Genomic DNA, 55,333 nt, shown 5'->3' on the forward strand with positions numbered 1-55,333 from the left:
GTGCGCAGACGGCGCTCACCACGAAGGCCGGCATCGCCAAAGGCGCGCTGGCCCGCCGAGCCGAGGCCGCCAAGACCTACGCCACGGCCTACGCCGGAAACCTCGGGACAGCGACCGGCGCGCGGCCCGCATGGCACGCCGCCACGACGGTGCTCGCCGCACTCGGCAACCGTGCAGGCGGGCAGAAACGGGCAGCGTCGACCTACCTCAGCGCGGAGATCGCCGGAGCGACGCCGCCGGCCACCGGGCGGAAACCGGCGTTCACCGGTACCGACCTCGGCGCCGCAGCCGGCGGGCGCGGCTTCATCACGAAGCCACTGGCTGAGACCGCTCTGCCGCCCGCGATGCTGCCGCCGTCCGTTCCGTGGGCGCAGCGGCTGCGCCAGCGGCTCGGCGACGCCGCCGGCCGGCGATGAACCCGCTGCTCGCCCTCCGGGGCGCCGAAACCGCACGAGACCAGCTTCGCGAGCACCCGGCCCGCTGGGGCTGTCTGGCCGCGCTGCTGCTGTTCGGCCCGCCTGCCGTCTGCGTGCTGATCGTCGTCGTCCTGCTCGCGACGCTCGCCGGGGCGGGCGACTCGAGCTCGGCAGCGGCATCGAACGGTGGCGCGGTGGGCGACATCCCGGCCGACTACCTCGCCCTCTACCGCGAAGCCGCACAAACCTGCCCCGGCCTCGACTGGACCATCCTCGCCGCCATCGGCAAGATCGAAACCGACCACGGACGTTCGCAACTGCCCGGCGTCCACAGCGGGGAGAACAGCGCCAAGGCGGGCGGCCCGATGCAGTTCCTGCAGCCGACGTTCGACAGCGTCGTCGCCCGGCACCCGCTGCCGCCCGGCGGTGCGCACCCGCCGTCCCGGTACAACCCGCACGACGCGATCTACGCCGCCGCGGCCTACCTCTGCGACTCCGGAGCCCGCGACGGCCGCGACCTGCACGCCGCGATCTTCGCCTACAACCACGCCGAGTGGTACGTGAAGAAGGTCCTCGCCCAAGCGGAGAAGTACAGTTGCGGCGCAGTGCAGGCACCGAACGACGCTGCCCAGGCCGCGATCAAGTTCGCCTGCGACCAACTTGGCCTTCCGTACGTCTGGGGCGGAGACGGCCCAGCTCACGACGATCGAGGGTTCGACTGTTCGGGCCTCACGAAAGCGGCCTACGCCGTGGCCGGGATTGGCCTGCCGCGCACGGCGCAAACCCAATACCTCGCGGGTCCCGTTGTGGCTCCCGATCGGAGCCAGCCAGGGGACCTGGTGTTCTTCGGAACAAGCATGGGCCACATCACCCACGTCGGGCTGGTCATCTCGGACCATTCGATGATCAACGCGCCGGACTTCGGCAAGCCGGTCCGGATCGATCGCGTGGGAAAACCTCTCGGCGCCACACGGCCAAGCGGCTTCCGATGATCCGTTGTGGCCAAGTGATGTGGCTTGCCAACGGGTGACGTGCGCGATCCGGCGACAGCTGACATGGCGGAAACTCTCGATGGTCAACAGTTCTGACTGCGCAGTCGCGTCGCTTATCGCGGCTGGCGCGGCGGCTGCGCGGGCAGGCTGTAGCGGCGGACTGGGTTACGGCGACTGAGTTGGCATGGAAATCGAGTTGGCACATGCAGTTGCCGCGTTGCGAGACGAGTTGATCGAGGCTGCCGCATGGGGCGCCGGGCAGGACGTGGAGCTGGCTGTGGGGCCGATCGAGCTGGAGTTCTCGGTTGAGCTGCGCAAGGACGCGAAGGTCAAGGCCGGTTTCAAGGCATGGGTGTTCACCGCCGACGGCGAAGCCGCGCTCGCGCGAGGCCGCACACAGCGGGTTCGCCTGACGCTGACCCCAAGGCGTGCCGACGGCGGCGATCTGCTGGTGTCCGGCGACCCGGATCGCCCTGCGGGGCCGGGTGATCTGTCCGGCGTCGGACGCTGACGTCGATGCTGCTCAACCGTGTGGTCGCGGTGACCGGCTCGGGTGGGCCGGGCTCCGGCTACCTGATCGGGGCTAGCCTGGTGCTGACGTCGGCGCACGTGGCCGGGGCGCTGGCTGCCCCCGTATCGCTCTTTCGGCCCGGTCGTCCGGAAACCGGCACCGGCCGGGTGGTGTGGTGCGGCACTGAGAAGGATTGCGACGCGGCGCTGGTCTTGGTCGACGATCCCGGCTGGCCGGCGGACCAGCCTTCCGACGGCCTGGTCCGCTGGGGCCGTCCGGTCACCCACCGCCCCGGCATCCGGTGCCACTGCTGGGGAGTGCCGGACATCATCCAGCGCAAGGGCCGGCCGATCGACCTGGCGCAGCCCGAGGGGTCACTGAATCCCGGCGACCGCATGGTCGGGGGTCGCTACCTGATCCGGCTCGACGGTCCGCCGCCGGAGCCGGCCGCACGCGGCCGCTCACCCTGGGGCGGGATGTCCGGCGCCGCGGTGTTCGCGGCGGACCGGCTGGTCGGCGTGGTCGCGAGCGATCCGGACGGCTGGCGGCACGGCGTCCTCGAAGCGGTGCCGGCGCACCGGCTCTACCGCGACCCAGCGTTCCGCATGACTTTGGAAGAGCACGGACCGGCTCCGGTCGCGTTCGACGGGATCGAGCTGGCCGGGCTAGCTGATGACGACGTAGCTGGCGGCCGGGCCGGCGTGATCACGCCGGCCGGCCTGTTGCACGCGCATCACGCGGTCGTGCCGTTCCACCGCCGGGATGACCTCCTCGCCGGGCTCGCTACCTGGGCAGACGAGGCCGGGACCGGCGTCTGGCTTGTGCACGGCCAGGGCGGCCAGGGCAAGACACGGCTGGCGCACGAGTTCGCTGTCCGGCTGCGGGACCGCGACCGGGTGGTGCTCTGGCTCGGTGAGCGCGCCCCTGGCGCGGCGCTCGAGGTGATCGCGGACGTCGTCGAGCCCGTGCTCGTCGTCGTCGACCAGGCGGAGACGCGGGTGCAGCAGGTGGCCGACCTGCTGCGCGCGCTGAGCCGGCGAGATGCTGCCCCCTCGGTCCGGATCTTGCTGCTGGCACGTACCGCCGGTTCCTGGTGGGAGCAGCTCGGTGACGCGGGCGAGTCCGCCCGTGCACTGATCGCGCGCGCGTTCATTACCGAACTGCCGCCTCTGGACACCACGCTCGCCGGCCGACGTGAGACCTATCGGTCCGCGGTGGTGTCGTTCGCGGCGGCGCTGGCCGGGATGAACACCGGCCGGGCGATCGACTGGGCTGGCGTCGGCGCGGAACTCGCGCGGGCGGGCCACTACGACAGCGAGGCGATGGATTCGGTGCTCGCCCTGCACATGACCGCGCTGACCGACCTGCTGGACGCCCCGCGTTCCTTGGAGGACACCGGTGAACTGGGGCAGCTGCCCGAGGACCGGCTCCTGGGGCACGAGAGTTCCTATTGGCGTAGGACCGCGGTCGCTCGTGGCTTGCTCCCAGCGATGAGCCAGACCACGTTGGACACCGTGATCGCGGCCGCGGTGCTTCTGGGGCCGCCGTCCGCGCCGGACGTCGATGCGCTGCTGGACCGGGTGCCTGGCTTGGCCGATCAGACCCAGGATCGGCGGCAACAGGTGGTCGAGTGGCTCGCCGGGCTGTACCCGTCGTCGGACGGCAGGCGGGCGTTCGACAGCGTGCGTCCGGACAGGTTGGCCGAATGGCTGGTGGGACGGATCCTGAGTGACCCGAGCCGCAGCGCGGTCGTGGCGTCCCTCGCCGGTGAGGCGTCGGATGAGGAGGGCGCCCGTTTGGTGGCCGTATGCGCGCGTGCGGCCGCGCATCCGGCGCATGGTGCCGGGCCGGGCGAGTTCCTGACGCGGCTGTGCGTGGAGCACGCCGGCACACTCGCCGTGCCCGCATTGCGGGCCGCGACGCAGGTCGCAGCGGCGCAACCACTGCTGACGGCTCTGGACGACATCATCACGGACCCCGCGACGAGCATCGGCGTGCTGGAACAGCTCGTCCGCGAATTGCCGGAGCAGAGCCGGATCCTGGCCGGCTACGCCGCCCTGCTGATGGAACGGCTGCTGGAACGCTACGACGAGGTGCCGGTGGACGACCCGCTGGCACGCGACGCGAACCTGGCCGACTTGCTGAACAACCTGTCGATCCGGCTTGGCCCGCTCGGCAGGGAAACCGACGCCTTCATCACGATCACGGCCGCGACCAGCGCGTACATCGAATTAGCCAAGGTGCGCCCGGAAGCGTACCTGCCCGGCCTGGCCGCATGCCTGAACAACTTCGCGAACCGGCTGTCCGAATTGGACCGGCAGGAAGAGGCACTGGAGGCGATCGGCAACGCGGTCCACCTGTACCACGGACTGGTCCAGGGACGGCCGGACACGCACCTGCCGCACCTGGCCACCAGCCTGGGCAACCTGGCGACCATTCTCGGTGAATTGCATCGTCAAGAGGCCGCCTTGGGCAGCGCGAACAAAGCGATCAGCATCCGGCGAGGCCTGGTCGACCGGCTGTCCGGCGCTTACCTGCCGGAACTCGCCCGTGGACTGCACAACCTCGCCGTCCTGCTGCGTGACGCCGACCGTCACCCCGAGGCCCTCGACGCGATCGACGAGGCGGTCGCCATCCTGCGCGAGCTGGCCGGCGCGCGTCCGGACGCCCATCTTTCCGACCTGGTACGGAGCCTGGCCGTCCGAACCCACACATTGACTGCGCTCGGGCGAGGCGCCGAAGCGGTGGCATGCGCGGAAGAAGTCGTCGTGATCTGTGAACGACTCGCCCGGTTGCGGCCGGACGAGCACAAGCCGCTCCTGGCGAACCAGTTGCTGATCGCCGCCGGCTTGTACGCGGAATCCGAACAGCGGGACAACGCGCTGGCTGCAGCGACCCGTGCAGTGCAGGTCCGGCGTGAAATCCCCGGCGGTGAAAAGGACCTCGCCGACGCACTGCACAGCCTGGCGGTCCTGCAAGCCGACCTGGGCAGCTGGGCGGCGGCGATCGAATCGGCCACCGAAGCTGTGGCGATCCACCGAGCGGTGGCTGAACCGCGGACGATCGCGTTGGCGAACGCCCTGAACAACCTCTCGTTGTGGCTCGGCGTCGAAGAACGATGGCAGGAAGCGATCGCGGCGGCACAGGAAGCCGTCGACCTGCATCGGGCCGACGACACGGCCACGAGCTCCGCTGCCCTGGCGACAAGCCTCACCAACCTCGCGGTTGCCTATGGTATCCAGCGAGAGTGGGCGCCGGCCATTTCGACGATCGACGAGGCGATCAGGGTGCGCCGCACCCTCACCGAGGACGACCCAGAACGCCATCGGTCCTCTCTGGACCAGTCCCTGACGGTCCTTTCCTGGATCACTGACAGCGCCGACTACGACCAGCCCATTCCACTGCCCCGTGAAGCGAGACCCAACGGTTAGGCAAGTGCTTCGTATCGGAGCATGGCGCGTATCGAGGCAACTGGCTGAAGGACGTGTCTCGCCTCATCAGGGCAAGTGAGGAGGCGGGGTTGCATGGTCTCAGTCAGCACGGCTGGATCGATCGTTGGCAACGACGTTGGCGGCGCGTTCGCTCTACTCGATCAAGGGGGGACTTTCCCAGCTCAGCGACGGGTTCTCGGCTCTGCCCCGAATGCCGACATGTTCCCCGGCACGCATGGCCGTCAGGTCATGCTGGGGAGCAGCGCGCCGAAGGCGCTCCGTTTGGGTGACCTGGTCGCGAGCGGCGCGTTCTGGTGGGTGACCACCGCCGCGGTCGCGATCCTGATCGCGGTCTTCGTCCTCCACCGACACCTTCGTTCCCACCACCTCCGCTCCCGTGTCCGGTTCGAGCTGCTGCCGACGGCCACGTTCGATCCGTCGCCACAAGCCGTGCGGGCGTTTGCCCACCAGCTCGGGCGGGTGCGGCCGGTGCACGGGTGGGTGCCGAAGTCGGTGGTGGGGGTGCGGGTCCGGTTCAGCACGGATCCCGAGTTCGGGAAGATGGTGATGAGCGTGGAGGGGCGCGAGTCCGTGAGTGGCGTGCTCAACAAGCTCGTTTACCCCGACGTCGAGATCCGGCGGGCGACGACATCCGAGGGCGAAGTGTCCTCCGTCGGCGGCGAGGGTGATGTCTCCTCGCCGCCGACGGGACGACAGCGGTGATCTCTCCCCAGTGATCTGCTGGTCAGGCGGCGGTCTTCTTGCGTGAAGCGCGCTTCCGCGGCGCCGGTGCTTCCGCCTCGGCGACCTGGGCCTCCTCGAAGGCGGAGACCACTTCGGAGGAGAGACGTCCGCGCTCGGAGACCTCGTAGCCGTTCGTGTTGGCCCAGGCGCGGATCTGCTGGTTGCGCTCGCGGTCGGACGCGGTGGTCGCGGTCGACTGGCCCGTGGCGACGCGGACCTTGCGACCACCGATGCGCCGGCTGGCGCCGATGTAGCGGGCGAGCTCGTCGCGCAGGGCGGCGGCGTTCTCGTCCGAGAGGTCGATTTCGTAGGTCACGCCGTCGAGGCCGAACTGCACGGTCTGGGCGGCGGGGGTGCCGTCGATGTCGTCGAGGATCTCGACGAGGACTTTCTGGGCCATTGAATGCTCCTCGGGATGGATGCGCGTCCAGGAACACCTGCAAGTTGCAGATTCTGCGATGTTCTGTCAGCGAGTGTATCCACAACACCGCCGGAAAGGAAAAGTCAGCCCCGCGCTCGACTGCATCAAATCCGCCGATGTCTCCCGTGACTGATGGTGCAAACCGTTCGTGGGAGGAGAACCCGCCGTGCATCGTCAGTCGTCCTCGCCGGACGCTCACGTGGCGCGAGCCGAGCTTGTACTGGCACGGCCTGCGCATCTTCCGCTGTCTGCCTTGCCGATTCGGCCGGACGATCCACTTCAGACGCTGGCGAACGCACTTGGTGACATTCGCGTCGACCTCGGTGAATCGGTGCAGGTCTGCCTTGATCTCATCCCGCTGACGCCGGCGCGTATCCGGCACCTCGCTCGTCGAGCCATGCCGCATTCCGGGGGAAACGGTATGAGGCCGTTCGGCGTAGTCGCCGACCTTGCCGCTGAACTGCTTGGCGAGTTCTTGCCCACTGCCCGCCCTCAGGCAGCCGGGCGTTCGCGAAATGCGATGTCTTCGCCTCAGCGAGTGAAGAACAAGTTCGTGACCGATGAGCCGGTTTTCGCTGTCCAGGTCCTGATCCGCTGCGTTTCGGAAATCCCGGGTAGGGCGCAGGCGCACCTGCGCAGCGTCATCGGAGCATTCGACATCTTCCGCGGCGAGAACTACTGGCGGGTGCGCGGCCCGCGGGTCCTCGGCTGGCACTTCGGCGCGGACACCGCGGGAGTGCGCTGGCTGTTCGACCGGCGATTCCGGACTGGGCTGGCGAAGCCGCGGCCGGGCTCGCTCGTGACGACCAGCGAGATCGCGGGCCTGCTGAAGCCGCCGTCTGGCCGGTGCCAGTCGCCGGCGATCGCCCGCAGCCGCGGCTGGGTGCTCCCCGCGCCGCGCGAGATTCCGACCTACCGGCCGGGGACCGGGCTGGTGCGGCTCGGGTACGTCACCGACGTCAACGGCGACGAACGCCTGGTCGGCGTCCCCCTGCGCGAGCTGCTGTTCTCCGCCCGCTTCGGCAAGGCAGGCTTCGGTAAGACCGAAGAAGCCCTGGCCCAGGCCATCGAGATCGCCCGGCTCGGCGGCGGCGTCTGGTTCCTCGACCCTCACGCCGACGGCTGGAAACGCGCCAAGCCTTACCTCTCCGACCCGGCGTTGCGGACACGGCTGTGGGAGGTCAACCTCGACGTCCGCGGCCGGAGCAAGCGCCTGCCCGGCTGGAACCCGCTGAGCATGCAGGGCTTCACCGAGTCCGACATCGAGGACCGCGTCGACGCTGTCGTAACGTCGTTCGCCGCGGCGCTCGGCTGGGGTGACGCGGCGCCGCGGGCGAAGTCGATCCTCACCAAGGCCTGCGAGGCGCTCTGCTACGTCGCGATGCGGCTCCCGGCGGACTGCGCGCCGACGATCTTCCAGATCCCGACGCTGCTGGACGACGAGACCTGGCGCGAATCGATACTGCCGACGCTCAAGCCCAGCGTGCGCCGGTACTGGACGGACTCGTTCCCGAAGCTGGCCCCGGACGCGACCACGGTCGTCACCAACATCGTCAACCGCCTGCGGACCAGCCCGACGCTCTCGGCGTTCCTCGGCTCCTCGGCCACGACCTACGACGTGCGGCGGGCGATGGATACCGGGCGGATCGTGTTCGTCTGCACCACCGGCACCGGCGAGACGAACAAGCTGATCACGTCGTTCATGATCTACGACCTGTTCCGCGCCGGCCGCTCCCGCGCTGACACCCCGGTCGAGCAGCGGCGCAGGTGCGACGCCTTCGTCGACGAGCTCGCCGCGGTCGACGGCGCCTCCCGCGGCTACCTCGCCGCGATCCTCGAGCAGCTGCGCAAGTACCGCGTCGCGCTGCACGCGATGAACCAGATGCCCGACCGGCTCGCCGCCGAGACCCGCAGGGCGCTGCTGCAGAATCAGTCGCTGCTGATGACGTCGGCCGCCGCGATCGACGGCGCCCGCACCGTGGCCCGCGAATTCGGCGGACTGGTCCAGCCAGCGACCGTGACCGAGCTGGAGCAGTTCCACCACGTCGTCACCGTCACCCTCGGCGGCCAGCGCACGACGCCGTTCAAGATCCGCGGCCTGCACGTCGACGACGAGTTCGCCGAGCACTTCCACCCCGAGTGGAACGACGACGTCGACCAGGCCCTCGACGCCAACCTCGCCCGTCGTCCGATCGGCGAGGTCCTCGACGAGCTCGAGGACCTTGACGACCGGATCCTCGCCGCCCTGCAGGCCGAGCGGCCGGCCCCGCCGCCACGCCGCGGACGTCCGCCGACTCGGGGCAGCGGCGCCGGCATCGACCTGACCTCGAGCGTGGAGTGATCATCGTGGACGTCTTCCAACGCGAGGCCCTGACCGTCTTGTACTGGCACCGGCTGATGTCCACGGAGCAAGTCCGGCGGCTGGTGGCTCCGACGCTGTCCCCGGTCACCGTGCGCGCGAAGCTCGCCGGCCTGCGCCGCGCCGGGCTGGCCGACAGGATCACGCGGGAGCACCGGCCCCGCACCTGGCACGTCACCCCGGCTGGAGCGGAGGCCATCGAGGCGGCCGGGACGGTCGACGCACGCGCGTATCGGCTGCCGGGCACCGCGGTCGCGCACCTGCTGCAGGAGCACACCCTCGATGTCGTCGAGACCGGTCTCGCGTTCGTCGAGACGGCTCGGAAGCGCGGCGACGAGTGCGGTCCGTTGTCCTGGACGCCGGAGGCCGCCCACCAATTCCGCGATCGCGCGGGCGACCGGCGCGGGGTCGTGATCGCCGACGCCGTCCTGCACTACGTGCTCGAGGAGGCTGGCAGGCGGTCGCAGCGGACGTTGTTCGTCGAGCTGGACCGTGCGACGATGCCGGTCGCTCGGCTGGCCCGCAAGCTCGTCGGCTACATCCGCTACCACGACCACGCCCCAGCCGGATCGGGTCGTAAGCCGACGTGGCGGGAGCGGTATCCCCGGTTCCCGCGGGTCCTGATCGTCCTGTCCGGTGCCGAGCAGCCCGTGCTCGAGCGCCGGCTCGCCGACCTGCGTGCCCATGCCCAGGCCATGCCCCTGGTGAGCACGGCCGCGGGGCGGGTCGACCTGGTGGCGACGACCTTGCCCCAGCTGGTGGCGCGAGGCCCGCTGGAGCCGGTGGCGATGCCGTTGCTGGGCGACCCGCGGTGGGTGAGCGTGTTCGGCAGGCTGTCATGACGGAGGTCGTGCAGCAGTTCGGGTTATCACCGCGGTTGCGGCAACGCCGGTTCGCGCTGCTGCCGCTGCGTGGCGAGGGCACGCCGTTCACCGAGTTGCAGGGGCGGCTCCCTGGCGACGCCACCACGCCGGCGGACCTCGCGGACCTGATCTCCTCTATCGCCAGCGTCGGAGTCCTGCAGCCGGTGCTGGTCGAGGAGATCGATCCCGGTGACGGGACGCATCCGGCGATGAAGCTGGCTGCGGGGGAGCGGCGGCTGCGCGCGTGCCGGTGGGGCGCGGTCAACCGGCCGGACAACCCGCACTTCGCCGCGCTGCCCGCCGTGGTCTGCCCAGGCCCGCTGTCGGACGAGGAACGACGGATCTGGCAGCTCGTGGAGAACCTGGCCCGGGAGAGCCTGCGGCCGGGCGAGCTCGCCGCCGCCTTGGTGCTCGACCGCTGCGCCGTCCTGCTCGGCAAGCTTCTGGCCGGCGGCCACGCCGTCCCGGCCGAGGTCTACGCGATCGACGACCCGATCGCCCGCTTCGCCGCGATGGAACGCATCCGCGGCAGCGACAAGGGCTGCGCCGCGCCGTGGGCCGAGGTACTGACCCGGCTCGGCCTGCAGCTGAGCCCGCGCAAGGCCCGCGAGCTGGTCCGCGCGTTCGCCGAGATGCCTCGCGAGGTCGCCGAGGAGATGGACGAGGCGAAGGTATCGCTGCACACCCGTATCCGGTTTGTCGAGCTGCGTCGCGGCCGGGAGCAAGCCGCGGCCGACATCTGGGCCGCGGTGAAGGCCACCGGCCGGACCCGGCTGCTGCCCTCCGCCCTCGCTGCCGCCGGCGCTGATGAAGGGCTGAGCGCAGAGCAAGCCCTGGATGAAGCCGAGCGCGTTCAGGAGCAAGCCGACGCTGCTCGCGCCGAAAAGCTCCGCGCCAAGCCTGAGGCGCCGGTCGCCGCGGTCGACACCCGGCTCGTCGAACGTGCTCTCGCCGTCCTCCGCCAGCTGCTTCTCGCGCTGGTCCAAGGCGCCGAGCTGGGGGAGCACGACCGGGGGTCGGTCGCGCTGCTGCTCGATCAGCTCGGCGACGTCATCCACAAGGGAGGGACCGCGTGAGCACCTTCCTCGGCATGCCCAATGCGCCGGCCGCGCGCTGCGACTGCCGGCGTTGCCCCTGGTACGTCGACGCCGAGCCTGCAGTCGCCATCGCGCCGCTGTGCTCCGGCTGCAACTCCGACTGCTCCTACTGCGGCTGCGCCCGCACCGACTGCCGGTCCTGCCCGATCCGCTGCGGCTCCCGCACCGACATCGACGCCTGGATGCGCGACGTCGGCGGCACACTGGAATTCGACGACCTCACCGTCACCACCCCGCTGCCGACGCCGCTGCCGGCCTTCATCCCGCAGGTCGACGGCTCCAGCGTCGCCGAGCTCGACGAGGTCATGCGGTGGCCGGCGTACGCGGTCGGACTGCGGCGGGTGTTTTCTCCCCGCACCCACGAGCTTTACCCGCGCTGGTGCGACGGCCGGTCCGCGGCAGAGGTCCTCGAGGTGCCGGACACCACGCTGACCGTCCTCAGCGGATACGGCGAGGACCCGCTCGTCGAGGCTTTCTGGACCGCCCGGCACCGCGACGACCTCATCGCCCGCATCGCGGCCCTGCGGTTCGGGCTGATGCTGGCGCCGAACTACTCGATCTACGGCAACTGGCCCCGCGCCGAACACCTGATCAACATGCGCCGCTCGCTGATCATCGCCGCCGAGTTCGCCGAGGCCGGCATCCCGACCGTCCCGAACCTCTACTGGTACCGCCTCGAAGACCTGCGTCGGCAGGCCGACTGGGTCTCCGAGACCGAGCCGGCCGCCATCGCGGTCAACGTCCAAACCGTGCGGGAGAACAACAACTGGCAGACCTGGGCGCTGCCCGGCTTGTCCTGGCTGGCCGGGAACCTCCCACCGGACGTCGTGGTGATCCTGACCGGCCTGTCGCGGCGGGATCGCATCGAGACCGCGCTCGACCTGCTCGGTGACCGGCTCGTCGTGATCAGCCAGAACCCGGCGCAGTACGCCCTGCACGGCGCCGTGATGACCGCCGACGGCCGCCAGGACGTCCACGCCCGCATTCCCGACGCGTTCGCCCCGCTCCGTTCGGTTCATGGCCTCGCTGCTTCCTCACGGCACCGTCACGACCCGGGGAGGTGCCTGATGTCCCGGCACGTCTGGGTTCTGCTGGCCTGGTCGCCTGAACACGGTGCCGCGGTCACGGTTGTCGGCGTCGTTGGCCTCGAGACGGAGAAGCCGGAGAGCTTCGCCGAATGGATCCCGCGGGAACCCGTGGCCGGACGGATCTGGCGTGAACGCCTTGCCGGCGCGGATCCGGCGACGTTCGCCGACCGGATGGCGTTCTGGGCCGAGACGCCGGTCGCTCCGGCTGTGCGGGTGGAGCCGGCCGAAGGAGCACTCGGGGACGTGGTGAGGGCGCAGGTCGACGACGTCCTCGGGTCGGCGAACTGAGCCGGGACCGCCGATGGGGACCAACGCCAAAGCCGGTCACGCCGCCTACACCGTCGCGCCCGCCGGTGCCTTTGCCGAGCACCTCGCCGCCGTCTGCGCCAACACCGCGGAGCCCGCGGACGCGGCGGAGGCCGATCTGCAGTTCATCGCCGGGATCGTGGCGGGCGGCGTTGACCCCGAAGACCCCTTTGGACCGCCGGCGATCGACCTGCCCGGCGATCCGGTCGAGGGCTATGGCGTGTTCTCCGCCGCGGTCGGCACGGCCCTCGCGGCCGGGAGCCAGCTCTCCGACACCGCCGCCGGGCCCTACCAGGAGCAGCTCCAGGCACTCAGCGCCCAGTACCTGGCAAACCTCGAGCCCGGGCAACTCGCCGAGATCGCCGCCGCATCGGGATTCGAGCATCCGGAGCTGGTCGGGATCGGCGGGCAGGACACCCATCCCCTGTCCGTGTGGCTGAATCCCTCCGTCCCCGCCGACGCCGAAGCCAAGAAGAAGATCCAGGCCCTCGCACAGGCCCGCCACGACGCCCTCTGCGCCGGCCAGACGATCAACGGCAAAACGCTCGCCGAGTGGGATCTCTCGGCGACCGCCTCGGCGTTGCCCGAGGGGTTCAAGGGGTGGGCGGCGACCGAAGCCGACCTCGCCGAGGTGCAGGGCGACTTCGACGCTGCCGCAGCCGCGGTCGCCAAGCAAGGCGCCGCCGCCGAGCCTGAGCTGGTCGCTGCGCTGGTGCACTGGGAAAACCGGATCGCCACCGCGCAGAGCGTCGACCCGGCTCAGGACTTCGGCGTCGCGACCGCGGCGGCCCGTCACCACGTCGACGAGCTCCTGGGAGCCGTCACCCCGCTGCAGCTGAGTGCCGCGGTGGCGACCGGGAAACACGGCGGGCACATCGCCGATCCGCAGCTGCAGACTCTCGACGCCCACCAAGTCCTGCAGGTGCTGCGCGCCTCCACGCCGGCGGCCGAGCGGCAGGAGATCGCCGGCGTCGTCGCCGAGCGGTCGGCGATGCTGGCGCACTCCGCCACCTGCGCCGCCGAGGCCACCGCCACCCTCGACGCCGGCCCGGTCGACCAGGTGAACGCCGGTGCGCTGGTGCCGCAGCTGCGGGCGATTGCCGAAGTGCACGCCGCCGCCACGGCATGGGACACCTTCGAACCGGCTCCGCTGAACCAGGCGGTTCTGCACGCCGGCCAGGCGAAGGTGCTCGCCTGGGCCGACGGCCAGAAGGTCGGCGACCTGCGGAAGTTCGTCGCCGGTGCCGGCATCGTGACGTCGGCCGAGGCTGCAGCGGCGACCAAGTCGACGCTCGGGAAGCTGCTGCAGGGCCACCTGAAGGCCTCAACCGCGACGGTCAGCGCTGTCAAGGGCACGCTCAAAACTCCCGCGAAGCCGGCTCCGGTGCCGAAAGCGTCCCCGGACCCTCCGAAGCGTCTGAGCCGGTTCGGGATGCAGCACGCTCAGCTCGTCGCCGCTCTGCAGCAGGCTTCGGCCGCCCACGCCGTCATCCCCAAGGCCTTGGATCCGGCCGTCGTTGCGGCCTGGGGCTTCGGGGCGGGCACACCGGCGAATCTCGGCGGCACCCATCCGAAGACCCTCCACACCGGACCGGACGGCACGACGTGGCTGGCCAAGCAGGAAGGAACCCCGCACGCGGGCGCCATCACCCAGACCGAAGCCGCGGCTTCCCGGCTCGCCGCCCGCGCCGGCCTTCCCGTCGTCCCGGTCTACGCGACCAAAGTCGATGGCAAGCCCGTCAGCGTGCAGCCCCTGCTCACCGGGGCCAAACCGATCGCGGGTACCGCGTCGAGCTGGTCGCAAGCCGACGTCGACGAGATCGTCCGGCTGCACGTCACCAGCTGGGCGCTGGGCAACCACGATCCCCACCAGGGCAACGTCCTGCGCACGAATGCCGGCGGGCTCGTGCCCATCGACCAGGGCCAGTCGTTCAAGAACTTCGGCCGCGACAAGCTCAAGCTCGGCTACCGCCCCAGCACCACGGCCGTCTATCACCAGGTCTACGACGCTCACCTGGCCGGCAAACTCGGGCCGGGCGTGCAGGTCAATCCGGCCGCGGCGCACTCGGTCATCCGCCGGCTCGAGTCCGTGCCCGACGCCGAATGGCGCGCCATGCTCCACACCGTCGCCCACGCCGGTGCCGCACAGAAGCTGACCTGGGTCGCGCCGATGCGTGCTCGTGCCGCGAAGGCGAAAGGCATCCCGGAGGCAGCCGTCACCACCGGCCAGATCGCCGAGTCCTTTCTGGACTACGCCGTCGAGCGCAAGAAGACCCTGCGGCGCGACTTCGTGAAGTTCTTCACGGAGGACCTGAAGATTTCTACCGCCACCGCCCTGGCGCACCTCGGCAAGACGTGATGGGCACCAACGCCAAAACCACCCACACCACGTACGCGATCACCCCGGCCGGCGGGGAGCGACCCCGTCGAAGTCGACGAACAGCCGCTGGCAGTCATCGACGAGCCGATCGCCACCGAACCGGGGCAACAACCGGTCACCCCGATCCCGCTGACTCCGGATGTCGGACACGCCTACGGCGAGCCCGTGCTCGTCGGGGGCGCCGATCTGGACGCCTCGACGGCCACGCTGGTCAGCTACCACAGCGCGAACGGTCCCCGTACCGTGCTGCACGCCCGCGTCGACGAAGACGCCGAAGCAAAGCTGCTCGACGCACTCGACATCGACCCGAACCTGGTGCCGACGCAGGTCGAGCAGCAGGTCACCGGCCGGCTGCCCATCGACGAACAGCACAAGCTGGCCGAGAAGATCATCACCGCGGCCAAGAGCGTCAACCACCACATCGCCAACGGCACCCTCACCGCCGAGCAGGGGGCGCCAGCGACGACCGCGAAGAAGATTGACGCTGCGGAAACCGCCGTTCAAGGTCTCGGCGACGCGGCCTCGCCGGTCGAGAAAGCCATGCTCGATCACTACGCCGCCCAGCTCCAGGCCGTGCAGCACGCCGTCGCGACCGGAACGCCGGTCGCCCAGGTCAAACCGTTCCTGCACGAAGGCACTGAGCTGGTCACCGTCATGGTCCCGGCGTCGCCACCCGACGGGGCCGCTGGCGCGGTCGCCGTGCTCCGCGGCGCGACCCGGATCAAGCCGAAACTGGACACCACCACCGGGCAAGCTAGCTGGGACGGGGCCCGCACGACCAACGTCCTCGGCAAGGAGTACGCCATCGACCTTGGGGATGGCTACCAGGCGGTCTACCGGCCTTACGGCGTCAACGACCCGGCGACGACCGAGTACTCGCTGCGCGGACGTCTCGAAGTCATCGCACCTGCGGGCGAGGGCCACGGCCCTGAACTCGTCGCGCGGCTCGGACAGCTCAACCTGGCCAACCGGCCGATGACCCGCGACGAGGGCGAGTACACCTACCTCACCGCCAACATCACCGCGCAAAGCCTGGAGAAGCGTGCCGAAGTCGCTGCCGCGCACGCCACCGGCCAGCACATCGAGGAGATGGTCCGGCAGGAGATCTTTCACGAACGCTCCCACGAAGCGGTCGGCATGACCGGCCCGCAGCTGGCCGACTTCGCCAAGAACATCCAGCTCGAAGCCCACACGCGAGCGCTGCCGGCGAAGGTGCAGGTTCTCCGCGAAGCCGTCGCCAAGGCCACGGGTTTCGCCGACGGTGACGCGCTCGCCGCCAGCACTGGCTACGACCCGGCGCCGCGGCGTTCGGCGGGTTGGCTGACCTGGACCCGGTTCGACGTCGGCAACTCCGCGGGCAAGCTCAGCAGCGCGGTCGCCGGCCGATCTCTGGTCCACTCGACCTCGTACACCGGCCTGAAGGCCATGCTGGCTACCGGTGTCCTGGCGTCCACCGAGCGTCGGACGACGATGGGCACCCACGTGGGTGTGGGCAAGAGCGAGGAAGCTGACAAGCTCACCGGCGGCGCGAGCTCGGTGTTCCTGCGCGTTTTGCCGACATCGTCACTGGATTCCGGACCGAAGCTGATCTGGGATCAACCGGGACGGCTGCTCGCCCGCGCCGACTACTACGGTGCCAACGCCGACACCTACGGAGTGGTCAACCCGGCCAAAGCCGGTCAGTACGCGAAGTCGACCCGCGACCCGTTCAAGATCGCCAAGTTCGCCAACTCGAGCAACGAGGTGATGTTCGCCGACGGCATCGACCTCCTCGGCCCGGAAGGCCCGAGCCGCATCCTGTGCAGCAACACCTCCCAGCGCGATGAAATCCGGACGATGTTGCAGGCCAAGGGCCTCACCGCCATCGCAGGGAAGCCGGTCGAGGAGGTCGTCACCGTATGAGCAAGCCGACTGCCGACCAGCTTTGGACCGCGCTGAACGAGTTGCTCGCCGGCCGCGGTGAAGACGCCACCGACGACCTGCCCGGTGCTGAACTCATCGTCACCGAGGACGACCAGGAGGTGTTCCGTGCCGCACTCGCTCGGCACGCTCGCCGGAACCCCGCCGATCCCGCCGTGATCTGGATTCGACCGCTCGTGGCTTCCGCCAGCGTCCAGGATGGCCTCCCGGTGTTCGACCTCTCGATCGCCCGCCGGCGTGCCCTGCACGTCACAGCAGTTCAAGCCATCGATGGCGGCCTCGACCTCGAACTGGTCACCGGGCAGCATGCGCGGGTCCAGTCCGCTCGCGGCACCGAACTCGCGATGCTGCAGGACTTCGACACCTGGATGACCACGCTGTCGCTCGAACAGCGGACCGAGGTCGAAGCGCTCGACAGCGACTGAATCTGCCCCGTCACGGCCGGTGCGTGTCTCTGGCGATAACCCGGGCGATGCGGTGGTGATGGACGATGCGACACGAAGACGAGGCGCCGGAAATCGCGGCCGTGGAGTGGGTCGCCGACCACCTGGAAGCCCACGGCCACCTCCTCGTGCACGGCTCGACGATCGCCGAAGTCATCGGCCGCGTTCAAGCCGCAGCCGATGTCCGCCCGGTCGCGGCACCGCAGGACGTACGGCTGCGGATTCTGCCAGCGGCTGGTGGCAGACGGAGACGTGCCACTGCCGGCGCTCACTGGCGTGTTCGAACCACCCGAGGTGGCACTACCGCCCGGCCGCGGCCACCGATCGGAACGCCTGGCGAGGCGCCGAAGTGCGGCTCGTGCTCGCGGTGAATCAACCCGGCGCGGCGGGGACGTGACTCCTGCGTCCGAACTCGGCTCTGCCACGGAGGAAACCGTGTACGAATACTCCGACGACGAACTCGACCAGGCCGCGACTTCCGCCGCGCAGCGGTTCGACCTGGACACCCCGCACGCCCGCGAACTGGTCGACATCGTCGCGACCGCGCTCACCGAGGGCGGCGACGCGATCGACGACGCGGCCTGGGACGTCCAGGACAACGACCCGGGCGTCGCGGGGGAGGACTTCGTCGACGACGTCGCGAACAACCTCGGCTACGACCTCCCCTGACCGTGGATCCGGTACTCGACGGCGGCGCCGACCGCTACGTCGTCCTGCAACGCAAGGGCCAGCTGTTCCCCGCGATCTACGCCGCGGCTCACCGGCTTTGCCGGCTGCCAGTCTGGCGGGGACGTGACGCCGTCGATCCCTCACCGGTGCTCGACGCCCTTGAGGACTCGGCGATGCAGGCTGCGTTCTTCTGCGGCGAGGAGATCAATGCGTCGCTGGAGCGGCTGCTGACCGCGGCTCGAGCTGTCGTCGACACCGTCCGGACTATCCAGGCGTCCAGCCGGCCGGGCTTCGGCGGCAACGTCGACGAGCGGCTTCGGCCTGACGACGATTTCGGCCGCCGTCGGCTGGACCACGCGATCACCGCGTTCGTCGAAGCCGCCCGCTCGGACCTGCGCATCGATGGCGGCTGGCTGCCCGTGCATCCGGCGAGCTGACGGCTATTCGCTGGTGCGGGTCGGTGGCGTGTCGACCAAGTTCACCTTCTTGGTGATGCGGACCGGCGCGTCGACCGGCCCGCGCCAGTGTCCGGCTATCGGCGTCAACCGGCGCAGCGTCCTGCCCGGGCCATAAGCCTGGCGACGGATGAACGGCGCGACCGGGAACCGGACACTCACCGTCCGTCCCGATGGCTCGCCGCGATGAGCCGATCGCGAAGAGGCCTTGCGACTCACCGAGACCACCCTGACCGGCGTGGCGCTGTAACCCGCCCGTTCGGCGCGGACGCGCTGAGTCCGGGGGAGGTGCTCTTCTGTGGTTTTCGTCAACGTGTTCGGCGTGCAGAAGATCCAGCCGGCGTGAACGGTCTGCAGCCACCCGATCGTCGTCTCGGCGGCGGCGATCTGGTCGGGCTGAATCACTCGGCCATCCGGGGCAGGCTCCAACGAGGCCGAGGTCGCGCCCCACGGCATGTAGATCTCGTTGTCCCAGGTCAGCTCGGCGTTTTGCTGGTGGGCTGTCAGCTCGGCCTCAGCAGTGCTCGCTCCCATCCACCGAGCCAGCCGCTTGATCGCCGCGAAGTCGGTGACACTCCAGAAAGAGACCCAGAGCCCCCCGGTGTCCGAGGAGAGCAGCTCGGTCCCGCCCCAGGACACGGCGACGATGTCGATGCGCTTGCCGTCCTCGCGGACGTACTCGGCCAGCGGCTCGGCGAACAGCATGAACCCCGTCGACGCCGGGATGTCCTGCGGCTGGATGTCCCAGTGGTCTCGCAGGCTCGGCGCCGCTTGACGAACGAGACGCGTGATGTCGGGGGTCACGTAGAAGAGCTGTGCCTGGCTGAGCCGCTGGTGCTCGTCGTCGAGCAGGAGCCGCGCGCCGAGGTCCGGCTTCACGACGGGACGTAGCGTCCCGCGCTGGCGGCGCAGAGCCTCTGCCGTGTGCAGGTGGGCGGCCGGGGTCAGGAGATAGTCGGCCAGGTGCTCGCGAAGGGCGGGCAGTTGCCGCGGTGGTGGGGGCGACCAGCTGGGTGATTCCGGGACGTTCATCGGGGCTACAGCTCCTCCTGCAAACCTTGTGTACGAAGTGCTCGCGGTTTACGGTAGACAAACCTTGAGTACTAAGTCAACAAGGATTGAGGAGTCTGAAGATGAAGATCCGCAAGCACCGTTCGGGCAAGGCGTCAGCGAGCAACCCGATCAACGCCGAGGCCCACGCCCTGACCCTCGCCGTCGAGGTTGCCTCCGCCTGGCATCGGGGTGGCGGCGCCGATCGGCCCGAGGTGCCGCTGGGAATCGTGGCGACCATCGCGGCCGGCGGACTGCTCGTCGACCGGGCCGACCACGTGGCCGAGGGGATGCTCTCGACATCGCCCGCACCGTCTGGGCCGTGACCTTCAGTCGCCGCCCGGACCTCGCGGAGTCGGTGTACCTGTTGCTGGGGTGGCTCTTCGCCGACAACGATCAGGCGCTGCGGCAGCGGATCAAGGCGACCGCCGATGCCGCGCTGCGCGCCGGGCAACTCGACCTGACCGCCACCGAGCGCCGCTTCGACTGCGACGTGCTCGGCCCGCTTCTCGGTGCGCTGCGATCCCGGACAGCCGCGAAGGTCAACGCGCAGATGTACACCCCCGGCGACATCGCGTGCGCGCTGACCGCCGTCGCGCTCGACGATCTCGAGCCCGGGCGGTCGTTCTGCGACGACGCCGTCGGCACCGGCGGGCTCTTGCGCGCCGCCGCTGCTGTCGTCCGCAGCCGAGGCCTCGACCCGGCCGACATGGTGTGGTTCGGTGCCGACGTCGACGACCTCGCGATCGCGGCGGCCGCCGTCAACAGCATGATCTGGGGCCTCGGTCCGCGGGTCTTCCTCTACGTCGGAGACGTCCTCGCGCACCCGCATTGGGCGGATGAGGCGCGTCTTCGCCGAGCCCGGTTTCTCGAAGAGCTGGACAGCCTGAACAACGGGGTGAAGCTGCTCGACTTCATCAAGAAGCTCTGACCTGGTCGTGGCCGACGCGCCGCGACGCCGAATACCGCGGTGACCTGCTCATCCCTGCTAACTTCCCGACGTGGAGCACGTCGAGCGGCAGATCACGGACGGCCCGGCCGCACCGGCTGGCGCGACCTTCCGCTACGCCGACATGGTGGAGATCGGCACCTGGTTCAACGTCAGCCACCGCGCTGTGGCGAACTGGCGCTCCCGCTACGCCGACTCGCACCCGTTCCCGGAGCCGGACGTGATCATCGGCCGGACGCCCGGCTGGTCACCTGATCGCCGAAGCGAGATCGAGCAGTGGGAGGCAGGGCGGCCAGGCCAAGGCGCCGGTGGCGGCCGTCCACGCAAGGCGGATTGACCAACTACCAATTTCCAGGATGGCCGCGCGAGCCGGCCCGGTCATGGGCGGGTATAGGTTTTGCGGCGGCAGCCGTGCCGGTCCCGGTGGAGCCTTCCTGTAGGACGGCTCGTACCAACGTCCTGGGGTAGTGCAGGCGTCGGGAGAGTTCCGTCTCGCCGAGCGTTGAAGCGGCAATGGCGATGCTGGTGTCGTCGAACTCCGCCACTTCGTCAAGGTAGGCGCGGACGCGGGCGATCGCCGGCGCCGGTGGCGGAGCGATGCCAAGCTGCCAATGCTCAGGACGGATGGAGACGGCCTTGGTCGGATCCGTGATTTCTTCGGTGGACTGCCAGCGCAGCCAAGGCTCACGGAATCTCGCGTATGCGGCTACGTGCTCGGCCGGACTGCCTGCAGGAAGGACCGTATCCTCCTTGCGGTCCGAGGGCAGCAGGCAGCGGCGGTAGGAGGAGGTCAGCATGGGCGGCCATAGCACGGACACGTTGGATGGCCGGTCGATCTGCAGAGCCAGCGCTGCGACGAGTGCCAGGACATCCGGGTGCTCGCCGAGTTCCTTGTAGAGGGTATCGATCTCGGAAGCCAGCTCGGCGAGGTCTGCGCCGCGGGCGACCAAAGCGTGCATCGCGAGCAGCCGAACCATGGGATTTCTGGCGTAACGGCCGTAGCGGTCCTCGGCCATAGCGAGGGTGGCGGTCGCGAACCCGGTCCGAAGATCAGCCAAGGCGAGCTCGGCTGCAGCGTTTCCCGGGGCATTGGGTTCCCAGCCCGTCTCGTCAAGTTTCGCCATGTGGATCGACATGGCGTCGACGTCGGGTCGATCGTCGATGCAAGGGATGAACAACAGAGTCTGCCAACCGGGGCAGAGCCACACCGTCTGGTCGCAGGGCGGCGTCTCGCCCCTTGGTTGACTGCGCAGGATGTACCCGCCGGTGGGCAACCGGAGTCGAGCCACAGCGATCGAAGGCCTGGCGACCCATGTAAAGGCGGCGGTCAGGTCTTCATGCAGGCGGGACAGCAGAGACAGGCCCATCTCCTCAAGGAGCGTCAGGTCGTCGAATCCTCTCAGGATGATCATGAGGGCGGACTCGGGGCCGTCGCTGTATGAGAGCCTGACGGACTGCTCGTTCACGAACTCGCCGTGCATGTCGGGGTCCGGCGTTCCGGAAACCGGGCTGGGAGGCAGAAAGCCCACCTCGAGCAGCTCAGGTTTCCGGTTGTCGCCCGGCTCGACGAACACCAGGCGCGATGTCGTGTTGATCCCGATGCGCGCCGAGATGCGGTAGACCCCGACGGGTACTCGGATGTCCAAGGTGCTGATGCCGGTCACGACCTGCCGGAACTGAGCGTCGACGACGTTCAGCAGGGCTCCTTCCGGTCGACTTTCGATGTGAAGGTCGCCCTCGTGGGGTTCAGAGCTGGACATCAAGACCATCACCGTCCCGGGCCGATTCGCTGAGCACTGAGAACTTGCCGTCGTTGCGGAAGGGGGTTCCTTGATAAGTGTTAGAGACGAAGACGGCGTAATACCCGGGCGGTAGGTGAAGCACGGCGGGTTCGTCGTTGACCACATCCCATGTCTGAACCGCTCCGCTTGGCTGGAACAGGTCAACCTTGCCGCGGTAGCCGTCCGGGAATCTGAGCCGGACCGAGTGCAGAGGTGGCCTCGATGGCGGCGAGGCGAGCAGGATTGGGCTCGCGGCATCCGTGATGACCTGAACCGTCTGCGGGCTGTGGCGAGTCGCGGTGGCTTTGCGGACCGCCTCCTTGAGGTAGGGGGCGATGGTGACGGACGTGATTCCGCCGGCTTCCTCGTTGACCGGTGCCTCCTTCAGCGCGGCGATGAGAGATCTGGTGAAGTAACCACGACGCTGGGCCGGCGGGATGTTCTCGTCGGTTTCCTCGTAGGCCACGTGATCCGGCGCCGACGCGTAGCACGCCATCTGCTTGACGGTGGCCAGCGGACGGCCGCACCGGCTGAACGGCGGGGGCATGCCCTCTGCCGAGCCCTTCCACGAGCGGCAGCAGTCCGCGAAGGCCACCACCTCGCTGACCGGGGCACAGCGTGCGTACCAGGCGAGGTACTGGCCGAGGTCGATGTTGTGCAGAAAGTCGCGCTGCTGGTCGAAGTTGGCCATCAGGAGCGCGGTGCTCTCCGACCGGTCGGGCATGATCCCGTGGCCGGCGACGTAGAGATAGAGCCGTGAGGCAGCCCAGCGATCGGGATCGCGGTCGATCGCGCCGATGGCTTTGGCGTGGAGGCTGCCCAGCGCGCGGTCGATCTGGTCCTTGACCGGTGTCGCGGTGTCGGACGACGTCATGGCTGTCGCGTCCTCCGGCGTGATCACGACTTCGACGTTCTCTTCGGGAAGGTTGCCGCCCTCGCCATCCGTCAGCCACGCGTGGAAGGCGCGGGCGTCGTTGACCGGGGCGAGGAGATCGCTGAGGCCGGGGTAGCGTCCGATGCCGACAACCAGGGCGTAGTGGTGGGCGTTCATGGCCATGCCAGGAACGTCGCGAGGCTGGCGAGGAGCAGGGGATCGTCGTCGAACTCGCTGTGGCGGTCGGCAGCACTCCGAGCTCCGGCCGGTGCGTCGGCTGGACTGGGGGAGTAAACGACGTGGCCAGGCTGCGACAGGAAGTCGGCCACCTCTCCAGGGATGACCGGAGCTGGCTGGAGGTAGCGGGCCAGCCCGACGAGCGGCTCGACGGAAGAGTCACCGTTGGCGTCGCGCTCAAGCAGACCCGAAACCAGGTAGAGCAGCGACCGCGGGTACAACGGGCCAAGCAAGTGATCGGCTTGTTCGTGCCGGTCGTCCATGGTGAACATGAGGAAGTCCGAGATCTGCGATTCCGCGGCCTTCAGCGTGCCTGCGAAATGTGTGTATGTGGCAGCGGGGGCTTCGAGGACGATCCGGAACTTTGCGGTATCCCGCCAGCCGGGGTCGGGCAGGCTGGCGACGTTTCGCAGGAACTCGCCGATGAAGACAGCTCCGGTGCTGTGGCCGACCAGCGTGATCCGCGGGCCCGGCCCGTTGCCGATGCGCTTCGCGAGTTGGTCCAGGAAGTACCGGCCTCCGCGGATGGTGCCACCCTCTTGCCGGCCGAACGTGTCCTGGGTCTCCTTCTTCATGGCGTTCCAGACGGCCCCGCCGGCATTCGCGAGGTAGAACGCACGAAGGGTTTCCTCGACGATCGTCGGGTACACGCCATGGTCGTTGTGGTGGACGAAGCGTTTGATCACCTGGGCGATGATCTGGACGCACTTCTTCGCGACGTAAATCATCGTTGCCGCTGATCGAGCGCCCTGTTCACCCGCGAGTTCGTTCAGGACCAACGGATCGATGAGCGACGTCGTGGAGCCGCGGACCCGGCCAGCCGACCGCGACCCGATCTCGACCTGCTCCGGAAGATGACCGGCGAGGACCTGGTCGGTGGCGTGGGCGAGATCGGCATCGAGGCTCAGTTCTGCCTCGATCGCCCGCACTCTCGGCGTCGCTCAGTTCCGTCGTCGCCGATCGGTAGTCGTCGAGTTCTGGTGCAGCCGGTAGGTCGATCGCGGGTTTCAGGACGGGACGAAGTCGTGAGTAGACGACGCTCTCGCGTTCCGGTGTCAACCCACCGGCGGTCCGTGCGCCGTCGTCCTGGCCGAACTTGGCCAGTACGAACTTCGTGACCTTGACCAACGCCGTACGCATGAGGTCTTCGGTCAGGATCTCCGAGACGTTGTGCTCCAGGGTCTCGAGCAGGCCGCTCTGCCAGACGAAGAAGACTGGGTCGGCTCCGGCTGCGTCGTATACGGGCAGGAGGTTCGCAGCGACCTTCAGGCCGTTTTCGCGGGACACCAGGCCGCCGTGAAAATGCAGTACGACGTGGGATCCGCCAGCGACGCGGTCGACGATGGCCTTGATGGTCTCCTCGGTCGTGTCGCCGGAGAGGTCACCATTTCGCCCCGTTTCGATAATGTGATCTGCCAATGTCATGGCGCACCTCCGATCGAGCCAGGTAAACGCCAGTCGCCTGCCGATCGGTCGCCGTTACCGTGGCGGAGAGATGTCGGGAATCCGTGACCTTGCCGATGCCAGCCCGTTGCCTGGCAGCTTGCTCGTACGGGTGCCTGTGTCTGATCGTAGAGCACCTATCTGTAACAGCATTTACGGTGTGGGCGACTGCGCAGTCGCCGGCACAGTTTGTCGCTGTGTGGCGGGCCCTTTGCAAGTGAACCTAATCGAGGCTGAAGGCGATGAACGCGTGGTGGAGAACGAGGCGGGTCGCTGCCCTGACCGTCACTTTCGCGGTGCTTGCAGTCGCGGGCGGGGCGTACTGGTGGTGGGCCGGTCGCTCCGAGCCCGTTGGAGCGCATGACTCAAGCTCGGCGTCACCGAGCGATGAACAAGTTGTGCCAGTGCCGCCCGATAAGGACACGGAAGTCGTCCTCAACGATCATTGGACTGTCCGTATCCCGGCTGGGGGCGCCGGTCCTCAGACTGCTCAGTTGACCGTCGCCAAGCTGCCGGTACCCATCGACGTCGGCGAAGGTGTCGGACTCGGTGCAGCGCAGCTGGTGTTGTCCAGTGGGCAGCCTGCCAAGCCGTGGACGTTCACCTGGCGGTTCGATGAACCCCTGGAGCCAGGACGACGGTTGTATCTGGTGGACGACTCCGGGAATGGCTCGGCGTACGGCATCTCCGCCACGCCGCGAGAGGGGATTGATGCGGCAGTCACGTCCGCGCGAGTGCACGTCGCCCGGCTGAGCCCGGACCGTCGCTCCGGCAGCGTGGACGTGGCACACCTGAGCTTCAAGGAGTGGGTTGCCGACGCGGCGGGTGATCTGACGCACAAGATCGGGGAGTTCTTCGATCAACGAGGGCCAGAGCCGGAATGCAAGGACCGGAACGGTAAGGTGACTGCGCGTCCACAGTGGCTGTCCGACGCGGTCTTCGTTGACGACGTGAACGCTCCCATGCGTGTCTGTGTCGGATCGGACCCGGCGAAGAGCGATCTCGTCGAAGTGGATGTCGTGAACAACCGTGGGGGAGCGTTGCTCGTGAAGGTTCCCGTCGACCCGACGTGGGCCTGGACCAGTGGTCTTGGGGTGGCAGTCGAGGACTGGGTTCCCGGAGTCATGACCCAGCTGGTCGAGTACCTGGGCGTTCCCAGGGGGATGCGTCGCAGACCTGGGTGGTACTGCCTGGGCAGCAGGTGCATTTCGGATTCTCCCAGGAGAAGTTGCGTCAAGTCGGCAGCTCCGCTCAGATCACCAGTTCCTTCACGAACTCCGCAATCGTTTTCGGGCTGCTCTACCGGATCATCTCGGATGTGATCGGCAAGGACTCCGGTTCATGGGCGTTCGGCGCAGTACTGGCCTGCGGTCAGAAGGCGCTTGTCAAGGGCAAGGAGGACAACGTCTGGCAGGGGCTTGCCGCCGTGGCCCGTTGCGTGATCGAAGACCCGGACGGGATCGTCAAGGCGATGAAGAAGGTTCTATCTCCGAATGCCTGGAAGCGGATTCAGGGCGCGGTGGGTGGTTGGTCAAAGGCGGTCAAAGGTACTCTCACGCGATACCTGATCATCTTCCAAGGCGAATTCGTCATACTCGACAACCTGCTGACATTGAACCTGCCGGCGTCGGCCTTCACGGTCACCTTGTTCCTCAAGCCGGTCGTCGTGCCCACGAGAGTCGTGACCGTGGTACCCGTTGACCGTGGCATCAACGCGAAACGCGGGTACACCGTCACTCCCGGATACGACGGCGTCGACAGCTGTAGTTCGTCGTTCGCTTCGGTTGGGTCCGACATCGTCGTGTGCTCGCCGAGCGCGGCCGGCGCCGACGTCTGCTGGGTCAAAGCCGACCGGCGAACGTTGCTTTGCGGCGGTTGGCCGTGGGAAAAGGCCTTGCTCGGGGTGACGGCCAGCGGCCCGGTTCCCCACGTCGGGAAGGACCCCGACCCCGTTCCCTGGGCTCTCGAACTGGCCGATGGTGCGCGATGCCGGCTCCGCAACGGTGGATCGTGGGGAGGCCGATCCGACGGCCTCGTCGGTGCCTACTGGTGTGACAAGTCGGATGAGTTCGTGCTGACACCGCAGGACTCAACGCCGATCGTCGACAAGTCGTCCCCGGCATGGACGGTGCGGGTCGGAGATCTCCAGAATCCGGACAGCGTCCTGCCGCCGCCGAAGAAGGTTCGCATCGTCACTGCGTACTTTGCAGGATCGCCGTGACGTCGGGCCGGCTGCAACCGGGGCAACTATGCGACGACGGCGTGCGGTGCTCGTAACCGGTCACGGACGCCAGCCTGTCTGCGCTGAGCCGGGCGCGGCGGAGCTCGCGAAAGTGTCGAGCGGATCCGGCCCATCGTCGAAGTGGGTTCGATGGCTCTGCCATCGGGAAGCGGCGTCGCGGAGTGCGAGCTTCCACGGTTGCGGGTCTTCGTCGGCGATTTGAGCCCAGAGGCGGGCGTTGATGTTGACGAAGGCGGCGAGGCCGTCGGGCGGTACGTCGTCCCAGGCAGCGAGAGTTCGAGCCCAGGCTTCGGCTTCGGTGGGGGTGTGGCCTTCGGCGATGAGCCAGAGCGCGGCGCAGGCAGGGTCGATCCAGGACGCGCCGAGGGTGGGCCAAGCCCAGTCGACCAGCCAGGCACGGTCGCCGTCGACGAGGATGTTGTTGGGGTTGGGGTCAGTGTGCAGCAGGTGCTCGCCGGCGAGCAGCGCCAAGTCGGCGGCGTCGGCCAGGCCGCTCCAGCGTTGTTCGATCCGAGGCAGTGGCAAGTCTGGCGTCTCGAGTTCGCCGAGCCGAGCGAGCGTGTCTGCCACGGCGGCCAGATCGCGGGAGCGGGGAGAGAGGTCGGCCGCGCGGCCGGGAACGTAGTCGAATGCGAGCAGGTCCCAGCCGGCGACGTCCAGGTGCCAGTGCAAGTGCGGCGCGACGCCGGTGAGGTGCGGGGCGATCGTGGCTTCGCGGTGCTGCCCGCGAGCACGAGGATGGTCGCTGTGCGTTCCTTTGACGAATACGGCTGTGTGGGCGGTGTGGAGCACGGCGGCGAACGTGGAGTTCAGCCCGCTGGTCACCGGCTCGACGCGGCGGATCTCGCCAACCTCGGCCTCGACCGCGGCGCGGACCGCTGGAGGGAGGGTGACGCGGTCGCGGGTGCCCATGGACGCGGCTGTGCTGTCGGACTGTTTCACGCGGCCACCGCGCAGGTGAAGCCGAGGGTGGTCAGCCCTTCGGAGCGGAACAGCGATTCCGACGGCCCTCCAGCGGCGGCCTGCAGCAGCTGGTAGTGCGCGCCGTTGCCGACGCCCCAGGCCATGGCAGCCCGCCACAGGGCGCGGCCATCCCCGCGGCCGCGGTGCCCGGGAGCGACCGCGAAGTATTGAGGCAGCAGGACCGGTGCCCCGTCGCGATCGCGCATCACGGCGAGCGGACCGATCGCCCCGAGGACCACTCCGTCGTCGACGGCGGTGAAGATCGGTCCGTCGACGCGACCTTCACGCCAGCGCTGGTACAAGAACCCGAGCCCGGTTTCCGGTACCTGCTGGACCAACTGGACGAAGGTGTCCTGAATGGACGGCGGGCAGGCGTCGAGATCGCGAATTCGATCTGCAGCGCCGGGCCCGTCCTCCTGGGTGAACGTCTTGAGCAGGACCCGGGTTCCTGCGGCGTCGGTCTGCGGTGGCTCGGGGGTGAACCAGATGACGCGGCCAGTGGCCGCGCCGTAGGCCGCGCACCATCGGCGTGTCGCCGCGCGCAGAGCTGCGGTGTCGGGCTCGGCGGTACCGTAGACGTGGGTTTTTAACATGCCGGCTCCGCGGTGGGTGAGCGTGGGGATGATCGTCAGGTCGGGGCGGTGGACGATCTTGTCGACGAGGACGGTCTCGGACTTGGTCGCCGACCAGCGGCTTTCCTTGTCGAACGGCAGCATCTTCCCGGTGCGCGCGGCGGCGACGACCTCGTCGAAGATCTCCGGCCCGAGCGTGTCCGGGTGTACCGGTCCCAGGGTGGGGACGACGGGCACCTGCAGGACGCGGCGCAACCAGCTGGGCCGGAATCGCATTCCGGCACGCTACCTGCCGCCATCAGGCCGCTCGGTGACCCCCGGCAGGAGACACGCCGGAGGTCACCGAGCTGGTGAACGCGCGGCTAGTACGGGTTGTCGTCGCCGGCGTTGCAGCTGCACTTCGACGACTCGACGAGATCGTCCAGGTGCTCGACGAACTCGATCCCGGCCGGGCCGCGTGGGGCGGTGAGCGGCACGGGGATGGTGGTGCCGCTCGGGTCGCGCCGTTCGAGCGGGACGAGGACAGCGGTCATGATTTTTCCTCCCTTCGGTTGATCAGTGCTGGCAGTAGGCGCTCAGCGGGGCTTTGGCTTTCCGGTAGAGGGTGACCAGTGGCATGCAGGTGCCGCAGCTGCCCTGCAGCTGGCAGCCGGTGCAGCCGCCTTGGCGTAGCAGCAGCCGGTCCGCGATCCCGCCCAGCTGCGCCAGCCCGGCCAGGCCTGTCTCGAGGAGAGGGATCTGCGGGTCGCGGCCGACTTTGCAGATGCTGGCCATGCCGTGCGGGTCGACGTGGAAGAACGTGTGCCCGGCGTTGCAGCCGGTGAACGGCTTCCGTTTGCGCAGGTACTCCTGCGACTGCGCCGGGAGGCTCTCCGCGCCGCCGTAGATGGTGGGCGACATGTTGGAGAACACGTGGTGCGGCAGCTCGAAGCGCTCGGCGAGTGCCTTCATCGCGTCCAGCTCGTGGGCGTTGCGCTGGGTGACGATCAGGTTCAGGTTCAGCGGCAGGCCCGCCTCGTGGGCGGCGGCCAGGCCGCGGGAGAACTTCGCGAACGATCCCCGGCGGCGGGTCAGCCCGTCGTAGGACTCGGCCGTGGCGCCGTAGACGCTGATCGTGAGTCGGTACGGCCGGTACCGGGTCAGCAGCTCGAGGATGTCCGGCTGGGCCAGGCGGGAGCCGTTGGAGGAGATCGACAGCATCATCCCCAGTTCGAACGCCCGCTGGTAGACCGCGGTGAACAGCTTGTCGATCAGCGGTTCGCCGCCGGTGAGCTGCAGCCACAGCACACCCGCGTCCGAGAGCAGCTGCAGCAGCCGTTCCCGATCCGGCCAGGAGAGGCCTTCGAAGCGTTTCAGGCCGAGGTAGCAGTGCTCGCAGTCGTAGTTGCAGCCTAGGTTCAGCTCGTAGGAGGCCCGACCGTAGGCGTGACCGGATGGCGCGCGCATCAGGACCACGTCGGCCAGCAGGCGGCCGGAAAGATCCAGATCCGGCCAGCGACGGCGCGCCGCGTCGACCAGCCAGCCCGGACACGGATTTCCGCCTTCGGTGGACGACAACTCGGCCCACAACCGCGCCGGCAGCCGGATGCCGGACTCGCTGCCAGGACGCAGGACGAGGTAGTCGTCAAGGAACGGACTGACGATGAGTTCGAACACGGAGAACTCCTTGTCGCGGTTTAGCGGATTGGGTGTCCGGTAAAGCGGCGCTGTTCGACGAAGGCGATCGAGGCGTGAATCTCCTCCTCATCCGGGACGGGCAGGGCCGCGTTGACCACAACCGTGAGGCTGCGGCGGCGAATGTCGATGAAAAGCGGATCGATGTCGGTGTGCTCGCAGAGCTCACGTAGGGCGGTCTGCCAGCGTGCGGGGTCGTTGTCCGGGCCGAGGTGTTCCCAGGGCGTGACGATCCACTTTCCGCGCTGGAGCGCCGCGGTGATGTGTTGCGGGTCGGATATCCAGCGCGGGGCGGTCATGGCGGGAACCCGGCCCGGAGCCGCGGGCCGAGGTCGATCATCACGACGCCCGGGCGCGAACCGCGGACATCCAGGCGTCGATCGTTGAGCCGTGGTCGGAAGCGTGTCGTAGGAGAGCCTTTGCCGCCTGGTGGGAGCTGGTTTGCAGTGATGTGCTGGTCAGGTATGCGGTGCAGTGGTCATGCTGGAGAGCGATGGCTATCGGTGTCGTTCCGCTTGCGAAGATCGTGAACGCATCAGTCGGATGCCGGGGCGCCGGTGTCGAGGGGATGATCCGGATGGAGACGTCCCTGCGTTTGCTGACTTCGCGGATGAAGTCGATCTGCTGATCCGCGTGACCAGTCTCCTCGCTGAGCATGCGCAAAGCCTGGTCGCCGAGGAGGAAAACATACTGACGCTCGCCTTGGTCCACCGGGAGCTGGCGGCATCGCCGGTGAAACAGCTCTCGGTCCAGTTTCGTCGTCGGCGTCACGTCGCCGTGGACTGTTGCTTCGAGCCACCTGTGTGTCCGGAGAAAGTCGGGAATGCGGAACGGCGCCCACTCCAGGATGGAAGTCGACAGCTGTTCGTAGATCGCCCACAGGTCGGCGACCGGTGATGTGGACTGATCGATGTAGTTCTTGACGTCGACGTGCTCGGCGACGTTCATCAGCTGTTCGTACTCGGTGGCTTTGACCTGGAGGCAGCCGAGGATGCGCGACACGGTAGTCGGCTTGGCTCGCCTCCCGTTCACTTCCAAGCCGGACAACTTCGACGGATTGATTTCGAGCCGCCGGGCCAGTTCGCGCAGGCCGATACCCTGGCGGTCCCGGACCTCGCGCAGGCCGTTGCTGATCGTAAGTGATGCGGGTGTGCGAATTTCTTGCGCTGTCATGGTGTTTCCTTGTTGGGTTGCCGGTCCCGGTCATGCGGCCGTCGGTACCGCCGGTGTGGCGGGCTCGCAGCTCCGTTCGCGGGTTCGCGGAAGGTGACGCAAGCCGTGGAGGACGCGGCTGAGGAGGACGTAATACGGTTCCTCGGCCATGGCCAGGTCGGCCGCAGTCGGCCATCGCGGAGTGGCCGTCACCGGAGAGCCGACGCGGGTGACTTCCACATGTGAGGTGTTGTCCAACGTCCGGTACCTCCTTAAGGCCTTCGCGGTCGAAGTCGAGTGGGTGTCCACCGACTCGGTCGGGTGATTGCGTAGACCGGTTTGTCGCGATGTCCGAGACCAGAAAACCGCAGATCAGACGACCAAACCACCCAGTTCTACCGTGATCTTGACGGGCAGGATGTCCCTGTTCAACCGGGACATTCCGGGTGACACTTCAGGTCGGATACGGTGCACAGCACCCAGGAGAAGGAGCCTCCACGAGATGCCATCCGCGACGCGCAGCCTGCGGCAGGAGCAGCGGCAATTGGCTGCCGAGCTTCGGGCCCAGTCAAAGACCTGGGTCGAGATCGCGCAAGTGTTCGCCGGGCGCTACCACGTCAACATGCGTGTGGCGCTGCGGCTTGTCCGCGATTGGAGTCAGCGGGACGTTGCCGAGCACTGGAACAAGCGATGGCCCGACGAGCCGAAGACGTTCAAGAACTTCTCGTACTGGGAGTTGTGGCCGGCGGACACCGGGCATGCGCCTTCCCTTGGGGTGCTTCAGAAGATGGCTGCGCTCTACGAATGCAGCGTGGCCGATCTAGTGGCGGACGCTGCCGATTTCCGCGCTGCGGACGACGCGCAGCGGGTACGGCAGCAGCTCGTCGAACTCAAGCCAACGGACGAGGACGGGTTCCAGGAACTCGTGGCCCGGCTCGACGGTATCGACGTACGGGAGCTGGCTCAGATGGCCTCGACGTGGTCTCAATCCGGTGGAAACGCCGTCAGCCGGAGGTCTGTGCTGCTGAAGGTGAGCGCGGCTCTTTCGCTGGCGTCAGCGGGCTGGGCGTTGACGACCGATGCTGCTGCGGCCGATTCGTTGTCCGATGGCGCCGAGTCAGGAACCGACCTGTCCGGGATTTGGCACAGCCAATACAAGTACCCAAGTTCCGGCCGACGCAAGGTGCTCACCGGGGAGCACTACGTTGTGCTGCGTGCGCACGGCGGCCGGCTGGCCGGGCAGAGTTTGCCCCATTCGACCGGCTCGCGCCTTCGGCTGGAGCTCAGCAGGGACATGGCGGTCGCCACCGGCACCTGGCGTGAAGAAACATCACCGACCGGCTACTACAAAGGAGCCTCGTACCACGGCACACTGCAGATGGTGATCGACCCGGCGGGGCGCCGGATGAGCGGGATGTGGCTCGGGTTCGGGCGGGACTTCGCCATCAACAGCGGCGAATGGCGTCTGGAACGGTGCGAGACCGACACCTCGTCGGCCACCCAGCAGGCGTACCACGGCAAGGCATAGCGCCTAGCTCAACACCGCGATGATCCTTGTGCCTGGCGGGAAGTCGCCTGCTTCGGTTCGGGCGAAGATCCCGTACATCATCTTCGCCTCGTAGACCCAGTCGAGGGTGACGCCGTGGCGTTCGCTGAACTCGATGACGAAGTCGTCGAGCACGGCGTTGCGTTTCGCGTAGCCTCCGAAGTGGAAGCCGAGGTCAACTGCCCAGTTCGTGGTGGTCGTTCCGTATGCCTCCCGTTGAAGCCGGCGGACCTCCTCTTCCAGGAACTGCGCGCCTTTGAGGACCGCGAAGCCGAGCGCTCGTTCCGGACCGGACAGGCCGGAGGCGACGCCGGCGAGCGTGCCGCCCGTCCCGGTGGCGCAGCAGATGACGTCGAACTCCGTGGTGATCTCGTCGACCAGTTCGGCAGTGCCGCGCACCGCCAGGCCGTTGCTGCCGCCTTCGGGCAAGACGTAGCACGGGCCGAACTGCCGGGCGAGGGCCGCGAGCACATCGGGCTCGGTCTTGCGGCGATACGTCGTCCTGTCCAGGTAGGTCAGGGTCATGCCGCATTCGACAGCGTGGGCAAGGGATTCGTTGAGTGGCTTGTGCTCCTCGCCCCGGATGACGCCGACCGTCTCAAAACCCCATAGCCGCCCTGCGGCGGCTGTCGCTCGGATGTGGTTCGAGTACGCACCGCCGAAGGTCAGGAGCCTGGTGAAGCCCTGCTCTTGCGCGGCCTGGAGGTTGTAGCGAAGCTTGCGCCACTTGTTGCCGGGTATTTCCGGGTTGATGAGGTCGTCTCGCTTGAGCTGGAGGCGGACGCCGTGGCGTTCGAGCCGTTCGTCCGGCAGCTCGTGAAGCGGCGACGGCAAGCGAGGAAGACCGGTCGTTCCGTCTTCGCCCGAGTTCACGCCCGTCAGCTTAGGGCTTCGAGGAGGCTTGCGAGTGTCATCGAACGCATGTTCTATGCCTCTGATAGGTTCGTCGGAACCCGAGGTCGGGGATCGCTGAGCTGGGAGGTTGCCGTGGCGTGGTTGCTGAGGGAGCGGGCGAGCGGCCGGGAGTGGCGTTTCGGCGACAGCGACCTCGCCTGGGAAGCCGGTGGCTACGACACGGCACGGTTCGAGCTGCACGTTCTCGACGAGGACGTCAGCGGAGCGCCCGACGGCTCGCCCTTGGCCTCGGCCTGTAAGGGCTGACGCGGAGGCGGACCCGCGGTCCGATCCCTACGATGATCATCTCTGGGTCTTACGATCGTGGGGGTGGGTGCCGGATGCTGTGTCTGGCTGTCGGGCTGGCGGTGGGCTTGGCGCTGACGCCCGTGGTCATCCTTCTCGTGCGCCGGGCTGCGGACACGAGGCTGCCGCGTTGGGCCGTAGTCGTGGCCGCTGTATCTGTCCCGGCTGCCGGAGCCGCGGTGGCGGCCTGGGCGCCGGCCACCATCGCCTTCGGAGTGGCCTTCGTGGCGTTGGGCATTCCCGCGGCCGTCGTTGATGCTGTCGAGCACCGTATCCCGGACCGCTTCAGCCTGCCGCTCTGTGGAGCCGTCGTCGTCACCGTCCTCGCGGCCGCGATCGTCGGCAACGACTTCGGGAGCGGCTTGCAGGCCGTCGCCGGCGGCGCGACCTGGGGCGCGGCGTTGTTGCTGTCCTACCTGGTTGCCGGTCAGCCGGGACCGGGCGACGTCAAGCTCGCTCCGAGCGTCGGCATCCTGCTCGGCTGGTTCGGTTGGCCGTGGGTCCTGGGCGGTTTGCTCGCCACGTACGTGCTCACCGCGGTGGCGGGACTGGTCGGCGTGCTACTCCGCAGGTACTCGTTCCGGGAGGGGCAGGTGCCGATGGGGCCGTCCATGATCGCGGTCGCCTTCGCCTGCGGCACGCTTGCCGCGATCTCAGGCTGAGCGGCGGCCGTTCTCCGCATCCGGGCTTCGGCGGTGTCGCGCCTGGTCGACGATGTCCGTGTGCCGGCTGACCCAGTCGGCCAGTGGCTGCATTGCTTCGAGCGCTTCCCGGGTTGCCGGCGCCAGCGAGTAGACGACCGACGGTGGAAAGACGCCCGCTTCCTGGTTGCGGACGATCAGGCGGTCGGCCGTCATCGTCTTCAACGTGCGCGTCAGGACGCTGGCGTGGAGCACGCGCGGGCGTCCCGACCAGTTGTTCGCGGCCGCGGCATCGTTGAGCGAGCCGACCATGTCGAGCAGCTCGGTGTAATGCTTCGGACCGCTCTTCAACGCCAGCAGGATCGCTGTCATCCAGTCGCCGCCGAAGAGCTGCTTCGCGTCGTGCAGCTTGCGCAGGCGCTCGGCGTCCTCGGCGGTGATCGCCTGTGTGCTCGGTCGAGTCATCGTTCCCTCCCCGGTTCGATCACCCCAGGCAGTTGATCTTAAGTTTCCGCAGGTCGTGTCTCAACTATCGGACAGGTGTTCACCTGATCGGGTCTTAATCTGAGTTAAGAGGCCTGTTGGGCGGTAGTTTCGAGGGGAGCTGAGGAGGGGTGATGGCCGAACGCGGGCGTGACTTCGCGGACAAGCTCAACCACCTGTTCGCCGTCACGAAATCGCCGGAGGGCGACGAGTACAGCAACGACTTCGCCGCGGACTCGATCACGGTCGCCGGCACGAAGATCTCCGGCACGTACATCTGGCAGCTGCGCAAGCGGAAGCGGGACAACCCGACGATCAAGCACGTCGAGGGGCTGGCCAGGTTCTTCGGTGTGCCGGTCAACTACTTTTTCGACGACGACGTGACCGATCGCGTCGACCAGCAGCTCCACGAGCTGGCGGCGGAGCAGGAACGCCTCAAGGCGAACGCCGGGGACCAGGAAGCGCAGCGGATCGCGATGCGGGCCGGGGAGCTGACGCCGGATCGTCGTCAGCTGGTCATGGACCTGCTCGACGTCGTCTACCGCGACCAGCAGGCAGCGCGGGAGCGAGGGGAGCGGTGAACGAGCGGCTGCTGCGCCGCCGGTGCCGGCGGCTGCTGAAGGACCTGGACATCCGGCCTCCGCTGGACGTCGTCGAGCTGTGCCGCCGCCTCGGTGAACGCCGCGGCAAGCCGATCCGCCTGCTTGCCCACTCCATCCCGGTGCCCGGCCCGTTTGGCGTGTGGATCAGCACCCGCCCGGCGGACTACATCCTGTACCAGCAGGAAACCAGCCGACCGCACCAGAACCACATCATCCTGCACGAACTTGGCCACCTGCTGGCTGGCCACGAGAGCGATCCGTGCGACGACGAACTCCTCGCCGAGCTCTACCCGGACATGTCGCCGGACAGCCTGCGCCAGCGCTACCCCGATCTGGAGCCGGACGCCGTTCGCCGGGCGCTGCGGCGCACCTCCTACGACACCGACCAGGAACGCGAGGCCGAAACCACGGCGACGATCATCCTGGAGTGGGCATCGGTCCTCGACCAGGTCGGTGCCCGCGGAAGATCGAGCGGCGCCGCCCGGGAGATGGGGGCCGCTCTCGAAGGCCGGTTGGGGTGGCTGTGACACCTCTGGTCCTCGCGTACGGGATCACGTCGGCCGCCTTGCTGCTGTGGCTGGCCGGGAGGTTGGCGCGGAACCCGCGGAACGCCGCCCTGCGCGCCGTGACGGTATTCGTGGCGTGCCTGGCCGTGGCGTTCCCGTTCGGCGCCGCGGCCAACAAGGGGGCCCACGTGCTGGGGCTGCCGCCGATGATCGCGCGCCTGATCCAGCACGGCCTTCTGCTGGTCGGCGTGTACAGCCTCGTGTGCTTCTTCCTGTTCTCGGCACGGGAGCGCGCGGTCGCCCGGCGACGGGCCGGCTGGTACGCGGTCCTGCTGCTGGTGGCCGAGATTGTGCTTCTCGTCGCCGCGCTGGCGACACCGGCGTCCGCCCGGACCAACGACCAGTCGGTGCCCAGCGTGGCGGTCTTCTTCATTGCCGCCGACGTCTTCATGGCGCTCGGCTTTGCCACGGCGGCGTTCTGGGCTTGGCGGTACGCGCGCGAAGCGGGCGGCAGGCTGGCTCGGGGACTGCGGATCGCGGCCGTCGGCCTGGTCGCGATTGTGCTGGCGAACTGTGTCTTCGTGCCCGCGATCGTGCTGGGCTTGATCTACCGCGTCGGGGTCGCTGATCGCGGCGGATCCTCCGGGACGGTGGCGGGCGCGATCGCCGTCACCTTTCTGCTGATGCCGGGCGTTCTGCTGTTCCTGGCGGGAGTCAGCTATCCCGCCGTGGTGACGAGGGTGGGTGCGGTGCGGGTCTGGTGGCGGCACCGCCGCGGCTATCGGCAGCTCGCGCCACTGTGGACGGTGCTGCACGCGCAGTTTCCCGACGACGCGCTCGATCGGGTGCCGGCCGCGCCGTGGCGTGACGCGCTCCGTCTACGCGGCACGCATCGCCGGTATTACCGCCGGGTCGTCGAGTGCCGCGACGGGTTGGTGCGTATCAGCCCGTACCTGGCACAGGCCGACAGCGCCGTGGACCTGCCGAGCCGTCTGCAGCAGGCCCTCGCCGCCCACGCGGCCGGTAAGCCTGCTTCGGCCAAGGCGGTCCCGGTCGCACTGCCTGACGGCGACGGCCTGGACGCCGACGTTCGCGAGCTGGTGCAGCTGGCCCGGGGCTTGGAGACGAGGGGAGCGGGATGACCAAGGCGCTGATCATCGGCGGAGGTATCGCGGGGCCGGTCGCGGCCATGGCCCTGCAGAAGGCGGGCATCGACTCCGTCGTCTACGAGGCTTACGAGACGGGCGCGGACGACGTCGGCGCGTTCATGACGATCATGAACAACGGCTTCGACGCTCTGCACGCGATCGACGCCGACAAGCCAGTGCTGCAGGCGTCCTTCCCCGCCGATCGCGCGTTCTTCTGGAGCGGCTCGGGCAACAAGCTCGGCGAAGCACCCATCGGCGGCGGCACCGCCGGTGCGTACGGGCCGCACACGATCAAGCGGGCCGAGCTGTACCGGGTGCTGCACGAGGAAGCCACCCGGCGCGGGATCCAGATCGAGCACGGCGAGCGCCTCGATGACGTCGACGCCAACCTCGACCACGGCGTGGCGGCGATTTTCGCGGACGGCACCCGCCGCGAAGGCGACCTGCTGATCGGCGCCGACGGCATCCATTCGGCCACCCGAGTCCTCATCGATCCGGAGGCGCCCGAGCCGCGCTACACCGGAACCGTCGTGCTGTGCGGCTACGCCAGGCAGGCGCCGGTCGACCCGGTGCCCGGGGTGTACCGGATGATCTACGGCAAGCGCGTCTTCTTCGCGTATACGACCGCGCCGGACGGCGAGACGTGGTGGTTCGTCAACCTGCCGCGCCCGGAGCCGTCCAAGGCAGAGCTGGCGGCGACGTCGCTGGAGGAGTGGAAGCGGCAGGCGACCGCGCTGCTCCGCCGGGATCGGTCGCCGGCGGCGGCGATCGTCGAGGCGTCGGAGCAGATCCGCGCGAGCAACGGCTACGACATCGCCTCCACGCCACGGTGGCACGCCGGACGGATGATCGTGATCGGCGACGCCGCCCACGCCGCGGCGCCGAACGCCGGCCACGGCGCGTCGATGGCCATGGAAGACGCCGTCATTCTGGCCAAATGCCTGCGCGACCTGCGCGAACCGGCCGTGGCGTTCCGGGCCTACGAGCAGCAGCGTCGGGAGCGAGTTGAACGTTTGGTGGCGACCAGCGCGAAGATGGGCGGCACGGCAACCCCCGGACCGATCAAGCGGATCATCCGCGACATGGCGATCTCCAAGCGGCTCAAGAGCGGACCGCGCAACACGGCGGCGTGGCTGACCCAGTACCACATCGACTGGGATCTGGCGGTGTCGCAGCCTTCACCATGACATCCTGGGGGCATGCTCTTCCGGCGCAAGCTCAAGCGGCAACGTGCGTACCTCTCCGCTGTCGCTGATCGCATCTGCGCGAAACGGCAGCGTTTTGAAGGAAGAGTTCTCGGGCGGTAGGGGGCCCAACGGGCCGCTCACCTTGGGGGTCATCACCCTTCGGAACGGCGAAAGTGCGGAGGTTCTCCGGACCCAGATAGACGCCGCTGTCGCTGCTGGTTACGCCGAACCGCCGAGACGCCAGGCTTTCAACGGTGCCGGGTTCGTGCGCAACCCCGGGCTGCCCATGTTGACCGTCGAAACGTTTGCGGCCGGAACGGTGATCCCGCACCACGGTCAAGTTCCGCCGGGACAGACCGGCGTCGTGGTGAGCCCTGATGGACTAGTCGACTGTCGAGTGAATTCGACGGAACTTCGCATGCGTACTTGAAAGTCCGTGTCATGCGCCGTTTGCAGTGCGTGGGACCGCGGCCTGTAAACCGGATTCATAGCAACAACATGGATCGGTTTGGAGGTCATAATGACGAACTCGAAACACCTTCGCCTGGCGGGACGGTTCGCTGCAACGGGCTCGATCGTGATCGCCATGCTCGGTGCCGCGTTGACGCCGGCCGCGGACGCAGCTGTCCACATCGGTCTGGAAGGGACGTGCGGTTACCAGGGCTGGGGCGAGTACCGGCATTGCGACGGCGGCACCGGTTCCACTGTCATGCTTGACGTCCGAGACGTCTGGGGCAACCTCTACCGCTACTGCGTGGGGCCAGGCCTCACCGATCTCCAGCCGGTCATCAGATGGCGCGTCACTGGCGCCTGGTGGAACGGCGGCGTGGGCTGTTCGCCCGGCTACTACGGGCCGGTGTGAAGCACACATTCGAGTGAACAGAACTGCGACGGCTCACGTCGTCGCGCTTGCCCGGTTTGATGAACCGGATCACCGGTCGTCAGGAAGGTTGAACAATGGTGCAAAGCTGGTTCTCGATTGCGGCGCTCATTCTCGTATCGGCGGGTTTGGCGAGTTGCGCAGGAAACCCGCCGGAGACGGCGCCGACCGCATCGCCTTCCGCGGTTTCGCTGCCGCCGGGTTCGAAGACCGCCCGGCCCGAGGATGAAGCCGCGGACGCTGCGCTGGCGGCCTACGAGCTCTACTGGCAGATCAGCGAGCAGGCCGGGCACGCGCCCCGCCAGAAGGACTGGCGGCCCGAGCTGGCGAAGGCCATGGCCGACCCGGCCTTGACCGACTACGTGAACGAGGTCGCCAACCTCGCCTCCGTCCCGGCACACACTGCCGGCCGGTACGGGCGCGCCCCGAAGGTGACGTCGGTGTCCCTCGGCCAGCCGCCGCGGGTGGTCGTCACCGACTGCCTCGATGCCACCGATGAGCACCTCGTGAGCGACAAGGCCGGCGAGTCCGGCCGAAACCTCGACAACCCCGACCAGCCGCGGCGGTACGAGTTCGAAGCGCAGATCGTTCGCTACCCGAACCCCGACCGCTGGCTGGTGCAGCAAGTCCAACCACGCCTGGAGAAACCATGCTGAAAGGAAGCTGCCTCCTGGCCGCCGGCCTGGTCGCCGCCGCTTTGCCCGCGACGGCGTACGGCCAGACCGGTCCCGGAGGATGCAAGTCGGCCGGCACCCGCGGGATGTGCTGGGTCGAGGCCACCGACCCCGGACGCCCGGGCCGCCCACCCGGCGGTGTCCCGCAGCGCGGGAGCGGTCCGGGCCAGCAGGCCGGCGGCCACGCCGCGGGAACGCCGCAGTTCGCCTGCGTCGACCAGCCGTGGACGCCTCCGCCCGTCGGCGACCCGCTGTGGGGAGGCCACTCGCCGTCCCAAGGCTCGTTGAAGCTGCTGATCTGCCAGGGCGGCGGAGCCCTGCGGGGCTGGCCGCGGGTCGTCTTCGCGCCGAACGGACAACCCGTCGTCGTTCCCCAGGTGTCACCCGCCGAGCTGGCCGAACAGGCCATCTCGGAGATGGGGTTGTCGGCTCCGGACATCCGGCTCGCACCCCCGGCGGACTCCCCGCGCGGTGCGACGATCGGCTTCCCGGTCTGGATGTGGACCGCCCGCCGCGAGTCCACCATCGGTCCGATCACGCGGACCGCGAGCGCCGGCTCGATCACCGTGACCGCCACGGCGACCTTGGCCAAGATCGACTGGTCCATGGGCGATGGAGCAATCGCCACCTGCGCCGGGCCGGGCACCGAGTTCAGCGATGATCGGGCTGGGCAGCCGTCGCCGACCTGCGGTCACGTCTATCGCGGCCTCGTCGCCGGGGGAGTGGCCGGGATCAACGCGACGAGCCGCTGGGAGATCCGCTGGTCCGGCGGCGGCCAGAGCGCGTTCCGGACGATGGCGCTGACCTCGTCGGCCCGCCTGCCCGTCCGCGAGATCCGCACGCTGAACATCCAGGGCCTGCGATGACCACGCGGGTGCAGCAGTTGCGTGGAGTGCCCGACACCCCGCCACCGGCGCCGGTTCCGCTCCGGCCGCCGCGCCGTCGCCGGTCGAAGCTGCTCGTTCTGTCCGGCGTGGTGTTGTCCGCGCTCTCGGCCACCGGTGTCGTGTGGGTTTTCCGCGCGACCGACGACGCGGTGGCCGCGGTCGGCGTGGCCCGGCCAGTCCGGTACGGCGAGACCATCACCGCCGAGGCGTTGCGCGAAGTCCAGGTCCGGCCCGATCCCGGAGTCCGTCCGCTGCCCTGGGATCAGCGGTTCGACGTCGTCGGTCGGACGTCACCGACCGATCTGCGGCCGGGCGAGATCGTGACGCCCGACGCGGTGTCGGACTCAGTCACGGTGCCCGGTGCCGGACAGCAGCTGATCGGCGTGCCGGTGAAGCCCGGGCAGTTGCCCGGGGCGCCGTTGCAACCCCGCCAGCCGATCCTTCTCGTACCCGCTGGTGCCGAGGTGTGGCCGCCCGTCCGCGGCGCGGTGATCAGCGTGAGCGACCGCGACGCCACTTCGACGCAGGTGGTGGACGTCGTCGTGCCGGACGCGAGCGGTGTTCAGCTGGCCTCTCGGGCCTCGGCCGGCGGTGTCGCGATCGTCGTGCTGCCGAAGGGCCGGTGATTGACGTGCTGATCTCCTTCGTCTCGGTCAACGGCAGCCCGGGAGTCTCGACGGCTGCGCTGGCGCTGACCTGGGCCTGGCCGCGCCATGCGGTGGTTGCCGAGTGCGACGCGACCGGCGGGCGTGCGCTCGGCGTGTTCGACCCGGACGGCAGCCACGGCCGGACCGGCGTGTTCGAGCTGATGCTGCAGGCGCGGAACATGCCGCTGCACCGGGCGATGTCGAGCCAGCTGCTCGTCCTGCCGGACGGCACCGGCCGTCACCACCTGCTGGCCGGCGTGAGTTCGCCGCGGGAGGCCGACAGCCTGGACTGGCGGCGGCTCACCTCGCTGTTCCTGGATCTGGAGACGGTCGATGTCCTGGCCGACTGCGGCCGGTTCCGCAGCCGCGCCACACCGGCCGCGGTGCTGTCCGAGGCCGACCTCGTCGTGGCGGTCGTGCGCAATTGCCGCGGCTCGCTGCAGAGCTTCGCGAAGGCCGTGGACGTCCTCCGCGAGGAGCACGGCGTCTTCGACAACGAAGGGCTCGTGGTCCTCATCGCCGACCCGGACCCGCGGATCCATCAGCGCTTCCCGCACGGCGAGATCGGGAAGGAACTCGGCCTGCGCGTCGTCGGAGCGCTGCCCTGGGACCCGCGCACCGCGGCCCAGTTCACCGACCTGCACCGGCCCAGCCGGAAGTTCGAGACGTCGCCGCTATTGACCCACGCACGTCGGGCCGCGGACGAGATCGGCCGCCGCGCGATGGAGCGCATGAGCTGGCTGCGAAAGCCACCGCCGGTGGTGAACGGCCATGTCCGTTGACGTCGCCGCGCTCGCGGGCATCGACGAGGTCGTCGACCGGGTACAGCAACGGCTGGCCCCGCTCGTGCAGCAGCAGATCGCCGCCGGGGAGAGCGACGAGCGCGCGGTCGCGGAAATCCTGCTCGACGACGTCCTCGCCACGGTGATCAAGGAGTGGGCCGGCTCCGGCCGGCCGTTCCTCGACTTCGAGCAAGAGCTGGCGGTCCGGGCGGCCGTGCTGGCCGAGATGTTCGGCCTTGGCCGGCTCGAGGCGCTGCTGGCCGACGACGAGGTCGAGAACATCGACATCATCGGCAGCGACCCGGTGTGGCTGTCCTACCACGACGGCCGCGTCGGCCGGGCCCCGCGGATCGCTGCGACCGACCAAGCTGTCGTCCAGTGGCTGCAGCGGATCGCCGCCCGGATGGGCCGCAACGAGCACACGATCAACGACGCCCGGCCGCTGCTCAACATGGAGCTCCCAGGCGGCGAACGGCTGGCCGCGGCGATCGGCGTCACCGACCGGCCGCACATCTCGATCCGCCGGCACCGGCTGCCGACCGCGGGCCTGGAAGCGCTGCGGCAGCGCGGCATGCTCTCGACCGCTCAGCTGGCGCTGCTGCGGGCGGCGGTCCGGGCGGAGAAGAACATCGTCATCTGCGGCCGGCAGAAGGCCGGGAAGACGACGCTGCTGCGCGCACTGTGCTGGGAGGTGCCGCCCACCGAGCGCTTCGCGACGCTGGAGACCGAGTTCGAGCTCGGCCTGCACCGTCACCGCGACCGGTTCCCCGCGGTGGTCGCCTTCGAGGAGCGGGAGGGCAACACCGAGCGCTGGGAGAACGGCCGGCCGGTCGGAGGCGTCGATCTTCCGCGGCTGGTGTGGCAGTCGCTGCGGATGCACACCGCGCGCACGGTCGTCGGCGAAGTCCGCGGGGGCGAGATCGTCCCGATGCTCAACGCGCTCGCCGCCGGCGGGGCCGGGTCGCTGTCCACCCTGCACGCGCGCAGCGCCGCGCAGGCCATCCACCGCATGGTCCTGCTCTGCCTGGAGACCAACGCGGCATGGACACCCGAATTTGCCTACGAGGTCGTCGCCAACACCATCGACCTGATCGTCCACGTCGACCTCGTCCACGAGCCCGGTCGTCTCGATCGCCACGTTGCCGAAGTCGTCGCGGTCGAGCCGGGGGAGTACGGCCGCCCGGCCAAGACCTTCCTCTTCGCCCCGGCGGAGGGCCGGCGTTCTGAGCCGACAGGGAACCTGCCGACCGACATCGCGGACTACGAGCGCGGCGGCTTCGACCGCAGCTGGCTGACGAGCAGCGGCGACGGCGGCTGGCTGACCGATCGGAGCCCGCGATGACCGAGTTCGTCCTGACGCTGGCCGGCGCAGGTGTCGGCCTGGGTCTCACCCTGGCTGTCCTCGGCATCCACGGCCTGGAGCCGAACGACGTGCCGGCGTTCCGGCGCGGCCGGCGGTTCCTCAACTGGTGGTCGGCCCGGCGACGCAGCTCGGCACGATGGGCGGTGGCTTGCGGTGCGGGTGCGCTGGTCTGGCTGGTCAGCAGCTGGCCGGTCGCCGGTCTTGCCATCGCCGCGGCCGGTGTCTTCCTGCCGTGGCTGTTCGGCGCAGGCAAGCTCGCCAATGAGCGGATCGAGCGGCTGGAGGCGCTCGAGGACTGGCTGCGACGCCTCGCCGACGTCCTACGCGCGGGCAATGCCGGTCTCGTCGGAGCCCTGCAGAGTTCCGCTCACGACGCGCCGCCCGCGATCAGCCCCGAGGTCACAACGCTGGGGCAGCGCCTCCGCACCTGGGACATCGCCGACGCCCTCCTGCAGTTCGCCGACGACCTCGACGACCAGATCGGCGACGCCGCCGCAGCCGGCCTCTGCGTCGCCCACCGGCAAGGCACCGGCACCGCCGAACTCCTGACCACCCTGGCCCGCCAGATCGCCGCCGACGTCGCGGCACGCCGCGACGCGGAGGCCGAACGGGCCAGGAGGCGGTCCGCCGCCCGGATCCTGCTCGGGCTCTGGGCCGTGATGTTTGTCGGCTTCGCCGCCTTCGGCAGCGAAAGCTACACGTCGGTGTACAGCTCGGTCGGCGGGCAGTTGGTGCTCGCCGTGGTACTGGGCATCGTCGGCGTCGCGGTGGTGTGGCTGCGCCGGCTCGGCGTCGAGCCCCCGGCGCCGCGGTTCCTTCCCCGGGAACGGCCATGAACACCGAAGCGGCCCTAATCTTCCTGGCGATCACCGCGGCGATCGGCGTGACACTGATCGTGGCAGCCTTCGTGCCGACGCGGCCGCGGCTTGCCGACGTGCTGCACGAGACCCCGCAGGGATTGCGCCACGGTCTCGTCGCGCGTGCGGATCGGATGAAGCTCATCGCGAAACCCGCTGATCTGGCGCTGGTCGGGCAGTCCCGGGAGTCCTTTGTGGTCCAGCGGATCGGCTTACTGCTCCTCGGAGCCCTATGGATCCCGGTCCTGAACATCGTCCTGGCGTTGGTCGGCGCTGCACTGCCGATCGTGCTGACTGGCGCGGCGTCCGTTGGCTGCGCCCTGCTCGGCTGGCAGCTGCCGGTGATCGTGCTGAAGAGCAAGGTCAAGCACGCCCAGGCAGCGTTCGCCGGCGCACTGGCGGCCTATTGCAGGCTCGTCGCGCTGGGACGGCTCGGCGACCGCGGGCCGGTCGAGGCGTTGCGCTACCCGGCCACGCTCGGCTCGGGCTGGGCGTTCCGGCGGATCAAGCTGGCCATCGACGAAGCCACCCTGCGCGGCCGGATGCCGTGGGACGGCTTCACCGAGCTGGCCGAGGACACCGGCGTCCGCGAGCTGAAGGACATCGGGCACATCATCGCCAGCGCCGGCCAAGACGGCGCCGGCATCGTCGACACCCTCCGCGCCAAGGCCGCCGCTCTGGACGAGAAGCAGCTCGCCGACCGCAAGACCGGCTCGTCGGTCCGCTCGGACCGCATGGACATGCCCGTCGCCCTGCTTGGGCTGGCGTTCATCGCCTTCCTCGCGTTCCCCGGCCTCTACCTGATGCTCCACACCTGAGAGGAGAAAGATCATGCTCGGCAAGATCACGTTCTGGTGGTTTCACATCCAGGGACGCCTGAGCCAGTTCGCCGACGAGGGCGAACGCGGCGACGAGAACATCACCAAGGCCTTCTACGCGGCGCTCGGGATCACCGTCGCCACGCTGATCGGCGCCGGGATCACGGCCTTCGTCAACGGCAAGCTCCCGCTGATCGGCGGCCACTGATGCTGGCCGGTGAGCGCGGCGACGACAACGTCGCCGCGGCCATCATCTTCAGCGCCGTCCTGCTGATCGCCTGGGCAATCCTGCAGGTCGCCGTCGTGCTGCTCGGCCGCGGCGTCGCGCTCGAAGCCGCCCGCGACGGCGTCCACGCGGCCCGGCTCCCACCGGTGGACACCGCGGCCGCCGCCTTGGTAGCGGCTGGCTACGTCACCCGAGCCACGGGCTCATGGCTGGACGACGTCGCCGCGCACGCCGAGACCGACGGACGCAACGTATCGGTGACGGTCACCGGGGAAGCCGTGTCCCTGGTGCCGTTCGCGCAGTTCCCGATCAGCCAGACCTCGTCCGGCCCGATCGAGGAGCTGCGGCCATGAAGCCGTCCGAGCGGGGCGACATCACCATCGAAGCGGTGGTCGGAGTTGTCGCTCTTTTCCTGATCTTCCAACTGGGCCTGGTCGGGCTTCGCGTGCTTGTAGCTGATGCGGCCATCGACGAGGCAGCCCGAGCAGCAAGTCGGGCAGCATCGATCGCTCACGACGGCCAGGCGGCAGCGATCACGGCAGACCGGCGCGCCCGCGCGGTGCTAGCTGAACAGAAGTTGACGTGCAGCAGCCTGAACGTGAACGTGGACGCCCGTGACTTCGCCAAGTCACTTGGCGAGACCGGATACGTCATCGCCACCGTGACCTGCGTGGTGCCTCTCGTCGACCTCGTTCCGGGGATCGGCTCGAAGACGCTCCGGTCGGAGTTCCGCTCGCCGATCGACCGGTACGGAGCCCGATCATGAGGTCACTGCAGGGCGAACGCGGCTCGGCATCAGTGCTGATCCTCGGCTTGACCATCGCGGTGCTGGTTGGTGTCGGGTTCGCCGTCGACGGCACCCGCAAAGGCCAGGCCTACTCCCAAGCCAGGTCGATTGCCGAGGAAGCAGCGCGCGCCGGCGGCCAAGCGTTGAAAACCCGCGAGCTGGCCGTAGGCACCGACGCGGACGTGGATCCGCAGCTGGCCGTGGTCGAGGCACAGCGCTACCTCAACGCGTTCGGGGCAAGCGGGACGGCGCGCTGGGCCGACGGCCGCGTCGTCGTCGAAACCACGATCACCCGGCCGACCATCTTCCTCGGCTCGATCGGCATCTCCGAGTTCACGGTCCACGGAAGCGGAACGGCGGTCGTGGTTTCCGCAGGTTAGGAGGAGCGCGATGCGAACGACTGCGAGGCTGCTCGTCGGCGTTGCCGCGCTGATCGCGATCAGCGTGGTCCCGCCCATGGCGCTGTGGCACCTCCGGTCCGTGTACCTGCCCGACCACATGCCGTCGGCGTCCGAGGTCGTCACGTGGCTGGCGAGCGAGGACTCCGGCCAGCTCTTCCTGCTGCTGTTGGTCGGCGCGGGCTTCGTCGCCTGGCTCCAGTTGGTGGTCGCGATCGCGCTGGAAGTGGTTGCCCGGCTCCGCGGTGCCACTGTCCCACGGCTTCCCGGCTTCGCGTGGGCACAGCACATCGCGGCGGCCCTGTTACTCCTCGTACTAACCGGCACAGCGGCCGAAGCTACGGAGCTGGCCGCCGAGGGAACACCGCCCACGCACGTGGTCGTCCCCGGCGACAGCCTGACGAAGATCGCCGCCGCGGAACTCGGAAATGCGGCGCGCTACAGGGAGGTCTTCGATCTCAACCGCGGGGTCCGCCAGCCTGACGGCCGCGCCCTACAAGACCCCAGCCTGCTACGGCCCGGCTGGGTTCTCCAACTGCCGGACGATCCCGACTGCGAAGAGGTCATCGTGCGTCCGGGCCAGACGTTGACCCAGATCGCCCGCGAACGGCTGGGCGACGCAGGCCGCTACCACGAGATCTTCGACCTCAACCGCGGACGACCTCAGCCGACCGGACACCTGCTGGACGATCCCGACGCAATCCACCCCGGCGACGTTCTACGCATACCGCGCCCGCCGAAGCCTGCCGCAGGTGGCGGCGGGGCGACGGCCGCCGCAGTGTTCGCCCGCGTCCCCGAGTCCTGTCAGCCGGCCGAACCACCTTCTCCGCCGCCTCAAACCGTCGAACCGCCGAAGCCGACTGGCGGTGAAACTCCGACCCCGACCAGCCAGCCCCCGAAGACCGTGACGCCGACCGCCGATGCAGACGATGGATCATCGGTCGTGCTGACGAGCGTCGGTGGTGTCCTCGCCGCCGGCCTGCTCACCCTGCTGGTGATCCGGCGACGCCGCGCACAGCGGCGCCGCCGTCCCGGACACCGCATCCACATCAAAGAGTCTGGCCCGTTTGAACACGTTCTCCATTCAGCCGCGCATCCGGTCACTGTGGAGGACCTGGCCCGGGCGCTGCAAACGCTTGCGGGACACGTTGGAGACGACTTGCCGAAGCTCCGAGCCGTGAAGATCGGGGCAGAGGGCATCACGCTTCGGCTCGCCGTGAAGAGCAAGCCGATCGAGCCGTTCGTCAAGTCAGGGCAGACAGAGTGGCGCCTGGACTCGACTGAGAATCTCGACGGCGTCGACGTCCCGCCGCCGTACCCGGCATTGGTGTCCCTCGGGCACACGCAGAAGCGCGACCTCGTCCTGATTGACTTGCGAGAAGTGGGCGTCCTTACCCTCGGTGGCGACTGCGAGGCGATCGAGCCTGTCCTGCTCGCTATGGCTTGGGACCTCGCCGCGGCTCCATGGACCGCTCGGACACAGATCACGCTGGTCGCCGTGGGAAGGACCTCGGCCGAGGCCCACCCGGATCGACTCCGGTTCACATCAGGCTGGGATGAAGCCATCGAGTCATTCGAGCCCGAACCGGACCGGCCTCAGGTGCTGCTGTCGGCCATCCCGCTGACCGGCGACGTCGTGCAACGCCTTCAGCCCCTTCGCCTGGACGCCGTCGTGGCAGCTCACGACGAAGACGTCGTGCTGCCCGGTGCGTGGCATCTCGACGTGACGAACCGGTTCACAGCGGTAGAGGTCTTGGACGAGGACATCGAGCTGCAGAGGCTTTCACCGGTTCAGGTCAGCGAACTCGTATCGGCCCTCGCCGAGGCGGATGAGCCCAAGCAGGTACTGCACCACGAGTTCCGAGGCGTCCCGCCGGAGGAAAAGGGTGTGCCAGAGCCGCACCAGGCTCGCGAGCCGGCGAGGCCGGTCGTGATGCGTCCCGCAGTGGCAGCAATGCCTTCCCTCCAGATGTTGGGTCCGGTGCGGCTGCACGGAGCCGACCCGCAAGCCGTGGAGGGCAAGAAGCTCAACCGCCTGACCGAGCTGGCCGCGTTCCTTGCCCTGCACCCTGGCGTGACAGCCGACGAGATCTCCCGCCAGCTCGGGATGGAAACCCAACCGTGGTCCGCGGCGACCCGGCAGGGCTACATCTCCCGCCTCCGCACCTGGCTCGGGCGGGACGAGAAGGACGAGCTGTACGTGCCGAACGTCGATGCCCGTCACGGCGGCTACCGGATGTCGGACTCGTTCACCTTCGACTGGCGCATCTTCCGAGACTTGGCTCGCCGTGGTCTCGCCGACCGAGACAGCGCGGTCTCGGACCTGCAGCAAGCTCTCGACCTGGTGCGGGGGACCCCGTTCGGCAACGTCCCGGCCGGCAGGTACGCGTGGAGCTCGTGGCACCAGCGGGAGATGATCGATGCGATCGTCGATGTCGCTCACACCCTTGCTGACGCCTACCAGAAGGCCGGCGACCTCCCCGCGGCACGCCGGGCAGCCATGCGCGGGCTGCTTGCCGAGCCGGTGAGCGAGATCCTTTACCGAGACTTGCTCCGCATCGAGTACCGCGCGGGCAATCTCGCAGCCGTTCGCCAGACGGCCGACAAGCTCGCCGCCCTCGCGGCCTCACTCGAGTTGGAGCTCGATGGGGAAACCAGCGCTCTGGTGAGCACGCTGCTGGCCGACCGGTCGTAGCGAGCAGGTATTCAGGCGAACCGCTGGTGAATTGTCGACCACGTCTTTTCGCGTGTCTCGCTCAAAGGAAATCCCTGACGTGGCTCGAGACACGTGAACCGAAGTCGTGCCTGTCTCGCCCCGGTCTCGCGAACGGTCTCGGTGGTCGAAGTGGCAGTCTCGGCAGGGGAATCGGGCCCTGAACACGTCGTGGTGACGGAAATGGCATGGCGCCAGAGTGGTCCTACTTGGTGTTACGATCAGGATCGTTCCCGCGGGGAGAAATGTCATTTCTCTGGCCGCGTTGAGCTTGTCGGTAGGGCAAGCGCTGAAGGATTGCGCGCCCGGCTTGCTCGCGCCTCGGCAGATCTTCTTCGTTGGGCTGCTGACGCCTCGTCCGCTGAACCCGCCAAGGATGCCTGATCGTCATGAATTCACCCAACCGTGTGATCGTCAACCCTCCTGCTCCAGGGCGGCCCGGTTTTGGCCAACCCCTCCGGCCCGGTGTCTCGGGGCCATCGGGACTGTCCGACCACGCGGTCTCGCCCCTGGGTATGCCCCTGGCCCTGCTCCGAGACGAGGTCCGTGTCGCCTTCCTAGGGCGAACCTCCACAGAGGAGCAACAGGACCCCCGCCAGTCGATCCTGCGCCAGCTGGGCAACTCCAAGACCGCCTTGCCCGAATCCTGGGTCATCGTCGCGCACTTCTACGACGTCGAGTCCGGGCGAATGGAGCTGGACCGGCGAGGCCGCGGCGACCACTACGACCGCTTCGACATCCCGATCGCCCGCGACGGCGGCATCGCCGACCTGCTGGCCGAGGCTGCGAGACCGGACCGCCGGTTCGACGTCGTCATCTGCGAGAGCATCGCGCGAGTCGCGCGTCGGGCCTATGAGGGACTCTCGGTCGAGCGAGACCTCGAGCGGTGCGAGGTCTCGCTGTTCGCCGCGAACGAGACCATCAGCGTCTCGGGCAGCCGAGCCCAGCGGATCCTGCAGCGCCGGATCAACCAGTCCGTCGCCGAGTACGAGGTCCTGAACACCCTCGAACAATCCTGGGGAGGCACCTGCACCCACGTCCGCGAGGGATGGAACATCGGCAAGCCCTGCTACGGCTACAAGGCCAAGACCTTCCGGCATCCGAACCCGGCGAAGGCCGCGAAGGGCATTACGAAGACTCGCCTCGAACCCGACGGCGCGCGGAGCGAGACTGTGACCCAGATCGCTTCCTGGGCCTACTACGACTGCTTGGGTGGCGACGCGATCGCCACGCTCCTCAATCGGGACTTGGCGAACCACCCGCCGCCCGTGCCGCCGGGACCGGAGCGAGCGCGCGGGGCGTGGAGCCGGTCCAGCGTCTACGACATCCTCCGCAACCCCAAGTACACCGGCTACCAGGTCTACAACCGCCGCGCCACGCGGTCACGCCACGGCAAGGTCAACGACCCGGTGAAGTGGGTCTGGTCGCTTGAGCCCGCCCACGAGCCACTGATCCCGAAGTGGATGTACGACGAGCTCACGGCCCGCAGACAAGCCAAGAAGGGCTCTCGCGCCGGCGGTGACCGCAATGTCCACCCCCAGACCAAGCGGACCTACCTGTTCCGCGGGATGATCTTCTGCTCGTGCGGGAGACGGATGATCGGCGTACCGCGGCACGGCAAGTCGTACTACCTGTGCCGGCCGAGCAACACGAACCGAGGTCGGCCGGACAAGTACCTCGGTCACGAGAAGGCGCTGTACTTCCGTGAGGATGCCGTCCTTGATGCCGTCTCCAGGTTCTTCGCCGACCGCGTGTTCGGCTCGGACCGCCGGGCGATTCTCGAGACCGAGCTGGCGGGCGTCGATGACCAGGCCGATCGCGATCGAGAGGCGGAGGCTCAGAGGCTGGCCAAGGCCCTCGACGAGCTCACCAAGAAGCAGAACTCCATTCTGCAGCAGGCCGCCGACGGTGACCCTGATGACCCGTTCACGAAGGCCCTCAGGGGCCGCTACAACGAGCTGGAACAACAACGAGCGGGTGCGGCGAGTGCGCTGGCCGACCTCAAACAGGCCGGCGGAGCCACAGCCGCCAAGCCGACAGCTGAGGACAAGGGGCTGATCGATGCGCTCCCGTACCTGGCCCTGAACCTGGCGAAGGCGCCGGAGCGGCTGCTGAGGACGCTCTTCGAGGCCACACAGCTGACCATCCGGATTGACGCCGGCGGCGATCGTGCGACACTGGAGATCACACTTCCCGAAGATCAGCTGCCGGACATCGCCGGCGCAGCGGAAAGGATCACCGAGGAGATGCTCTCGCAAGGAACGCCCAGCGGGCGGCCTTGTGAGGTTGCTGTTCGTGCCCCCGGTGAGATTCGAACTCACACTGGACGGGTTTTGAATCCGTTGCCTCTGCCAGTTGGGCTACGGGGGCGTGACGTCGTGACTCTACGGGATCACCGCACCCTGCCCGCCGCCGGGGGCGGCCTCGCCGAAGCGGTCAGCGTCACTACGTGGTGAACGCCATCTCTTCTTCTGGATCGTTCCCGGTAGGCTTCAGGTTCGCGGAACGCCGCGAGATGTCAACACCCGCCGAGTCTTCAGGAGGACCCCGGTGACCGATCAGGCTACCGAGGCCAATGGTGCCGACACCGTGCCGCAGCGTCGGGTGCTCGTTGCGGAAGACGAGGCCCTGATCCGGCTCGACCTCGTCGAAATGCTGCGTGAAGAGGGCTACGAGGTCGTCGGCGAGGCCGGGGATGGGGAACAGGCCATCTCCCTCGCCACCGATCTGAAGCCCGATCTCGTGATCCTCGACGTCAAGATGCCCAAGCTCGACGGCATCGAGGCCGCCGCCAAGATCACCGGGGACCGGATCGCGCCCGTGGTCATCCTCACCGCCTTCAGCCAGCGGGATCTCGTCGAACGCGCGCGGGATGCCGGGACCATGGCCTACCTCGTCAAGCCCTTCGCCAAGCGGGACCTCGTGCCCGCCATCGAGCTCGCCGTCAGCCGGTTCTCCGAGCTGCAGGCCCTCGAGGCCGAGGTCGCCGGGCTCACCGACCGGCTCGAGACGCGGAAGGTCATCGACCGCGCCAAGGGCCTGCTCATGAGCCGCCAGGGGCTGACCGAGCCCGATGCCTTCCGGTGGATCCAGCGGACCGCCATGGACCGGCGGACCACCATGAAGGCCGTGGCCGAGGCCGTCGTCGAGAGCATCGGGAGCTAGCCGGACGGGCGGCCGGCAGGCAGAATCACCCTGGTGAAACTCCGCCTGCTGGCCGTCGTCGTCCTCCTCCTGAGCGCCGCAGGCTGCCAGGCCGAACAGCCCAGCGCGCCCGCGCCGGCGACCTACGAGCTGCCGCCGCGGCAGGTGCGGCCCGACGAGACCGCCCTCAAGCTGCCGCCCGCCAAGAACGGTGACACCGAGTTCACCCTCCTCGGCCTCGCCGCCGGGCTGCCCAGCATCACCGGGAGTCACACCGAGTTCCCCGCGAAGGGCCAGTTCGTGCGGGTGCGGCTCGTCGTGACCAACACCGGCACCTCCAGCGTCCTGTTCGACACCGGGCGCCAGCTGCTGGTCGACGACCAGGGGACCGCTCACCCGCCGGAAGAGCAGGCCATGATCATCAAGCGCCAGCCGCGGCAGTTCGACCTCGGGCACGGCGTGCGCGTCGAGTTCGATCTCTACTGGGACATCCCCAAGGACCGGAAGCCGGTCGCGGTCCGGGCCTTCGGTGGCCCGAGCATCGCCGACATGAAGAACCTCACCGGCACCGACATCAAGCTGTGAAAAAGGGGCCCGGCACCGAAGTGCCGGGCCCCCGGAAAAGGACCCTCAGACGCCGAGGTCGCCACCGAGGTAGGCGGCCCGGACCTGCGGGTCGTCCAGCAGGTCGGCCCCGCGGGCGCTCTTGACCACCTGACCGGTCTCGAGCACGTACGCCCGGTCGGACAGCTTCAGCGCCTGCTGGGCGTTCTGCTCGACCAGCAGCACCGTCGTGCCGCGCTTGTTGATCTCCCGGATGATGTCGAAGATCTGCGCGATCAGCATCGGCGCCAGGCCCATCGACGGCTCGTCGAGCAGCAGCACCTTCGGCTTCGTCATCAGCGCGCGGCCGATGGCGATCATCTGCTGCTCGCCGCCCGACATCGTGCCGCCGAACTGCGTCCGGCGCTCGTTCAGCCGGGGGAACAGCTCGTAGACCTCGTCGAGGTCGGCCTGGAGGTCGTCCTTGCGGGTGTAGGCACCCATCAGGAGGTTCTCCTGCACCGTCATGCCCGGGAACACGCCCCGGCCTTCCGGCGACTGGCCGATCCCGAGCAGCACGCGCTTGTGCCCCGGGGTCTTCGAGATGTCCTGGCCGTTGAACAAGATCCGCCCGCTGGTGAGCGGCCGCAGCCCGGAGATCGTCTTGAGCGTCGTGGTCTTGCCGGCGCCGTTGGCCCCGATCAGCGACACGATCTCGCCCTCGTCGACCTGGATGCTCATGCCCTTGAGGGCAGCGATCTTGCCGTAGTGGACGTTGATGTTGTCGACCTCAAGAAGCATCTTCAGCCACCCCCAGGTACGCCTCGATCACCTTCTGGTTGGTCTGCACTTCCTGAGGGAGCCCTTCCGCGATCTTCTGCCCGAAGTCGAGCACCGCCAGCCGGTCGCTGATGTGCATGACCAGGCCCATGTCGTGCTCGATGAGCAGCACGGTGCGGCCGTCGTCCCGGATCTTGCGGATCAGTTCCTGCAGAGCGTTCTTCTCCGCCGGGTTCATGCCCGCGGCCGGCTCGTCGAGCAGCAGCAGCTTCGGGTCGGTGGCGAGCGCCCGCGCGATCTCCAGCCGGCGCTGGTCGCCGTAGGAGAGGTTCTTCGCGGTCTCGTGCTCCACCTTGCCGATGCCGACGAACTCGAGCAGTTCACGCGCCCGCTCGCGGCCGCGCTTCTCCTCCTTGCGGTGCCACGGCAGGCCGAGCACCGCGCCGATCGCGCCGGTCTTGTGGTGCGCGTCCGCGCCGACCATGACGTTCTCGATCGCCGACATGTTGTGGAACAGCCGGATGTTCTGGAACGTCCGGGCGATGCCGCGCTTGGTGACCTGGAAGCGCTTCATGCCGTCGATGCGGTCGCCGTCGAAGCGCACCTGGCCCTCGGTCGGCTGGTAGACGCCGGTGACCACGTTGAACACCGTGGTCTTGCCCGCGCCGTTCGGGCCGATCAGCGCGAAGATCTCGCCTTCGTTGATGGAGACGTTCACCTCGCGCAGGGCGGTCACACCGCCGAAGCGCATGGTGATGTTGTCGAACTCGAGCAAGGGGGTCACTTGGCCACCTCCGCCTGGACCTCGGTGTCCGGACCCGCCACTTCGCCACCGAGCGAGCCCATGCCGCCGGTGCCTTCCCGTAGCTCGGCTTTTCGTTGTCGTGAAGGCAGGATGCCTTCGGGTCGCAGCGCCATCATCGCCACCAGGACCGCGCCGAACAGCAGGATCCGGAACTCCGCCGGGTCCTTGTCGCCGAGCAGGTGCTTCAGCCACTCGACGGACCGGAGGCGCTCGGGGATCCAGGCCACCAGGAAGGCGCCGAGGATGACGCCCGGCAGGTTGCCCGCGCCGCCCAGCACGACCGCGGCGAGGATCGTCGCGGACAGGATGAACGGGAAGTTGTCCGGGGCGATGAAGACGGCCTTGCTGGCGTAGATGCCGCCCGCGAAGCCACCGATCATCGCGCCGATCGCGAAGGCGAGCAGCTTGAACTTGAACGTCGGCACGCCCATGAGCTCGGCGGCGTCCTCGTCCTCGCGGATCGCGGCCCACGCGCGCCCGACGCGGCTCTTCTGCAGCCGCACCGAGAACACGATCACCAGCACGATCGCGACCAGGATCAGGTAGTAGTACGGCGCCGGGTCGAGCAGGAACTCCATGCCGAAGATCGGCGACGGGTGCGGGATGTTGGTGATCCCGCGGGCGCCGCCGATGCCGTCGGTGTTCTGCGCCGTGATCCGGACGATCTCGCCGAACCCGAGGGTG

General features: G+C 68.6%; 58 protein-coding genes, 1 tRNA gene and 1 pseudogene (2 of these 60 only partly in view). 42 read left to right on the top strand and 18 right to left on the bottom strand.

Annotated elements, in window-relative coordinates:
• From ACWEF6_RS06975 to ACWEF6_RS06995, 5 genes are all read left to right on the top strand, one after another.
• On the top strand, window positions 1-416 hold the end of the coding sequence (locus ACWEF6_RS06975) for a hypothetical protein (RefSeq protein WP_449682052.1). It extends 1,468 nt beyond the left edge of the window; only the last 416 of its 1,884 coding nucleotides appear in the window; its start codon lies beyond the left edge, outside the window; the stop codon is at window positions 414-416.
• Window positions 413-1,408, top strand: a complete 996-nt coding sequence (locus ACWEF6_RS06980) for a C40 family peptidase (protein ID WP_449682053.1) — start codon at window positions 413-415, stop codon at window positions 1,406-1,408. Before ACWEF6_RS06975 ends, ACWEF6_RS06980 begins: the two co-directional genes overlap by 4 nt.
• A gap of 184 nt (window positions 1,409-1,592) precedes the next feature.
• The gene (locus ACWEF6_RS06985) at window positions 1,593-1,919 is read left to right on the top strand and encodes a trypco2 family protein (protein ID WP_449682054.1); all 327 of its coding nucleotides are present in this window, start codon (window positions 1,593-1,595) and stop codon (window positions 1,917-1,919) included.
• A gap of 5 nt (window positions 1,920-1,924) precedes the next feature.
• A complete protein-coding gene (locus ACWEF6_RS06990; RefSeq protein WP_449682055.1) occupies window positions 1,925-5,350 on the top strand; it encodes a tetratricopeptide repeat protein in 3,426 nt (1,141 codons plus the stop codon).
• 219 nt (window positions 5,351-5,569) lie between these two features.
• Window positions 5,570-6,073 (top strand): hypothetical protein, encoded by a 504-nt coding sequence (locus ACWEF6_RS06995; RefSeq protein ID WP_449682056.1) that lies wholly within the window; start codon window positions 5,570-5,572, stop codon window positions 6,071-6,073.
• Between the two features lie 22 nt (window positions 6,074-6,095).
• On the opposite strand, the gene ACWEF6_RS07000 is transcribed toward ACWEF6_RS06995, so the two are convergent.
• Entirely contained in the window at window positions 6,096-6,494 is a 399-nt protein-coding gene (locus ACWEF6_RS07000; RefSeq protein WP_449682057.1) for a histone-like nucleoid-structuring protein Lsr2, read from the bottom strand.
• 574 nt (window positions 6,495-7,068) lie between these two features.
• Here ACWEF6_RS07000 and ACWEF6_RS07005 point away from each other — a divergent pair.
• The 9 genes from ACWEF6_RS07005 to ACWEF6_RS07045 all read left to right on the top strand — a co-directional run bounded on the left by ACWEF6_RS07005 (window position 7,069) and on the right by ACWEF6_RS07045 (window position 18,077).
• Window positions 7,069-8,856, top strand: a complete 1,788-nt coding sequence (locus ACWEF6_RS07005) for an ATP-binding protein (protein WP_449682058.1) — start codon at window positions 7,069-7,071, stop codon at window positions 8,854-8,856.
• A 5-nt stretch (window positions 8,857-8,861) separates the two neighbouring features.
• A complete protein-coding gene (locus ACWEF6_RS07010; RefSeq protein WP_449682059.1) occupies window positions 8,862-9,716 on the top strand; it encodes a replication-relaxation family protein in 855 nt (284 codons plus the stop codon).
• Window positions 9,713-10,813 (top strand): ParB/RepB/Spo0J family partition protein, encoded by a 1,101-nt coding sequence (locus tag ACWEF6_RS07015; protein ID WP_449682060.1) that lies wholly within the window; start codon window positions 9,713-9,715, stop codon window positions 10,811-10,813. The genes ACWEF6_RS07010 and ACWEF6_RS07015 overlap by 4 nt, the downstream gene beginning before the upstream one ends.
• Complete coding sequence (locus ACWEF6_RS07020) at window positions 10,810-12,210, top strand: DUF4417 domain-containing protein (protein WP_449682061.1); 1,401 nt, start codon at window positions 10,810-10,812, stop codon at window positions 12,208-12,210. The genes ACWEF6_RS07015 and ACWEF6_RS07020 overlap by 4 nt, the downstream gene beginning before the upstream one ends.
• 13 nt (window positions 12,211-12,223) lie before the next feature.
• A complete protein-coding gene (locus ACWEF6_RS07025) occupies window positions 12,224-14,587 on the top strand; it encodes a hypothetical protein (RefSeq protein ID WP_449682062.1) in 2,364 nt (787 codons plus the stop codon).
• 336 nt (window positions 14,588-14,923) lie between these two features.
• Window positions 14,924-16,510 carry a hypothetical protein gene (locus tag ACWEF6_RS07030; protein WP_449682063.1) on the top strand — a complete coding sequence of 529 codons (1,587 nt, stop codon included), beginning with the start codon at window positions 14,924-14,926 and terminating at the stop codon, window positions 16,508-16,510.
• Complete coding sequence (locus ACWEF6_RS07035) at window positions 16,507-16,953, top strand: hypothetical protein (RefSeq protein WP_449682064.1); 447 nt, start codon at window positions 16,507-16,509, stop codon at window positions 16,951-16,953. Before ACWEF6_RS07030 ends, ACWEF6_RS07035 begins: the two co-directional genes overlap by 4 nt.
• A 453-nt stretch (window positions 16,954-17,406) precedes the next feature.
• Complete coding sequence (locus ACWEF6_RS07040; RefSeq protein WP_206796295.1) at window positions 17,407-17,640, top strand: hypothetical protein; 234 nt, start codon at window positions 17,407-17,409, stop codon at window positions 17,638-17,640.
• Window positions 17,641-17,642: 2 nt separating this feature from the next.
• Window positions 17,643-18,077, top strand: a complete 435-nt coding sequence (locus tag ACWEF6_RS07045) for a hypothetical protein (protein ID WP_449682065.1) — start codon at window positions 17,643-17,645, stop codon at window positions 18,075-18,077.
• A 3-nt stretch (window positions 18,078-18,080) separates the two neighbouring features.
• Here the strand turns inward: ACWEF6_RS07045 and ACWEF6_RS07050 are convergent, their stop codons facing one another.
• Window positions 18,081-19,127 carry a hypothetical protein gene (locus ACWEF6_RS07050; RefSeq protein ID WP_449682066.1) on the bottom strand — a complete coding sequence of 349 codons (1,047 nt, stop codon included), beginning with the start codon at window positions 19,125-19,127 and terminating at the stop codon, window positions 18,081-18,083.
• A gap of 101 nt (window positions 19,128-19,228) precedes the next feature.
• Between ACWEF6_RS07050 and ACWEF6_RS07055 the strand changes: the two genes are divergently transcribed.
• The 3 genes from ACWEF6_RS07055 to ACWEF6_RS07065 all read left to right on the top strand — a co-directional run bounded on the left by ACWEF6_RS07055 (window position 19,229) and on the right by ACWEF6_RS07065 (window position 20,431).
• Window positions 19,229-19,471, top strand: a complete 243-nt coding sequence (locus ACWEF6_RS07055) for a hypothetical protein (protein WP_449682067.1) — start codon at window positions 19,229-19,231, stop codon at window positions 19,469-19,471.
• The gene (locus tag ACWEF6_RS07060) at window positions 19,468-20,076 is read left to right on the top strand and encodes an N-6 DNA methylase (RefSeq protein ID WP_449682068.1); all 609 of its coding nucleotides are present in this window, start codon (window positions 19,468-19,470) and stop codon (window positions 20,074-20,076) included. Before ACWEF6_RS07055 ends, ACWEF6_RS07060 begins: the two co-directional genes overlap by 4 nt.
• A gap of 70 nt (window positions 20,077-20,146) precedes the next feature.
• Window positions 20,147-20,431 carry a hypothetical protein gene (locus ACWEF6_RS07065; RefSeq protein WP_449682069.1) on the top strand — a complete coding sequence of 95 codons (285 nt, stop codon included), beginning with the start codon at window positions 20,147-20,149 and terminating at the stop codon, window positions 20,429-20,431.
• A gap of 4 nt (window positions 20,432-20,435) precedes the next feature.
• On the opposite strand, the gene ACWEF6_RS07070 is transcribed toward ACWEF6_RS07065, so the two are convergent.
• Genes ACWEF6_RS07070 through ACWEF6_RS07080 form a run of 3 tightly spaced genes read right to left on the bottom strand, consistent with a single transcriptional unit; the run spans window position 20,436 to window position 23,915 of the window.
• The gene (locus tag ACWEF6_RS07070; RefSeq protein ID WP_449682070.1) at window positions 20,436-21,854 is read right to left on the bottom strand and encodes a hypothetical protein; all 1,419 of its coding nucleotides are present in this window, start codon (window positions 21,852-21,854) and stop codon (window positions 20,436-20,438) included.
• Window positions 21,841-22,932 (bottom strand): caspase family protein, encoded by a 1,092-nt coding sequence (locus ACWEF6_RS07075; RefSeq protein WP_449682071.1) that lies wholly within the window; start codon window positions 22,930-22,932, stop codon window positions 21,841-21,843. The genes ACWEF6_RS07070 and ACWEF6_RS07075 overlap by 14 nt, the downstream gene beginning before the upstream one ends.
• On the bottom strand, window positions 22,923-23,915 hold the full coding sequence (locus tag ACWEF6_RS07080) for a hypothetical protein (RefSeq protein ID WP_449682072.1): 993 nt from the start codon (window positions 23,913-23,915) through the stop codon (window positions 22,923-22,925). The genes ACWEF6_RS07075 and ACWEF6_RS07080 overlap by 10 nt, the downstream gene beginning before the upstream one ends.
• A 1,008-nt stretch (window positions 23,916-24,923) precedes the next feature.
• Here ACWEF6_RS07080 and ACWEF6_RS07085 point away from each other — a divergent pair.
• Both ACWEF6_RS07085 and ACWEF6_RS07090 read left to right on the top strand, forming a co-directional pair.
• A complete protein-coding gene (locus ACWEF6_RS07085) occupies window positions 24,924-25,751 on the top strand; it encodes a hypothetical protein (protein WP_449682073.1) in 828 nt (275 codons plus the stop codon).
• On the top strand, window positions 25,748-26,650 hold the full coding sequence (locus ACWEF6_RS07090) for a hypothetical protein (protein ID WP_449682074.1): 903 nt from the start codon (window positions 25,748-25,750) through the stop codon (window positions 26,648-26,650). Before ACWEF6_RS07085 ends, ACWEF6_RS07090 begins: the two co-directional genes overlap by 4 nt.
• A gap of 60 nt (window positions 26,651-26,710) precedes the next feature.
• On the opposite strand, the gene ACWEF6_RS07095 is transcribed toward ACWEF6_RS07090, so the two are convergent.
• The 6 genes from ACWEF6_RS07095 to ACWEF6_RS07120 form a co-directional block, all read right to left on the bottom strand.
• A complete protein-coding gene (locus tag ACWEF6_RS07095) occupies window positions 26,711-27,613 on the bottom strand; it encodes a hypothetical protein (protein ID WP_449682075.1) in 903 nt (300 codons plus the stop codon).
• On the bottom strand, window positions 27,610-28,482 hold the full coding sequence (locus ACWEF6_RS07100) for a GNAT family N-acetyltransferase (protein ID WP_449682076.1): 873 nt from the start codon (window positions 28,480-28,482) through the stop codon (window positions 27,610-27,612). The genes ACWEF6_RS07095 and ACWEF6_RS07100 overlap by 4 nt, the downstream gene beginning before the upstream one ends.
• An 86-nt stretch (window positions 28,483-28,568) precedes the next feature.
• Window positions 28,569-28,739: a hypothetical protein gene (locus ACWEF6_RS07105; protein WP_449682077.1), complete on the bottom strand. Its 171-nt coding sequence runs from the start codon at window positions 28,737-28,739 to the stop codon at window positions 28,569-28,571.
• Window positions 28,740-28,761: 22 nt separating this feature from the next.
• Complete coding sequence (locus tag ACWEF6_RS07110; protein ID WP_449682078.1) at window positions 28,762-29,862, bottom strand: radical SAM protein; 1,101 nt, start codon at window positions 29,860-29,862, stop codon at window positions 28,762-28,764.
• A gap of 20 nt (window positions 29,863-29,882) precedes the next feature.
• A complete protein-coding gene (locus tag ACWEF6_RS07115) occupies window positions 29,883-30,179 on the bottom strand; it encodes a hypothetical protein (RefSeq protein WP_449682079.1) in 297 nt (98 codons plus the stop codon).
• Window positions 30,180-30,219: 40 nt separating this feature from the next.
• Entirely contained in the window at window positions 30,220-31,053 is an 834-nt protein-coding gene (locus ACWEF6_RS07120) for a Scr1 family TA system antitoxin-like transcriptional regulator (RefSeq protein WP_449682080.1), read from the bottom strand.
• Between the two features lie 481 nt (window positions 31,054-31,534).
• Between ACWEF6_RS07120 and ACWEF6_RS07125 the strand changes: the two genes are divergently transcribed.
• On the top strand, window positions 31,535-32,560 hold the full coding sequence (locus ACWEF6_RS07125; RefSeq protein ID WP_449682081.1) for a hypothetical protein: 1,026 nt from the start codon (window positions 31,535-31,537) through the stop codon (window positions 32,558-32,560).
• Window positions 32,561-32,563: 3 nt separating this feature from the next.
• Here ACWEF6_RS07125 and ACWEF6_RS07130 read toward each other — a convergent pair whose 3' ends face one another.
• Window positions 32,564-33,451 carry a 1-aminocyclopropane-1-carboxylate deaminase/D-cysteine desulfhydrase gene (locus ACWEF6_RS07130; protein WP_449682082.1) on the bottom strand — a complete coding sequence of 296 codons (888 nt, stop codon included), beginning with the start codon at window positions 33,449-33,451 and terminating at the stop codon, window positions 32,564-32,566.
• A 114-nt stretch (window positions 33,452-33,565) separates the two neighbouring features.
• On the opposite strand from ACWEF6_RS07130, the gene ACWEF6_RS07135 reads away from it, so the two are divergent.
• On the top strand, window positions 33,566-33,739 hold the full coding sequence (locus tag ACWEF6_RS07135) for a hypothetical protein (RefSeq protein ID WP_206796998.1): 174 nt from the start codon (window positions 33,566-33,568) through the stop codon (window positions 33,737-33,739).
• Window positions 33,740-33,957: 218 nt separating this feature from the next.
• Window positions 33,958-34,440 (top strand): prepilin peptidase, encoded by a 483-nt coding sequence (locus ACWEF6_RS07140; RefSeq protein WP_449682083.1) that lies wholly within the window; start codon window positions 33,958-33,960, stop codon window positions 34,438-34,440.
• Here ACWEF6_RS07140 and ACWEF6_RS07145 read toward each other — a convergent pair.
• On the bottom strand, window positions 34,432-34,884 hold the full coding sequence (locus ACWEF6_RS07145) for a winged helix-turn-helix transcriptional regulator (protein WP_206796996.1): 453 nt from the start codon (window positions 34,882-34,884) through the stop codon (window positions 34,432-34,434). The two genes, ACWEF6_RS07140 and ACWEF6_RS07145, sit on opposite strands and share 9 nt — an antisense overlap.
• 152 nt (window positions 34,885-35,036) lie before the next feature.
• Between ACWEF6_RS07145 and ACWEF6_RS07150 the strand changes: the two genes are divergently transcribed.
• The 17 genes from ACWEF6_RS07150 to ACWEF6_RS07230 all read left to right on the top strand — a co-directional run bounded on the left by ACWEF6_RS07150 (window position 35,037) and on the right by ACWEF6_RS07230 (window position 49,359).
• Window positions 35,037-35,483 carry an XRE family transcriptional regulator gene (locus ACWEF6_RS07150; RefSeq protein ID WP_449682084.1) on the top strand — a complete coding sequence of 149 codons (447 nt, stop codon included), beginning with the start codon at window positions 35,037-35,039 and terminating at the stop codon, window positions 35,481-35,483.
• Complete coding sequence (locus ACWEF6_RS07155; RefSeq protein WP_449682085.1) at window positions 35,480-36,031, top strand: hypothetical protein; 552 nt, start codon at window positions 35,480-35,482, stop codon at window positions 36,029-36,031. Before ACWEF6_RS07150 ends, ACWEF6_RS07155 begins: the two co-directional genes overlap by 4 nt.
• Entirely contained in the window at window positions 36,028-37,152 is a 1,125-nt protein-coding gene (locus ACWEF6_RS07160) for an MAB_1171c family putative transporter (RefSeq protein ID WP_449682086.1), read from the top strand. The genes ACWEF6_RS07155 and ACWEF6_RS07160 overlap by 4 nt, the downstream gene beginning before the upstream one ends.
• Entirely contained in the window at window positions 37,149-38,345 is a 1,197-nt protein-coding gene (locus ACWEF6_RS07165; RefSeq protein WP_449682087.1) for an FAD-dependent oxidoreductase, read from the top strand. Before ACWEF6_RS07160 ends, ACWEF6_RS07165 begins: the two co-directional genes overlap by 4 nt.
• Before the next feature lie 520 nt (window positions 38,346-38,865).
• Complete coding sequence (locus ACWEF6_RS07170) at window positions 38,866-39,207, top strand: DUF6355 family natural product biosynthesis protein (RefSeq protein ID WP_449682088.1); 342 nt, start codon at window positions 38,866-38,868, stop codon at window positions 39,205-39,207.
• A gap of 95 nt (window positions 39,208-39,302) precedes the next feature.
• Entirely contained in the window at window positions 39,303-39,881 is a 579-nt protein-coding gene (locus ACWEF6_RS07175) for a hypothetical protein (protein WP_449682089.1), read from the top strand.
• The gene (locus ACWEF6_RS07180) at window positions 39,875-40,765 is read left to right on the top strand and encodes a hypothetical protein (RefSeq protein ID WP_449682090.1); all 891 of its coding nucleotides are present in this window, start codon (window positions 39,875-39,877) and stop codon (window positions 40,763-40,765) included. The genes ACWEF6_RS07175 and ACWEF6_RS07180 overlap by 7 nt, the downstream gene beginning before the upstream one ends.
• Window positions 40,762-41,412 (top strand): SAF domain-containing protein, encoded by a 651-nt coding sequence (locus tag ACWEF6_RS07185; protein WP_449682091.1) that lies wholly within the window; start codon window positions 40,762-40,764, stop codon window positions 41,410-41,412. The genes ACWEF6_RS07180 and ACWEF6_RS07185 overlap by 4 nt, the downstream gene beginning before the upstream one ends.
• Entirely contained in the window at window positions 41,409-42,215 is an 807-nt protein-coding gene (locus tag ACWEF6_RS07190; RefSeq protein WP_449682092.1) for a MinD/ParA family ATP-binding protein, read from the top strand. The genes ACWEF6_RS07185 and ACWEF6_RS07190 overlap by 4 nt, the downstream gene beginning before the upstream one ends.
• Complete coding sequence (locus tag ACWEF6_RS07195; protein WP_449682093.1) at window positions 42,205-43,557, top strand: CpaF family protein; 1,353 nt, start codon at window positions 42,205-42,207, stop codon at window positions 43,555-43,557. Before ACWEF6_RS07190 ends, ACWEF6_RS07195 begins: the two co-directional genes overlap by 11 nt.
• On the top strand, window positions 43,554-44,414 hold the full coding sequence (locus tag ACWEF6_RS07200) for a type II secretion system F family protein (protein WP_449682094.1): 861 nt from the start codon (window positions 43,554-43,556) through the stop codon (window positions 44,412-44,414). Before ACWEF6_RS07195 ends, ACWEF6_RS07200 begins: the two co-directional genes overlap by 4 nt.
• Window positions 44,411-45,253 (top strand): type II secretion system protein, encoded by an 843-nt coding sequence (locus ACWEF6_RS07205; RefSeq protein WP_449682095.1) that lies wholly within the window; start codon window positions 44,411-44,413, stop codon window positions 45,251-45,253. The genes ACWEF6_RS07200 and ACWEF6_RS07205 overlap by 4 nt, the downstream gene beginning before the upstream one ends.
• Window positions 45,254-45,266: 13 nt before the next feature.
• Window positions 45,267-45,461 (top strand): hypothetical protein, encoded by a 195-nt coding sequence (locus ACWEF6_RS07210; protein WP_449682096.1) that lies wholly within the window; start codon window positions 45,267-45,269, stop codon window positions 45,459-45,461.
• On the top strand, window positions 45,461-45,832 hold the full coding sequence (locus tag ACWEF6_RS07215) for a hypothetical protein (protein WP_449682097.1): 372 nt from the start codon (window positions 45,461-45,463) through the stop codon (window positions 45,830-45,832). Before ACWEF6_RS07210 ends, ACWEF6_RS07215 begins: the two co-directional genes overlap by 1 nt.
• Window positions 45,829-46,245: a hypothetical protein gene (locus ACWEF6_RS07220; RefSeq protein WP_449682098.1), complete on the top strand. Its 417-nt coding sequence runs from the start codon at window positions 45,829-45,831 to the stop codon at window positions 46,243-46,245. Before ACWEF6_RS07215 ends, ACWEF6_RS07220 begins: the two co-directional genes overlap by 4 nt.
• Complete coding sequence (locus ACWEF6_RS07225) at window positions 46,242-46,646, top strand: pilus assembly protein TadG-related protein (protein WP_449682099.1); 405 nt, start codon at window positions 46,242-46,244, stop codon at window positions 46,644-46,646. The genes ACWEF6_RS07220 and ACWEF6_RS07225 overlap by 4 nt, the downstream gene beginning before the upstream one ends.
• Window positions 46,647-46,656: 10 nt before the next feature.
• Complete coding sequence (locus tag ACWEF6_RS07230; RefSeq protein WP_449682100.1) at window positions 46,657-49,359, top strand: BTAD domain-containing putative transcriptional regulator; 2,703 nt, start codon at window positions 46,657-46,659, stop codon at window positions 49,357-49,359.
• Window positions 49,360-49,934: 575 nt separating this feature from the next.
• On the opposite strand, the gene ACWEF6_RS07235 is transcribed toward ACWEF6_RS07230, so the two are convergent.
• Window positions 49,935-50,390: a hypothetical protein gene (locus tag ACWEF6_RS07235; RefSeq protein ID WP_449682101.1), complete on the bottom strand. Its 456-nt coding sequence runs from the start codon at window positions 50,388-50,390 to the stop codon at window positions 49,935-49,937.
• A 159-nt stretch (window positions 50,391-50,549) separates the two neighbouring features.
• Between ACWEF6_RS07235 and ACWEF6_RS07240 the strand changes: the two are divergent.
• A pseudogene (locus ACWEF6_RS07240) lies at window positions 50,550-51,050 on the top strand (recombinase family protein); the annotation flags it as partial.
• Window positions 51,051-51,673: 623 nt separating this feature from the next.
• On the opposite strand, the gene ACWEF6_RS07245 reads toward ACWEF6_RS07240, so the two are convergent.
• Window positions 51,674-51,747: transfer RNA gene (locus ACWEF6_RS07245), tRNA-Leu, on the bottom strand.
• A 180-nt stretch (window positions 51,748-51,927) separates the two neighbouring features.
• Between ACWEF6_RS07245 and ACWEF6_RS07250 the strand changes: the two genes are divergently transcribed.
• Window positions 51,928-52,542, top strand: a complete 615-nt coding sequence (locus tag ACWEF6_RS07250) for an ANTAR domain-containing response regulator (protein WP_086851473.1) — start codon at window positions 51,928-51,930, stop codon at window positions 52,540-52,542.
• Window positions 52,543-52,575: 33 nt separating this feature from the next.
• Window positions 52,576-53,106 (top strand): DUF4352 domain-containing protein, encoded by a 531-nt coding sequence (locus ACWEF6_RS07255; protein WP_449682102.1) that lies wholly within the window; start codon window positions 52,576-52,578, stop codon window positions 53,104-53,106.
• A gap of 45 nt (window positions 53,107-53,151) precedes the next feature.
• Here the strand turns inward: ACWEF6_RS07255 and ACWEF6_RS07260 are convergent, their stop codons facing one another.
• The 3 genes in view from ACWEF6_RS07260 to ACWEF6_RS07270 are tightly spaced (each overlapping or abutting the next) and all read right to left on the bottom strand, a layout consistent with a single transcriptional unit that may run on beyond the window.
• Entirely contained in the window at window positions 53,152-53,865 is a 714-nt protein-coding gene (locus ACWEF6_RS07260) for an ABC transporter ATP-binding protein (RefSeq protein ID WP_449682103.1), read from the bottom strand.
• Complete coding sequence (locus tag ACWEF6_RS07265; RefSeq protein WP_449682104.1) at window positions 53,855-54,628, bottom strand: ABC transporter ATP-binding protein; 774 nt, start codon at window positions 54,626-54,628, stop codon at window positions 53,855-53,857. Before ACWEF6_RS07265 ends, ACWEF6_RS07260 begins: the two co-directional genes overlap by 11 nt.
• A protein-coding gene (locus tag ACWEF6_RS07270; RefSeq protein ID WP_310976711.1) for a branched-chain amino acid ABC transporter permease crosses the window boundary here: on the bottom strand, window positions 54,625-55,333 show its 3' portion. 449 nt of this gene lie beyond the right edge of the window; only the last 709 of its 1,158 coding nucleotides appear in the window; the start codon falls outside the window, past its right edge — the gene reads right to left on this strand; it ends in the stop codon at window positions 54,625-54,627. The genes ACWEF6_RS07265 and ACWEF6_RS07270 overlap by 4 nt, the downstream gene beginning before the upstream one ends.

The sequence above is a fragment of the Amycolatopsis sp. NPDC004772 genome (genome assembly GCF_053601215.1).

Coding starts and splice junctions, on each gene's coding strand:
- ACWEF6_RS06980 (WP_449682053.1), top strand. CDS start 413: ATGAACCCGCTGCTCGCCCTCCGGGGCGCCGAAACCGCACGAGACCAG.
- ACWEF6_RS06985 (WP_449682054.1), top strand. CDS start 1,593: ATGGAAATCGAGTTGGCACATGCAGTTGCCGCGTTGCGAGACGAGTTG.
- ACWEF6_RS06990 (WP_449682055.1), top strand. CDS start 1,925: ATGCTGCTCAACCGTGTGGTCGCGGTGACCGGCTCGGGTGGGCCGGGC.
- ACWEF6_RS06995 (WP_449682056.1), top strand. CDS start 5,570: ATGTTCCCCGGCACGCATGGCCGTCAGGTCATGCTGGGGAGCAGCGCG.
- ACWEF6_RS07000 (WP_449682057.1), bottom strand. CDS start 6,494: ATGGCCCAGAAAGTCCTCGTCGAGATCCTCGACGACATCGACGGCACC.
- ACWEF6_RS07015 (WP_449682060.1), top strand. CDS start 9,713: ATGACGGAGGTCGTGCAGCAGTTCGGGTTATCACCGCGGTTGCGGCAA.
- ACWEF6_RS07025 (WP_449682062.1), top strand. CDS start 12,224: ATGGGGACCAACGCCAAAGCCGGTCACGCCGCCTACACCGTCGCGCCC.
- ACWEF6_RS07035 (WP_449682064.1), top strand. CDS start 16,507: ATGAGCAAGCCGACTGCCGACCAGCTTTGGACCGCGCTGAACGAGTTG.
- ACWEF6_RS07050 (WP_449682066.1), bottom strand. CDS start 19,127: ATGAACGTCCCGGAATCACCCAGCTGGTCGCCCCCACCACCGCGGCAA.
- ACWEF6_RS07055 (WP_449682067.1), top strand. CDS start 19,229: ATGAAGATCCGCAAGCACCGTTCGGGCAAGGCGTCAGCGAGCAACCCG.
- ACWEF6_RS07070 (WP_449682070.1), bottom strand. CDS start 21,854: ATGTCCAGCTCTGAACCCCACGAGGGCGACCTTCACATCGAAAGTCGA.
- ACWEF6_RS07075 (WP_449682071.1), bottom strand. CDS start 22,932: ATGGCCATGAACGCCCACCACTACGCCCTGGTTGTCGGCATCGGACGC.
- ACWEF6_RS07100 (WP_449682076.1), bottom strand. CDS start 28,482: ATGCGATTCCGGCCCAGCTGGTTGCGCCGCGTCCTGCAGGTGCCCGTC.
- ACWEF6_RS07105 (WP_449682077.1), bottom strand. CDS start 28,739: ATGACCGCTGTCCTCGTCCCGCTCGAACGGCGCGACCCGAGCGGCACC.
- ACWEF6_RS07115 (WP_449682079.1), bottom strand. CDS start 30,179: ATGACCGCCCCGCGCTGGATATCCGACCCGCAACACATCACCGCGGCG.
- ACWEF6_RS07120 (WP_449682080.1), bottom strand. CDS start 31,053: ATGACAGCGCAAGAAATTCGCACACCCGCATCACTTACGATCAGCAAC.
- ACWEF6_RS07125 (WP_449682081.1), top strand. CDS start 31,535: ATGCCATCCGCGACGCGCAGCCTGCGGCAGGAGCAGCGGCAATTGGCT.
- ACWEF6_RS07145 (WP_206796996.1), bottom strand. CDS start 34,884: ATGACTCGACCGAGCACACAGGCGATCACCGCCGAGGACGCCGAGCGC.
- ACWEF6_RS07150 (WP_449682084.1), top strand. CDS start 35,037: ATGGCCGAACGCGGGCGTGACTTCGCGGACAAGCTCAACCACCTGTTC.
- ACWEF6_RS07165 (WP_449682087.1), top strand. CDS start 37,149: ATGACCAAGGCGCTGATCATCGGCGGAGGTATCGCGGGGCCGGTCGCG.
- ACWEF6_RS07170 (WP_449682088.1), top strand. CDS start 38,866: ATGACGAACTCGAAACACCTTCGCCTGGCGGGACGGTTCGCTGCAACG.
- ACWEF6_RS07175 (WP_449682089.1), top strand. CDS start 39,303: ATGGTGCAAAGCTGGTTCTCGATTGCGGCGCTCATTCTCGTATCGGCG.
- ACWEF6_RS07180 (WP_449682090.1), top strand. CDS start 39,875: ATGCTGAAAGGAAGCTGCCTCCTGGCCGCCGGCCTGGTCGCCGCCGCT.
- ACWEF6_RS07185 (WP_449682091.1), top strand. CDS start 40,762: ATGACCACGCGGGTGCAGCAGTTGCGTGGAGTGCCCGACACCCCGCCA.
- ACWEF6_RS07195 (WP_449682093.1), top strand. CDS start 42,205: ATGTCCGTTGACGTCGCCGCGCTCGCGGGCATCGACGAGGTCGTCGAC.
- ACWEF6_RS07200 (WP_449682094.1), top strand. CDS start 43,554: ATGACCGAGTTCGTCCTGACGCTGGCCGGCGCAGGTGTCGGCCTGGGT.
- ACWEF6_RS07205 (WP_449682095.1), top strand. CDS start 44,411: ATGAACACCGAAGCGGCCCTAATCTTCCTGGCGATCACCGCGGCGATC.
- ACWEF6_RS07210 (WP_449682096.1), top strand. CDS start 45,267: ATGCTCGGCAAGATCACGTTCTGGTGGTTTCACATCCAGGGACGCCTG.
- ACWEF6_RS07215 (WP_449682097.1), top strand. CDS start 45,461: ATGCTGGCCGGTGAGCGCGGCGACGACAACGTCGCCGCGGCCATCATC.
- ACWEF6_RS07220 (WP_449682098.1), top strand. CDS start 45,829: ATGAAGCCGTCCGAGCGGGGCGACATCACCATCGAAGCGGTGGTCGGA.
- ACWEF6_RS07225 (WP_449682099.1), top strand. CDS start 46,242: ATGAGGTCACTGCAGGGCGAACGCGGCTCGGCATCAGTGCTGATCCTC.
- ACWEF6_RS07230 (WP_449682100.1), top strand. CDS start 46,657: ATGCGAACGACTGCGAGGCTGCTCGTCGGCGTTGCCGCGCTGATCGCG.
- ACWEF6_RS07260 (WP_449682103.1), bottom strand. CDS start 53,865: ATGCTTCTTGAGGTCGACAACATCAACGTCCACTACGGCAAGATCGCT.